Consider the following 57,671-nt stretch of genomic DNA (forward strand, 5'->3'; position numbering starts at 1 on the left):
GATGGCTTGTACTCGATTTTTCACTTGTAGTTTACCAAAAATATTGACGAGATGATTTTTCACTGTTCCTTCGGTCAGTTCAAAGGTTTTAGCAATTTGTTTGTTCGTCAGTCCTTGTCCGATCAGTGCCATAATTTCTTCTTCTCGATTCGTTAATGGCTCAATAAGGGGAGGAAGCGACTCTCCACTATCCACCTGTTCCTCAGCTAAGGCACGTTTGACTGTTTCTTCAATTCTTTGTTGAGAAATCGGTTTGATCATATAATCATAGGCATATACATCAAATGCTGAAAGTGCGTACTCCTTATGGGAGGTTACGAAGACGAGCTTAATTTGGGGATGAATTTCCCTTAAGCGTTTGGCAAAATCGAGGCCACTTTCTTTTGGCATGCTAATATCCACAAAAACGATATCCACTTCCTCATTTTGCAGAAATGAAAAAGCCGTTTCCGTATCCTGAAAAGCTCCCACAATCTCAACCTCACCAATTTTGGATAACATTCGTTTCATAATAATATGCATTGCTTTTTCATCATCAATCATCATTACCTTCATCCCATGTTCATCCTTTCTGAGTAGTTGTTATTAAACTAGAAGCCTTCTCGCAATAACCACTCGGCACTGAAAAATTAAAAATACTTCCCTCGTTTTGAACACTCTCAAACCAAAATTCTCCACCATTGATTTGCACAAAATCTCTACACAGTGTCAGTCCAATCCCAATCCCCCGCTCGCCTGCTGTTCCCGTTGAAGATATCGGATACACATGATCCTGGAGCAGCTCTTTCGCTTGTTCAGGAGGAATTCCTTTCCCAGTATCTTTAATGGAGATGATGATTTTTCCATCCACTTCTTTCGCATTTAAAAAAATGCTGCCATGATTGTCCGTGAATTTAAGTGCATTGCTCAAAAGGTTTCGTATAATGAGTTCTAGCATTTCTTTATCTGCATAAACGGACGTTTCTTTTGCAATATTAGAAATCACTTTAATGCTCTTAAGTTCAATTTTAGGTTGCAACAATCCAATGGTTCGTTCAATCGTCCGTGACAAATTCCATACGACAGGGTTGAAAACCATTCCCCCCTTTTGACTTCTAAACCAATCAAGTAAATTTTCAACAAGTGAAAACGTACTTTGAATTTGCTTATCCATCTCAACAACAACCTCATCCTGATTCTCGCCCAACCGCTTTAAATCTTCTTTTAGGATCTCCATCAAATTAATAAGAATCGAAAGAGGATCCCGAATATCATGAGCAACAACGGTAAACATCTTATCCTTGAAGGCATTTAATTCTCTCAATTGTTGTGAATGTTTAAGAAGTTTCTCTTCAGCACGAACTTCCTCTGTAATATCATTTAACAAGAGCATTTTTCCAACAGGATTTTCTCTTTTATCTCGAATATGGGAGGAGTATGCTTGAAAATACTTTGAATCAAAATGGTCTTCAAGCTTTATTTTTCTCTGAATGGAACCTTTTTCCGTTAACAATTCTAAAAGTATGGGTTGTGAATGAAAGATTTCCTGGATCGGTTGTCCAATCACTCTCTTATTTTCTAATTCTTTAAATATTTTTTTCGCAGACCGATTAAAAGTGGTCATTTGTAAATCGGGATCGACAACGATAACCGCTTCCTTCATAGATTCAAACACTTTTTCGTAAGCACGTGGAAGCAATTTAAACATATCGTACTGATGGATTCCCCACATGAAAAACACACCGGAGAAGAGAAAACCGATCGGAGCAATATCAATTGGTGTATCAATGAGGTTAAGCAAATAGATAAGAGTAATTCCGTAAGGCCCGCAGGAACCAATGAAAAGTAAGAGGACTTGCTTCTTCATATGACTCCCTGTTTTTCGATACATGCGAATTAGCATACCCATTCCAATGAAAACGAGAAAATAATTAAAGACTGAATGGAGAATATAGAAAGGTCCAGGTGTGGTTGATAGCAGTGGGAACCCTTCTGATTCATCGATGACCATCGTCCGATAAAACAGATAATGCCAGTCGTTTGTATAATGACTTACAAAGGTGAGAGTGGGCACTATCGCCAGCAGAAATATAAGCCACTTACGAAAGAATCCTTTACTGTTGGTGAAAAAAGCGATGGCATAAAACCATAAAAGTGTTCCAAAGGAGATGCCGATATATTCAATCTTAAGCCAGAATTTTATCTGTTCCATATTGGTACTAATAATTTCAAAAGCATATCCAAATGTATAAAGAGTACTTGCGGACATCCCTAAGAAAAAACAATAAGCTACCGGAATTTCTCTTTTTCTCCATGCCAGCACAGCGATATAAGCAAGACAACAACTGATTGCAATGAGCCCTACAAAAACAAAATAATTATATCCCATTTGTCGCTCACCCCCGAACTTTGTCGATTATTATCATATAGACTATGATAACATTAATTTTTCCTTTCCTATACTAACTAAGCTGGATTTTTCTTTGTGATATAGTAGGTTTAAACGAATGTCGAGTAGAGGTGATCGTATGACTCATTTTATCGAGTTAGAAAACGAGGAAATTTTATACTATGTCTATAATTTAAATTGGCTATTACCAAAGGAAAGTCAAGAGGCAGCCATTGAAATTTTATTAAAAATAAACCCAAATAAAGCGGATATGATCCTCCCGAAATATGGCAAGGAGTGCTGGGAAAACGGAGTATATGTATTGAAGAAAATGGGTTATCCACAAAATAAAAAAGCCCTTCCTAACTTGGCAAGATTACTCCAAGATCGGAATTGGCCTGGTGCCCTAGAGGCTATCGAATTATTTCGTGAGCTCGGCAAAGAAATTTCTCTTCCATATATAGAAAAAGAATGTACAGAAGCCATGCAGCAAAACGACCTCGATTGGTTGGAACATCTTTACTTCGCTTGCCTAAGTCTACATTATCGTGAAAAAGACTTTTCTAATAAGGAAGTGTTTGTTTTTATGAAGGAGAGTTCGGAATCACTAGATTAAGTGACTTTACAGATTCTAATTATTCCAATCTAGGAACACGTTTGTCTATGAGTAACTTATCGGCATTAACCGATGAAGTTGTTTCAATATCCTTATTCATAACATTGACACAACGCTCAAGAGTATTAATTAAATACGAATGTATTTCAGCATTATTATTAGAAGTAAATGTGTTGTCCTTCAATTCACTTAACATCAATTCTAAATCAATAATTAATTTCTCTTTTTTTGATATATTTTCCTCAAATTGATGTACTTTATGATTAAATATTGCTTTTTGCAAGTTAATTTTTGTTTCATAAGCTTGTTTTCCATCAGCAAAGCCTTCATTTTTACTTTTAATTTCAGTTTTTTTCAGTAATACCATACACATACCGCCAATCGGAATATTTTTTATCAAGAGAAATATTTTTCATGTGCTCAGAAGAAAAGGTCTGAATTTCAAATTTAAACAGCTCAATACAATTTTCCAATAGAATAAGCAACTCATTCTTCTTATCATCCGGTTGTTCTTTTTTTAATTCACGAATAAGCCATATTAACTCATCAATGATTATTTTCTTTTCATTACCTGTTATTTCAAATTCATTAGCTATTCTTTGAAATTCTTTTTCTAATTCCTCAATCACATTACTATACACATCACTCGCAATAACATAACCTTCTTTTATATAGTCTACCTTTGATTTAAATACTCTTTTATAAAGAGGATCATTTACTTGTAAACCTATCGTTCGAATAAATGTCGTTTTATTCATGTTATCTCCTCTAATCAATGTTAAAATTATACTCATTTCCTTGTATGAGTTGATTAAATTCATTATAGATAAATTCAGCTTTAACATTAGCAATAAATTTAGTATCTGTAGCGATACGATAAATCGTTACCAACAATCCACCAATATCTAAATGTTTTAAAGTTGGTGCTCCATTTAGGACAGATTCCATTGCAACAACGATAAGATTACTTGCAGATGCAATAAGATTGGAATACATAAGTATTTTTCTTGTTTTAACTTTGTACATGTCAAGAGTTTTATATTTTTCTTCGTTAAACATCATCCCGTGCATCATCGCTATTACTGTATTAATCAATGCAGAATAAGTTACTTGCTTTCCAACTGTTTTAAGATTACCCGCATCAATACCATATTCAGCAAGCTTTTGAGAAAAATGGGGGGACAAAACAATCGAGCCTGGGATAGGCAACCCCGCTTTTGAATATTCATCAGATTTAATATGGAACCATTGCTTAATCAAAGCCGCTGCTAAAATTTCAGGTTCATTAATTGTTCTTGTTTTAACCTGTTCAAACATTATCATCGTATGAGCATTTTGGACGATTTTTGCCTTCAAATACCCATTAGACATCAGGGCAGGTTCTATATGATAGGAATTAAATTTCCAGTCCGTTAATGTATTCGTCATTATATTTGACGTTCCAAATAGCCATCCTAAAAGTGGATCATGCCCTAGTGTCCTATAGCGATGGGCATTTCCACTTAATCCTAGATTGAAATCGCCACTCCCAAATTGAACATCATAGGGTACTCCTTTTGTTATGATATCGCTTAATGATGCTTTATACATCGTGCTTTCGGTTTGTCCATTTGAATCACCAAATTTGTCATTAAATAGCTCTGATTCTCTTTTCTTATACTCTTTTTCACTCACATCATGAGGAGTTCTACTCTCAAATGGAGTTAATAAATATTGTCTTAAACATTGCATGGCTACTGCCAAAAATAGAAATGAAATATCTTTTGCATCTAATTTTGTTGCTTCAGCAAACCTTTTATCAATATCCTTCATCACATATCGAGAGTTTTCTGCTATCCTCTTTATCCTTTTATTTTCTTCTATTATCATGTCCATATCTTTTTTTAGCAGCTGTGATTCCCTATCTAGATCTTTACTACGATTTACTAACCTCTCAAATTCGTCCATTGTGTAATTTAAGTCTCCTTCTTAAAGAGTTCGTTAAAGATCATTTCATATTATAAAAATACTACAATAAACCAAAGATAGAAATATCTATTTTTTTCCTTTTAATCGTCCTTTCAACATTCCTTCAAGTGTATAATAAAAAAATGGAAAGTGGTTATTTATACCTAAAAGAGGTGATGATTAATTGCACGAGTTACAACTAGAAAAAGACTATTTACGAAAAGTTTGTTTTGCTTTAGACACGAGTCTTAGAGATTTAGAAATTGAATACAGTAACTATAGCCCTTACGTTTATGCTGTTGGAGACATGTATAACGATTGGGATTTCGAAATAAAAAAAACGAATGCATTACGAGCAAAACAAACTTTCCCCGCAAAAATACAAAGGCTAAAAACGCTTAAAAACTCCCCCTACTTTGGGAAGATTTACATAGAAGATGAAAATGGTAAGCAACAATTCTATATTGGAGAAGAGGACATTCATTTAGAAAATAGGAATTTGGTGATATCATGGCGGACAGAATATGGAGATCTTTTTTATAAGAAATTGCCTATTGTAGTCCTGAATAGCGGAAATACTGTCAAATTATTCAAGATCAGAAATTTCAATATTAGGAATGGCCAATTATTAGATTACAATGACTATGAGATTATGCATATTGATAATGTAGAATCAGATTTATTAAAAGCTTATACAAAATATATTTCTAGCGATTTTCTCCAAAATCAACTTGTTAATAGAAACGCACAAAAGCTTAAACCTGTCTTCCAGACTATTGATCAGCTTCAAAATGAGATTATTCGCATGCCTATTAATCAAAATGTTATAGTACAGGGAGTCTCAGGTTCAGGTAAAACCACAATGGGATTACAAAGATTATCTTATGTTATTTACCAAATTGAAAAGAATAAAGGCCAATCTAAAATACTAGCCATATGTCCAAATAATCTTTTCTTAGATTATATTCAAGATCTTGTTCCTAACTTAAATCTGAATAACGTTGTGTTTGCATCCGTCCAAGACTTATTTTCTCATTTTTTGCCTAAAGATTTAAAAATAGCAAAAGCGAAAATAAGAGATGACTTAACATATCATTTTTTACACGCTTTAGACGAAAATAAGAGAACTATATATGCTAACTGGTTTAAATACAAAGGCTCAAAAGAATATGCTAACCTTTTGGAAACACATGTACAAAATATAAAGCAAAACCTGTTCAATAAGGACCTGACAAATATTCATCCTCTATTATCTAGATCATTAATGCTAAACATCTACGATAGACTTAAGCACGTTCCGTATAATATTATGGTTACTCGGGCAATTAGCTACATAGAACAAATATTAGAAGTTAAAGATAAACAGAGGTTGAATAATGTTTTACCCCTTATTAAACAAGAGTTTCTGAAAAAAAAGGTAAATGTTGAGATAGTCTATAGAGATTTTTTGAAAAATGGAGAATTATTCAAAACTGTGGAATTTGCAGAGTTAAATAGGAAACAAAATCAATGGTACGAAGAAGATATCCCTGCACTTATTTATTTATCTCATTTACTTGAGAATGTAAACGTTAAGGATTCTGACTTCAACCATATTTTCGTAGATGAGGCACAAGATCTAACATATATTCAATATATTCTATTGAAGAAAATCTATGAAGGAGCGAGCTTTACAATTGTTGGTGATTTAAATCAACAGATTTTTTTACAAAGGGGTATAAGTTCTTGGGATTCTATTACACCTATTTTCAAATGTAAACTTCTATATCTAGAGTATAATTATCGTTCATCTAAAGAAATTATGGATTTAGCTACTAGTTGTTTAATTGACCCGCTCTATACAGGAAGCGGTGTCTTAGAAACTGGAGTAAAACCCGTACAACTATTATTCAATAATAGAAATATAAAATTCGAGAAAATCAACTGGAAAAAAATTTATCATGAGTATATAGAAAAGTGGCTTCAAAAAAATGAATCTACCGCTATTATAACAAATTCTATTGAGGACTCTGAAAATATCGAACGCTTTTTAAACGCTATCGGCGTGATGGAAACCAATGTCATTAGCACCACCGAATCACTCTTGGATCATTCAAAGATAACGATCATCTCCGCACTTCAGGTTAAAGGATTAGAATTCAATAATGTCATTGTCTACAATCCCTCAGAGCGAGATTATCCGGTTAATGATTATTATTCAAAGTTACTTTACATGGTCTTTACGAGAGCATTATACAACATTGTTATTGTTGCTGTTGATTCCCCATCAAAATTGTTATTAAAAGCAGATATAGAATATCTATTTAAAAATAGACGAATTTAATTTCAAAAAATGAACTACATACCATAATCGCACCTTACAGATTAGCGGATTTCCCATTATCCCCTGTTTTTGAATGGGCAATCTCTTTTAATCTTAACTTTAAAAAAGCCCCACCATTATACAAGGGGGCTCATGTTGTGAATATGACTAAAAAACTCTAGCTCTCAAAAGAGTGCTAGAGTTTTTTTGATTATCCAATATATTTTTCTAAAGTATTACGGACTGCTCCAGGTCCTGCAAGCATTTCATGGAACATGCCTTCTATTTTTTCGCCGACACCCACCTCGTATAAGTTAATACCGAAAATGGATTCATTAGACAAGATTGATTTTACATTAGATGTTTGAGCACCCAGAGAAACATTAGCTAATGTTTCTTGAAGATCCTCTAAAAGTGGATCAGGGCTAAGTGTAAATTCATTGCCTTTATCATCGACACCTAAGAGATAACGGCACCATGTTGCAATCGCCAACGGAATCGCAGTTAATTCAGCAGGGTTTAAATCTTCTCTCTTCGCATAAGCCTTTATGGTTTCCCCGAATCGAATCCCTACTTTTTGTGACGTATCTGTTGCAATTCGTTGAGGTGTATCTGGAATATAAGGGTTTACGAATCGTTCGTTCAGTACTTCGTCTAAGAACGCCTTTGGACTAATAATGCCTGGGTCTACTACTACTTTTAATCCCTCTGTGTAGCCAATCGTTTCAACGAACTTTTTTAATGTAGCATCTTTCATTTCATCCGCAATTAACGTGTACCCTAGTAAACAACCCGAAACAGCAAGCGCTGTATGCAATGGATTTAAGCAAGTCGTTACCTTCATTGTTTCGATGCTATTAACTGTTTCTCTATCTGTAAAAATGATTCCTGCATTTTCTAAGGCAGGTCTTCCATTTGTAAACTTGTCTTCGATCACAAGATATTCACTGACTTCAGCATTAACGAATGGTGCTGTGTACGTATTCTTGCTCGTCACGATGACATCCATATCTTCAATTCCCTGAGTTAACAGAGCATCCTTAACGATCTCAGATGGGCGTGGTGTGATTTTATCAATCATGGATACCGGGAACGTAATTTTACTCTCATCCAATAGATAGGAAACGAAACTTTCCTCGACAAAGCCTCTTTTTTGCCATTCTTTCGCCATCGTTACCACACTGTGCTTTAACTTATCCCCGTTATGTGCACAGTTATCCATGCTGACGAATGTCATTGGATATTGACCTTTCAAATAGCGACGATAAGCGAGAGCCGTAACGATACTCATCGCATGGAGTGGTTGTTCCAATCCACTTTCAATATCTTTTTCAACAACTCCCAAATATTGACCAGCAGGATTCGTTAAGGCGTAGCCTTTTTCAGTAATCGTAAAGCTTGCCATTTGCAAGCTAGGATTTTCAAAAATAGCAACAAGTCGATTAATATCTTCAGGACGACTATTATCTGCCGTAATCCCCTCTACAATACTATTGATGACTGTTTTTTCAAACTCACCATTGGACTTCATCGTCACAAGTAAGGTTAAGTTATCATAAGGTTTATATGCCTTGTCAATCATTTCAAAATCGAATGTTTCAGCTGCAATAATTCCCGTATCCGCTAACTTTTCGTTAAGCAACTTTTGATGGGCATTGGCGATAAAACCTCGAAATATATTCCCAGCACCAAAGTGAACCCATTCTGGTTTTTCCTGTGTATTTTGGGCTATTTGCTCGAAATCAAATTCAGGTAATGTAACATCTGCTTTTTTCCAAGCTGCAGCTTCATTAGTGATGCTGTTTCTTGTTAAACGTAACATCTTTATTTTCCTGCCTTTCTCTTTTCAAGACTATCCCATACTCCCAGCATGTACATAATTCCTAGTGCTCTATCATACAAGCCATATCCAGGACGACAATTCTTTTCTTCTCCCCAAAGATGACGGCCATGGTCAGGACGAATCATTCCCGTAAAGCCATTATCATGGTAAGCTTTAAGACACTCGTATACATCGACACTGCCATCTTGTCCACGATGAGATACTTCAATGAAATCTCCGTTTTCAAAAACTTTTACATTACGGATATGGGCAAAATGAATCCGATCATGGAATTCGCGAATCATTGCTGGTAAATCATTGGCTGGATTCGAACCTAGTGAACCTGTACAGAATGTTAATCCGTTATATGGACTATCAACTAAATCAAGGAATCTACGAATATAATCTCTATTACGAATGATACGTGGTAACCCAAAAATAGGCCAAGCAGGATCATCAGGATGAATGGCCATTTTCACATCATATTCTTCACAAACAGGAATCACTCTTTCAAGGAAGTATTTCAAGTTATCGAAAAGGATATCATCCGTTACTCCCTCATAAGCTTTAAATAAATCATCTAATTTTTCCAAGCGTTCTGGTTCCCATCCAGGCATCGTAAATTCGCCAGCACCTTCAAGAATTCGATTAACCATTTCTTTCGGATCATCTGTAATAGCCGCTTTTTCATAAAATAATGCATTTGAACCATCAGGAAGTTCTTTATACAATTCAGTTCTTGTCCAATCAAATACAGGCATGAAATTATAGCAAATTACTTTTACGCCAACTTTAGATAATTTTTTAATTGTATCGATGTATACATCGATATACTTATCTCTACTCGGCAAACCAATTTTAATATCGTCGTGAACATTTACACTTTCAACTACTTCTGGACTAAAGCCCTTGCTTCGGATTTGGTCAGCAACCTCTTGAATTCTCTCCATTTCCCATACTTCACCAGCAACTTTATCATGTAAAGACCAAACAATTCCTTTTACACCTGGTATTTGGCGAATGTGATCAAGCGTAATGGAGTCATTGCCTTCACCATACCATCTCCATGACATGTTCATCTAATTCCACTCCTTCATGTATTAGCTATATTCGTTTCATAAATTAGTTCTCTAAAAAATGTATACAAGATCTTCTGTAGAAAATAAGAAACTATTCAAAAATCTACATTTTCTTGTATACAAGATATATTTAAATCTTAAGTCATCTTGGGTTGCTTGTCAACTTTAAAATAGCCGTTATCATTGCTCATAATTTGCTTACACTTCAGCAAATAGATAGCACCATAGGGCATCATCATGTATACTAGTTTCGACATTTAATAAGCCAGAGCTATTCAAAAAAAATATAAGGAAGATAGCTGCACGATGTATAGATTAGAAAGATTTTTCACTCAATTAAGTTCATTTAAAACGATGGAGCGTAAAGCTTGAAACTTTTGGCAAAAAACGCAATGAGAATCCAAAAGAAATAGTAGTGAATTCTATCCGGCCTAAAAGCTAGTCTCTTCGCTTTCGCTCCATGAGCTCTCACTAAATATCAAGTGCTAACGAATGGATTGTTTTGCTTGTTTCACTTTTTCAACGTACTGTCGAGCTAAATCAGTCACTTTTGTATAATCTCCATCTGCCTTCGCTGCATTCACTAAGTTGCCTCCAATACCGACAGCTACACAGCCATTACCGATCCATTCTTGAATATTGTTAGGGCTAACTCCGCCTGTTGGCATAATATTAATTTGTGGTAATGGTGCTTTTACAGCCTTTACAAAATCAGGACCAACCGCACTTCCTGGGAATAGCTTAATGACATCTACCCCATACGTTAATGCTTCTTGCATTTCCTTAATCGTGATACATCCAGGCATATACGGAATTGCATATAAATTACAGAGAAGAGCTACCTCTTTATTAAAGGCAGGACTAACCACAAATTCTGATCCAGCCATAATTGCTAGTCTCGCTGTCGTTTCGTCCAATACAGTACCTGCTCCAACAACAACGGTTGGATCATTTTTATATTCAGCGACTAAACTTTTGATTACTGCATCAGCGTCGGGCGTTGTATACGTAATCTCTACACAGGTAATGCCTCCTTCAATACAAGCTTTTGAAATAAGGATTGCTTCCTCAGATGATTCGGCCCGTATCACTGCTACCACTGCATTATTAGAAATTTGCTGCAATGTATTGAGTTTTTTCATTTTCTATTCCTACCCTTCCAAGCATTATTAATCGTCTCATGTGATAAATTGAGCATTTGCTTTGTTTACAACGCTGTTTTCGTATAGATTGTGGTTATTTGTAAAAACCCAGAAGCCGGTTTTTACCCTCATATCAAGGTTATGGCTATACATGAAGTGTGCGACGGCACTTTTCGCCCCCTAAATCAGGCATGTTGTCTCTTATTGCTTTCCAAAAACAACAAGTTTTTTTCGAAGAAAATAAACAATATATGCGAAAAGAGCCATTTACAAATAATATCAATCGGACGTTTGAATAAATTTTTCTAGCTTATCTCGAGATGGTAAACCTTCATTATCACTTGCTGACATAAGTTGAATTGCTCCAATGGCATTTCCTCGAATAACCGTATCTTCAATCGATAATCCTTCCGCCAATCCACTTACAATACCGACCGCAAACCCATCTCCAGCACCAACCGTATCTACGATCTCTTCTACTTTAAAGCCTTTAATGTATTTCCCCTCGCCTTCCTTCCCTTTAACATAAGCACCCTTCTCACCAAGCTTAATCACAACGAGTTTTGTATTTCCTGTTAAATAGAAATCGGCAATCTCTTCTGGTTCAGTGTAACCAGTTAGAATCTTTCCTTCTGAAATGCCAGGGAGAACAACATCAGATTTTGCAGCTATTGCATTTATGCTCTTGACCATTTCTTCCTCACTGCTCCATAAATGCGGTCGAAGATTTGGATCAAAAGTAATGTACGCTCCATTTTTTCTACCTTCCTCAGCGAAAAAATGGGACACAGCTTTTGTTTCAGGTGACAGCGCCAAAAAGACTCCGCTAAGATGAATGTAATCAAAGGTAGCGAAATTGATTTTCTCTATTTTTTCTACATTGAGCTTCGTTGCGGCACTATTTTTTCGAAAGTTTGCTACATGCGGATCACCAGTCAATACTTTTTCTTTGATTTGCAGCCCGGTTAAGTACTCATCACTTTGATAAACAAAATGGCTATTGATATTCTCTTTTTCAATATACTTTTTAATTGATTTTCCAAGTGGATCATCTCCCACTTGAGTTGCGTAATATACATCATGTTCTAATCGAGCCAGTCCCACACTAACATTTAGTTCCGCTCCAGCAATGGATCTCGTAAACTTCTTTACATCCTCAAGCTCTCCCACTTCATCTGCGACGAATAACCCCATCGCCTCTCCTATAGTAATTATCTTTTTTTTCATTACATATCTACCTCACGAATTAGTAGTCGTCTTACTATGGAAACCAAATTTTTAATAACTACCTCTCAACCTTAGTAGAAAAATATCTGTTTGCATTATTAAAGGAGATATCCTGTATGATTTTACCGATAAATTCATAGTCACGAGGGATCTCCTCTTCTTCAATCCATTTGCCAAACAACTGACAGAGAATCCTTCTAAAGTACTCATGCCTTGTATAGGATAGGAAACTTCGCGAATCTGTTAACATCCCTACAAACAGGCTTAAAAGACCAGCATTTGCTAGTGCTTTCATCTGTTCCATCATGCCTTCTTTTTGGTCATTGTACCACCAGCCCGTTCCAAACTGGACTTTCCCCTTCATCTCACTTGATTGGAAATTCCCAATCGTACTTGCAATCAATTCATTATGCATAGGATTCAATGTATAAATGATTGTTTTAGGCAAAGAATTATTTATTTCCAGACTATCTAAAAATTGATTTAAGGGACGTGCAAGTTCAAAATCATTAATTGAATCAAAACCAGCATCTGGTCCTAATAAATTGAACATTCTTGTGTTGTTATTTCGAATCGGCCCAATGTGCAATTGCATAGCCCAGCCGAATTTATGGTATAGCTCACCTAAAATTTTCATCGTATACGTCTTGTGTTTGTCTTCCTCTTCTTTCGTAATCGATTCACCATTTAGAGCTTTGGTAAAAATAACTTTTAATTCTTCTAATGATGCTTCACTGTACGGCAAATATTCAAAACCGTGGTCAGAAATACGACAACCATGTTCATGGAAGTAAGAAACCCTGTCTTCAAGCGCTTGTAAAAAGTCATCAAAACCTCTAATTTCAATATTCGCTGCTTGCCCTAACTGAGCCATATATTCTTTAAAAGCCGGCTTTCGAATATCCAATCCTTTATCTGGTCGGAAAGAAGGAAGGACTTTCGTGTTGATATCCCCATTCTCAGCAATTTTTTTGTGATATTCTAGAGTATCAACCGGATCATCCGTTGTCCCAATCACCTTCACATTGCTTTTTTTAATCAAATTCCGCACCGAAAAATCTTCAGATTGAACAACTTGATTACAATGCTCCCAAATCTCTTCCCAATTTTCTTCTTTAACCGCCTCCGTGTAGTTAAAATAACGACTTAACTCTAAATGAGCCCAATGATACAAAGGATTTCCCATCGTATAAGGAATCGTTTGAATCCACTTCTGAAATTTCTCTTTATCATCACTATCACCAGTTATATATTTTTCCTCGACACCAAAAGCTCTCATTGCCCGCCATTTATAATGGTCCCCATTTAACCATACTTCCGTTATATTATTAAATCGTTTATCTTCAGCGATTTCTTTCGGACTTAAATGGCAATGATAATCGTAAATTGGCATTTGTTTCGCATACTCGTGATATAGTACCTTTGCACTTTCTGTATTTAATAGAAAATCATCCGTTAAAAATTTCATATTAAGACCTCCATTACTTTCATATAAAAATGGCCACTTATTCAAATAAACGTTAATGCCTCAAGAGATTAAGCATCTCTTGAGGCCTGGATGATTTATAAGACTACAGAATAACAACCATCAACTTGATCTATTTTCTGTCCATTTACATACAGTTTTCGTTGTTCATATTTTGGTAAATAAAAACGAATGGAATCGTAAGGAAGCTTGTACTCCCCTTCCATCTGATAACTTACCTGAATGGATTCAGAATCAACTTTCATTTGCAGTGAAACAAAGGTATGGTTTTCTTGATAATTAGCGGATATGCCATCATCCTCGTAAAGCTTGAATGAAGCTGTTCCTGTTTCTTTATGCGGGAATAACAAGAATCCTCTCTCATCTTTTTCTTTATTTTCAAATGAAGAGTCAGCATCATTTATCGGAATCATACTTCCTCCTTTAATCAATAAAGGATTATATTCTAATGGAGCAGGAACAATAACCGTCTGTCCACCTTCATACCATTCAGAAGTATGGAAGTTATACCAACCACCCTCATACTTTGGTAAATAAACCGCTCTTTCCGTCTGGCCTTTTTCCACAACTGATGCAACAAGCATAGATTCACCTAGCAAGAAGTCATCGTTCTCTTCAAATGTTTTGGCATCACTTTCAAACTCATAGAAAGTAGGTCGAAGGATCGGCTCATAGTTTTCATGAGCATTGTATAAAGCTGTATATAAGTAAGGTGTAATCCGGTGTCTAAACTTGATTAAATTGCGGATAAGTCCTGTTGTCTCTTCATACATCCAAGGTACATTGACCGATTTATCATCATTCCAAGAATGAATCGTGAAACGCGGATGGAAGATTCCATTTTGCACCCATCTTACGAGTAATTCTGGTTCTGGAGCCATCCCTGAGAATCCACCAATATCATGACCAATATTATATATACCTGAAAGACTTAACCCGAGACCCATCTTAATGTTGTACTTCAAAGATTTCCAGCTCGTATAGTTATCTCCAGACCAGGTTTGCACATAGCGTTGCATTCCCGGGCTACCAGATCTAGAAATTAAATACGGTCTAACTTCAGGAGCAAATTCTTTTTGCGCCTCATAAGATGCTTTCATCATTAGAAGCGGCTGGAGGGAACGGACAGATTCAAAATTTAATCCTTCCCCAAATCCGTTCACCGTTGCGTCCTTCGACCAAACTTCAAATTCATTGTTATCGTTCCACGTTGAATCAATTCCATATTCCAATAGCTGTTTGGTAACTTGTTGTTTCCACCACGTAACTGACTCTTCATTCGTAAAATCCACGTAAGAACCAACTTCATCCCAAAACTGTACAATTTCAGGAGATTCAGTCCCATTCATAATGAACATCTTTTTCTCTTTCAGTTCATTAAAAACAGGATGATCTTTTAATAATGCAGGCTTAATATTGGCGCAAAGCCTTACACCTTTTTCATGGTATTCATCGATAAACCCTTTCGCATCAGGAAATTTATCCGTATTCCAGTTAAATACATAACGTTTATCACCGATTGATGTGTATCCAGAAGATAATTGAAAGGAATCGCAGATAATATCATGTTCTTGACATTCTTCAATGAATTTTTTTAGTTGATTTTGAGCGTCAGGTGCATCTGTGTATGTCATCGTGGAACCAGAGTAACCAAAACTCCATTTAGGAGCAAAAATGGTTTTTCCAGTTAGCCAAGAGTATTTTTTTACAACATCTTTCACTTCAGGGCCAAGTATAATGTAATAATCTAAATCCCCATCGAATGATTGATAGTAACGATACCAACCATGGTAGTTATCCATCTCATTCCCCATATCAAAAACACTTTGGGCCATATTATCATAGAAGATACCAAACGAAACATTTGATTGCTTATTCCTCGTAATGTAGAACGGAATATGCTTATACAATGGATCAGTATATTGAGCATCATAGCCCATCGGATCCACGCTAAGCATTCTATAACGTTTCCCATAACGATCCATTTCTCCAGCTTTCTCACCGAGTCCAAAATACTGTTCATCATTTGTACGCTGTAAATAATGGTAAATCCCTTCTCCTAATGATCCATCAAAGTTATAAGCTTGAGTAGGACGATCAGCCGCCATTTGTTGAAAATTTCCATCTTCGTTTTTTGAGAACCAAGTAATCTTAAAACCATCTAATTGAATCTTCAGTCTAACCTTTTCAGTTTCAATCGTAAATTGTTGTTCTCCTTCTTGAACGTGAAATTCCGGCAATGAAAATGGAGAAAGGTCAAAGCGATCTCTTCCTTTTAACGGAACATCGTCCATACCAGGTGCAACAAGCCATGTATTTTTAATCTTAGGGTCGTTCCCATCGGTAATCATCACTCGAATCAAATCCTGTTCTAGCACAAACACTCTTGCCGTAACATCGGAATTTTCCAATCGAAATGTAATCGTGTTATTTCTATTATCAACATACTGAAATGGATAAGTTTCTCTTAAAGACATTTGCTCACCTCTATTTGTAGTCAACTAGCATTACAGATGTAATGAGTATTTTCATATATTTCAAGTTACCAATCTTATTAATATCCAGCTAATTTAGGTAAAAACATGCTTATTTCCGGTATATATGTTACAAGGAGCAACACAATAATGATTGCTGCATAGAACGGTAACATCGGTTTAATAACATCTTCTAAATCTAAATTGGCAATACTTGCACCAACAAAGAGAGCACTTCCAACAGGAGGTGTGATATTCCCAATACTTAAGTTTAGAACAATCAAGATTCCAAAATGAATCGGATCCATTCCAAACGAGGTAACAATCGGTAAGAAAATCGGTGTAAATATTAGAACGGCTGGTGTAATATCCATAAATGTTCCAATAAATAATAAGAAGATGTTTAAAATTAATAGAATGATAATTGGGTTGTCAGAAATCCCCATAATAAATTCGCTAATTGCTGTTGGAATTCCAGTAAACGCCATAACCCATGACATTACCGAAGAAGCTGCTACAAGAAGCATGATAACAGACGTGATCTGAACTGCCTCCATAATGATTTTCGGAAGATCAACTATTTTAACTGCACGGTAAGCCATCGCTAAAATAAATGTATAAGCAACAGCAACGGCCGATGCTTCAGTCGCAGTAAAGTATCCACCTAATATTCCTCCGATGACGATCACAATCAACATTAAGCTAGGAATGGCATCGATAAACGTTTTAACCGCTACTTTAAATGGTACTCTTTCAGAGACAGGGTATTTTCTCCGTTTCGCAATTATAAAAGCAACAACCATACAAGCTAGTCCCCATAAAATCCCTGGTAAATATCCAGCAATAAAAAGAGCTGCTACTGATGTTCCTCCAGATACTAAAGAATAGATGATTAATGTCCCACTTGGCGGAATAATTAAACCAGTAGGTGCTGATGCAATATTGACAGCAGCTGAGAATTTCGGGTCATACCCTTCTTTCTTTTGCAATGGTCCCATAACTCCACCAATCGCTGCTGCAGCGGCAACAGATGAACCTGAAAGCGATCCGAAAAGCATATTCCCCACCACATTTGTATGCGCCAAGGATCCCGGCATTCTTCCCACTAGTATTTTCCCAAAATTAATTAGTCGTTCAGCAATTCCCCCGTTATTCATTAAGATTCCAGAGAGAATAAAGAAAGGTACAGCTAACAAAGTAAAACTATCAAGCCCTGTTACCACTTTCTGTGAAGCTGTAAAAATTGCCATATCCATTGGCAAAACGGTTAAAATGGCTGCCATCGAAGCAATAACAATACTTACTGAGATTGGCACGCTTAGAACAAGCATAATGATAAATACAAGAACTAATACAAGACCCGCTTGCAAAGCCATAGTGTCACTCCCTATCAATAGAATCGAATCTAAAAGATGTCCATTTCATTTAGTTGATTTGTGAAAGTTTTTTATGTTTTTTGAAATATTCTGCTAAATTGAGAACAGAATAGAAAAGGAATAAAACCCCTGACACAATCAAACTTAAATATAAATACTCCATCGGTATACCTAAAGCAGATGACACTTGGCCCACTGCATTTTGATAAGCTTTTGTTCCGCCGAAGATAAGAATCACAAAGATGAATAATAAAACGAATGTTTCAACAATCAAGTTAACAAAAATTTGGTGCTTTTCTGGAATTTTACGAGCTACAAAGATAACGGCTAAATGTTTCTTTTTTCCATAAGCATATGCCGAACCAATCATGGTCAACCAAATCAAGGCATATCTCAGAAACTCTTCTGACACCGTACTAGGAGAGCCTAACACAAATCTAGTAAACACTTGCCAACATGCAACAAGAACCATCACAACCATTAAGGAACAGGTTAAAAATGCTGTAATCCCATCCACGATTTTTCTCATAGGACTGACACCTACCTAAATATTTTTAAGGGCCTTTTTTTCACCTATGAAGGTTAGAAAACAAAGGCCCATCGAATTCTCTACTTATTTAATGTAACTTTGGAAATCATCAAAAAACTTTTGGTTTTCTTCACTTTTTGCTTTGTATTCCTCATGAAGAGGAGTTGCAGCATCAATGAAAGCTTGCTTATCAATTGTATAGAATGTAACGCCCATTTCTTCCGATTCTTTTATTGATTTTTCAACTGCTTCTGCCCACACATCTTTATGACTTTCAGAAGAAGCCTTTGCTGCATCTTGAATCGCTTTCAATTGGTCATCTGATAATTTATCTAACACTTTCGTACTAATAATTAATACATCTGGAACATATTGATGCTCAGTGTAAGTGTACGCTTTAGATACTTCACCATGCTTATTGTTCGTTAATGCTGTTTCATTGTTCTCAGCCCCGTTTAATACACCTTGTTGCAGAGATGTATACACTTCACCGAATGACATTGGAGTTGGCGCTCCGCCCATTGCTTCAATCATTGAAATGGAAGTTGGACTTTCTTGTACACGAATTTTCAAACCTTTCATATCAGCAGGAGATTCTACTTTTTTATCTGTTGTATAAATACTACGTTGACCTGAATCATACCAACCGATCCCTACAAAACCATCATCTCTAGTTCCTTCAAAGATTTCTTGAACCGCTTCACTATTATCCATTACGTTATAGTAATGCTCTTGACTTTGAAAAACATATGGAAGTGAAAAGATGGTGAAATTTTCATCAAAAGCTTCAAGTGCACCTGCACTTACTTTTGCCATATCAAGAGTACCTGACTTTACAAGTTCAATCACGTCACGTTCTTGTCCTAATTGACCATTTGGAAAAACCTCAATCTTCACATTTCCTTCAGAATTTTCATCGGTAAGCTTTGAAAATTCCATTAATGATGTATGAATTGGATGATCCTCTGGTTGGTTGTGTGCCAATCGTAACGAAACAGCTTTTTCGCTATCTGCATCTGATTTTTCATTGCCACCACTTCCAGACGAACAAGCTGCTAATAATGATAGAGACAATACTCCTGTTGCTGCGATAGATAATATTTTTTTCATTTTCATAACATTTCCCCCTCTAATAGAGTTTTAATTAAGAAGATTTGGACTATAGCTACTACGAAAAACAGAAGCAGTTATTAATCATGTACATTTCATTATTTCGTCACAATTAGGAACCGCTTTCATCGGAGGTAAAAAAAGAAAGAGTTTTTACTGTCTCTACTTTTTTAACCGTTTTCTTTTTAAATTAACAACGTTGTTATTACAAAATTCATTCTATCTAATAAAAACATCTTTTTCAACCTTTTTTTTAAAATAAAAAGTGTATATTTTATGAATGAGAACGTTGACATTTTATCTATTTACTGTAAAAATAATGGTATCAACATATTTAATTAGCATTTTTAACAACGTTATTATTTTATAACATTAGTAATATAAATACTATAAAAACTTGGTGGCTCATATGACGATAACAATAAAAGATCTCGCAAATCAAATAGGTGTTAGTTATTCAACTGTATCTAAGGCATTAAATGATAGTCCACTTGTCAAACCAGAAACAAAAGAAAAAATCATCAATAAAGCAAAGGAATTAGGGTATGAACCCAATTATGCCGCTCGAAGACTTGTAAATAAACAATCAAATGTCATCGGTCTAATTTGGCCAACTTTAGAACGAGTCGCACCTTCTGCTTTAGTAACGAAGCTTAACGAAGTCATTAGTATGAATAACTATTCCATGATCCTTTCTATTAACTCGATCCATAATTCCATAGAAATGTTTAAACGCTTTCAAATAGACGGTGTCATTGTGTTTAATGATCATAACGTTGAGATGCCGAATTCTTTCCCAATGCCTGGGGTGTCTTATGGGGTTAGTAAAGATAAGTCTTTTCCTATCATTGACGTAAATTATCGACAAGCGATGAACTTAGCTGTTGAATATTTATATAACCTAGGCCATGAGAACATTGCCTTTTTGGGTGACTTTACCCCACTTGATGAAAGACAAATTGAAAAGTATCACGGATTCCAACAAGCAATGAAACAATTCGGACTAAATGTTAGTAGTCACAATTTGATTAATACTGGAGGACTTGAGTGGTATGATGGTTTCATGGCCACAAACCGCCTTTTAAAATCTTCCGTTAAGCCAACTGCCATCATTGGAACTAGTTACGATATTAGTTCCGGGGTCGTCCATGCTCTCAGACAAGCCAATTATATTATTCCAAAGGATATGTCTGTCATTAGTTATGACAATATCCCTCAAATGGATAATATGGAGGTTCCTTTAACAAGTGTCGGAGTACCCGTTGAGCAAATCGCTCAAAGTATGGTAGACACGTTATTAAGCTATATTAATGAACCTAATAACATTCCGCCAAATCGAACATTAACACCCACAATTGTCGAACGGACTTCATGTGCACAGGCTGGAGTGAAGAGGAACGGGTAATTCTATAATAAAGGAGAAGAGGATTCGATTTCCTCTTCTCCTTTTCAGATCACAAAGTCGTTAAATAAACAAAAAGAAAGAGCGCTCAAAATAAGCGCTCCTCCATTATTAATTCAAGATCTTAATTTTAACTACTTTGCGTCCCCATTGAATCGCTTTAGCACCATTTGGCATTAGTACATCTATTTTATGACCTACAATCGCACTGCCTGTATCACCTGCGATCGCTTCTCCATAACCTTCGACCCACACTTTGGAACCTAATGGGATAACCGAAGGATCTACCGCAATTAGCTTCATGTTTGGGTTCTTCTTGATATTATGCCCCATATAGGTCAATCCAGTTGTCGAAGTTTCATGACTGTAGGCTGTTGCCGTTACATACATCTCTTTTTTTACACTGACATTTGCTTTTGGTGGATTGTTATTTGACTTTGTATTGCTAGCATTTGCTGTAGTGGCCGCCTTAATTTTGGCTGCATTTTCTTGCTCTTGCTTTAACTTATTTTGAGCTTGCTGTAATTGATTCTGAATTTTTTCCTTTTCTTTTTCAGCTACATTTATTTCATGACTAATCGCATTATACTTTGCTTGAACAGAAGCAAGCTCCTGTTGTCTCTTTTGCAAACTATTTTCCAAGTCCTCTTGATTTGTAGCTAATTCAGCATATTGTTCTTGCAATAGGGTTTCTTGCTGATCAATTGCGATTTTTTCTTCTTCAATTTTTGCTAGATCGTTTTTCTGTTGTTCTAACAAATCTTTATCTGCACTGAAAATGGTCGTTACAGCAGATACTCGTTCAAATAAATCCGTGATACTTTCAGCATTAAGGAAAACAGCTAAAATGAAATTAACTTGATCGTTATGCTGTAAAGAAACCAATCGTTCCTCCATAACACCTTTTCGCACGTGGACCTTATCTTGTAGGACAACAATTTCTTCCTTTTTATCTTCAATTAATTGCTTTGTTTCGGTAATTTTTTGCTCGATAGCTTTAATCGTTTCATTCGTTTTAGCTATCTCATTTTCAATGGTTGCTAAATCATTTTGAACACTTTGAAGTTCAGCAGCTACTTTGTCTTGCTCCACTTTTTTATCATTAATGATGTCAGCATTTTGTTGAAGTTTATGTTGATTTGAATTTATCGTTTCTTGACTTGTTTCTGCATTTGCCACGATACTTGTCGAAAGTACAAAAATACTTGTCAGAGCGATGGCTCCCCTTTTTAAGGAATGCATAAGACAACCCCTTCCTATGTATCATTTATAACATAGAAATGGGCTTTTTTTAGATTACAGTTATATTAAAATAGTGAAACATTTCATTTCAAATATTAAATTTGAATGTACAAACGTTGAACAACACTGAGTAACTAAGCAAGATAATAGATCTTTTACACAGATGCTTTTTTCAATAAATTACCATCTCAGAACCAGTTAATCGGTTTAGGTTTAAGATTTTGGAATATATGCTTTGTTTCCGTATATTCTTCTAGTCCTATTTTCCCTAATTCGCGGCCAATCCCAGACTGCTTAAACCCACCCCACGGCGCATGCGGAAAGTAAAGATTGAAATCATTAATCCAAACAGTACCCATACGCAGCTTCGCTACACAACGTTCAGCTTTCACAATATCATTCGTCCAAACACCACCTGCAAGGCCGTAGATAGAATCATTAGCAAGTTTTACTGCTTCCTCTTCAGTAAGAAATTTCTCCACTGTGATGACAGGACCAAACGCTTCCTCTTGAACAATCGTCATATCTGTTGTGCAGTCCGTAAAAATGGTAGGCAAGAAGAAAAAGCCATTTTGTAGCTCTGGATCTGCTGGTCGGCTCCCACCAACTGCTAATGTAGCACCTTCTTTAATGCCGGTTTCTACATACTTTTCTACTTTCGCAAGTTGTTCAGCTGAAATAAGCGGACCCATCTGAGTATCTTCGTCAAACCCACTACCTAGTTTAAATTTTTTCACTCGTTCAACAAGAGCATGAATAAACTCATCGTGAATACTTTCTTCTATTATTAATCTTGTCCCTGCAGAACAAATTTGACCAGCATGAAAAAACACCCCATTTAGCGCTTGGTCAACAGCTGTTTCAAAATCTGCATCAGCAAAGATGATATTGGGATTTTTACCACCAAGTTCGAGGGCAAGCTTTTTCACATTGCTACTAGCTGCTTGCATAATTTTTTTCCCTGTAACGATTCCACCTGTAAAAGAAAGAAGGTCGACATCCATATTACGGGATAGCTCAGCACCAACTGTATGACCAGATCCGAGTACTAAGTTCGCAACTCCAGTAGGTACCCCAGCCTCTTCCATTAGTTCAAATACTTTAATCGTCGTAAGTGGTGTGATTTCGCTTGGCTTCATAATGAGAGTATTACCTGTGACTAAAGCCGGAGCCAATTTCCAAGATGCTTGCAGCAACGGATAATTCCAAGGGGTAATTTGGCCACAAACTCCAACAGGCTCGCGAACAACCTTACTGATAGAGTTTGGCACTGGAGAATGAATCATTTCCCCACCATCTTTATCCGCAAGCTCTGCGTAATAGCGAAACACTCCTGCAATATCAGCCATGTCTCCACGGCTTTCCTCCACGGTTTTACCCGTATTTAAGGATTCCAATCTTGCTAATTTTTCTTGATCTCGTTCTATTAATTCAGCTATTTTCCTCACGATCACCCCACGCTCTGTTGCTGGAGCAGAAGACCATTCTCCTTTATCAAAAGCTGCTCTTGCTGCAGCAATTGCTGCTTTTGCATCTGATTCGTCACCTTCTGGAACAATAGCAATAACTTCTTGATTAAATGGATTCATAATGGAGCGCGTATTACCTGAAATAGCGCCTACCCATTTTCCATTAATATATTGTTTTAGACTCAAAACACTCAACTCCAATTTAATATTAAATTAAATTTATTAAAAATTTATTTAACTTTTTAAAAAATCGTATCATGTCTTTTAAAGGCTGTCAAAGATTTTCAGCAGAATTAAAAACAAGCTAAAATATCTAAATACACAAGGGTTCTATGCGATTACAACGAACGAATCTCCCTTTTGCATTTGACATTTATTCTGAACACGGTATCATAAAGTTTATAGTAATATTTAAAAAATATTTAACAAGCTTTACTTTATATTGAAGGAGCAACACTTATGAGCGAATCAGCTGAAAAATCTAGAATTAAATTAGAAGAAGCCAAAGACAAAGTGATTGGGGCCATTGCTGAGACAATGGACTTATATGGTGTGACGCCAGCTGCAGCTAATTTATATGCGACGATGTACTTTAAAGAGCAGATGACCCTTGATGAAATGCGTACTGAACTCGGAATGAGCAAACCGAGTATGAGTACGAGTGTACGAAAACTACAAGAAATAGAAATGGTAAAAAAAACATTTACACGCGGTTCTCGAAAACATACGTATGTTGCTGAGAAGAATTTCTTCCGTTCCTTTATAGCTTTCTATTGTCAAATGTGGGAACGCGAAGTAAAGATGAATCTGGAAGCTGTTGAAGAAGCACAAGAAGATTTTATCAACGTCATAAAAGATTCTTCTAGCACGCCAGAAATCGTTGCTGAGGCAAAAAAATACTATGATCAATTAGAAGAATCGAAAACATATTATCGCTGGTTAGAAAACTTAGTTAAAAGTATAAAAAGTGGAGAAATATTTGAGTATTTACCGAAGGAGCAAAAAGAGTAAATTAAAGAGAAGTGTTCAGGTAGTCTATAGAGAGATGGCTATAGGCTACCAAAGTAAGAATGCCATGCTGATCTCTTCTAAAAAGAGAGCATTTTGTTTTAACTATTTTGTTAAATTAATTCTTAACATATTTAATGTTTTGAATTGATTTATATAAAAACAAAGGGGAGTTTTTTTACATGAACAAACGGAACAAAGAACTTAGTATTATGTTAGTGCTGCTAATGCTCGCTCTATTGACGGCATGTGGAAGCACCAGCGGGGAGACAAGCAATGAACAAACAGGGGCAGAATCAGGAGTAAATGAGGAAGTAATAACAATTGGTCAAATTAACTGGGCCGAGAATATTGCCGTCACTAACATGTGGAAAGCACTATTAGAAGATAAAGGCTATAATGTGGAGTTTAGCATATTAAGCATGGGTGCAATGATGCAAGCTTTAGAAACAGGCGATTTAGATGTTAGTTTAGAGATATGGTTACCTGTACAAGATGCCAATTATTTCGAGACATATAAGGATACTGTCAACTTCTCAGAATCTACTTGGTTTGACAATGCAAAAGTAGGACTTGTTGTTCCAACCTACGTAGAGGAAGTGAATAGTGTAGAAGACTTAAACGAACATAAGGAACTATTTGATGGAGAAATTGTCGGATTTGACCCTGGAGCAGGTACAATGGATGTTACAGAACAATTAATTCAAGACTATGATCTTGATTTTGAACTAACACCAAGCTCCGAACCTGCGATGTTATCTGAAATCCAAAGATCAGTAGAAAACGAAAAACCTATCGTGGCACCACTTTGGAGCCCTCACTCTGTATTCTCCAAGTATGATTTGAAATTTCTCGAAGACCCACAAAGTACATATGGTGGTATAGAAAAAATCCACCATGGTACGAGACATGGTTTTGAAGAGGATTACCCGAAAGTAAATGATTGGTTTAAAAATTGGAAGATGGATGATCAACAAATCGGTCAGCTAATCGACTATGTTGAAAGTGCTTCAGACCCTCTTGAGGGAGCTAAAAAATGGATTGATGAAAATCAAGCATTGGTGAATGAGTGGGTAAAATAAAGGCATAAATAAAAGTAAGTATGAAGCTGGACTCCTTTTTTTGGCGAGGACCAGCTTCTTTTTATTCTTCGAAAATCTGCACAAAACAAAGAGAAGGCTCTTTCATAAAATGTACGCTTTGACAGGCAATTACATTTTTGAAAGCAACCTTCTCATATAAGCAGTATTTTTTTTATCGTTTTATCGTCCCTGCGTCGGCTGGATGTACACCATGACGGTAAAAATCTGCATGAATTGGCTCGAGCGGTTTACGACCAAGGATTATGTCTGACGCTTTTTCTGCTAACATCAACACAGGTGCATGAATATTGCCATTCGTGACATAAGGCATAGCAGATGCATCCACCACTCGTACATTATCAAGCCCATGGACTTTCATTGTTAATGGATCAACGACGGCCATCGGATCTGATATTGGCCCCATCTTTGCCGTACAGCTCGGGTGAAGTGCAGTCTCTGCATCTTGCGCTACCCAATCCAAAATCTCCTTGTCTGTTCGAACGGATGGACCTGGTGATATTTCTCCTGAATTATACGGTGCCATAGCTGGCTGTGATAAGATTTCACGCGAAACTCTTACTGCTTCAATCCACTCCCGCCGATCTTGTTCAGTAGAAAGATAATTGAAGACCATACTCGGATGCTCTGTCGGATCAGTCGAACGAATTTTTAATTTCCCCCGAGCATCGGAATACATAGGTCCAACATGCACTTGGAATCCGTGGGCAGTTTTTGCTTTTTGTCCGTCGTAACGAACCGCTACAGGAAGGAAATGAAACATTAAATTAGGATAAGCTACATCCTCATTTGAGCGGACAAACCCACCACCTTCGAAATGGTTGGTCGCTGCTGGACCTGTTCGCCCAAGTAACCATTGCAATCCGATCCAAGGCATCCGGGCCTTATTTAAGTTAGGCTGTTCGGAAACTGGGAGCGGGCAAGCATGTTGAATGTATACTTCGAGATGATCTTGGAGATTTTCACCTACCCCTGGAAGATCAACTACTGGTTTAATACCGAGCGAGCGTAAATGTTCAGCGTCGCCCACACCTGATAGCTGAAGTAATTGTGGTGTATTGATTGCTCCGCCAGCAAGTATGATTTCACCCGCAATGACTTGATGTGTCTTTCCATTTCGACGATATGTCAAACCGTTAGCTCGTGAACCATTGAAATCAATACTTGACACAAAAGCACGGGTTTTCACTGTAAGGTTCTGTCTCCCCATAGCCGGGTGCAGATAAGCACGCGAAGGTGAATAACGTCTACCTTTGTACACATGCTTATCAAATGGACCGAAGCCTTCTTGTCGAAATCCGTTCACATCAGGGGTTCGTGCGTAGCCTGCCTCTTCAGCTGCGTCAAAGAAGGCTTGGAAAAGAGGATTAGTCGCTGGTCCTCGTTCTAATTTAAGCGGACCATCATGGCCACGGAATTCATCTTCTCGGTTGGCAGCTAAAGCATTCTCCATTCGTTTAAAATATGGAAGACAATGTGCAAAATCCCATGTTCCCATCCCTTGATCTGCTCCCCATCGTTCATAGTCCAACGGGTTACCACGTTGAAAAATCATCCCGTTAATAGAGCCTGAACCTCCAAGCACCTTTCCCCGGGCATGCTTAACACGTCGCCCATTCATATAGGGTTCAGGATCTGATTCGTATCTCCAGTCATATAAAGCTTTCCCTGCGGGGAACGGCAAAGCAGCCGGCATTTGGATCAACAAGTCCCATGAAAAATCCTTTCGTCCTGCCTCTAAAACGAGTACAGTCCGTGTCCCATCTGCACTTAAACGATCCCCTAGTACAGAGCCTGCACTACCGCCACCTACGATTACAATATCATATGTTTCTTTCATTTTTCGTACCTCCTCAGATGTTGAAAATAGAATGAAGGAATCAAAGCAATATAAAAGCTATGAATCATCTACTTCTAATATTAAGTTTGTTAAATTTTTATTTAATATATTTAATATTATTAATATATCATTGGGGTTGTTTTTTGTAAACCGAGGATGAGCGGGTTAGCCGTGTACAGAAAAAAAGGCAAAGCATAAAAAAGAGGCCTCCCAAAAGTTTCATCAACCTTTGAGAAGCCTCCTATTTATCAATAAATGGATGTCCTTTATGTGTTTAAGAACGGTTTTCTTACTTTATCCTACTCACAGAATCCCGATAAACAATTTGATACGGAATAATTATTCGTTTGGCTGGCTCGTTTTTGTTTTCTGTTTTCTCAATCAGCGCTTTAGCAGATTGCGCACCCAGTTCATAGATTTGGATATCAACCGTTGTCAGTGCAGGCCGAGTAATTTCAGAAAGATAAACGTTGTTAAAACTCACTAATGAAATATCCTGCGGAACGCGAACACCATAGTTCTCTAGCATGCTTAAAATCCCAAGACTAATCAGATCATCACTAACGACTAATCCCGTTGGCGGGGTATTTAATGACATGAGATCCTCCACCGCTTCTTTCCCGCCTGACTCAAGGAATTCGGTGTGAATTTTATACGACTCACACTCTTTAATTCCCGCTTCATTTAAAGCAGCTACATAGCCGCTTTCACGATCCTGCGTTACAAATAATTCCCTTGAACCACCTATAAAAGCAATTCTTTCATGACCCATATCGATTAAATGCTTCGTTATTTCTTTGCCTGCCCTAATATTGTCATTATCAACGTGGGTAATTTCTGTATCATGATCATAGGGCTTACCTACAATGACAAACGGAAAGCCTTGTTCTCGCAAAAAATTTGTCACCTTATCATTAATCCGGGAGTAAAGAAGAATAACTCCGTCTACGTAGCTTCCATATACGATCCGTTGCACTTCATTTAAAATCTCTTTTTCTGTATCTCCCGTTGATAAATACATGGAATATTTAGCTTCATGGAGAATCGAACCAATTCCACGCAAAATCTCTGGAAAGAATGGATTTTGTAAAGCAATGTTTGTCGATGACGGCATAATGACAGCTATCGCCTTTGTTGACTTGGCAACAAGATTACGCGCGTTAATATTAGGATGATAGCCTAAGTCTTTCATTGCTTTCCGCACTTTTTTCTTTGTGTCTTCACTAATTCTTGGATTGTCCGCAATGACACGAGAAACTGTAGAGGGGGAAACCCCACTGATTTTCGCTACATCTTTTATCGTTACCATTTTCCCACCTCTACCTTTTTACCATGATTATAGACCTATTATACTACTATTGCTGCCATTAACGAAGACTGTTTTGTTTGGACCCATTAGTTCAATCTTTATTTCTTTATAGGCAGGTTGATAATTTCCTTCTTTTGATAATACGCTGATTTCTATCTTATCCTTGGAGGATTGAATGTCAAAAGCAATCTTTATATACTCTCCTGTCTCATAAGCAAAGGTTTCTCCATCGTCATCATAGAATGTAAAAGAATAGTTCTCTTCGTCCGATGCAAATACTTTCATCGTAAGATCTTTTGTTTCTTTATCTTGATTGGATATCCATTTACTTTGCATAAGTGCGGAGCCTTTGCGAACAAAGATTGGTAAGTCTTCTAACTCTACATGTATAAGATGGACTTTTTCGCCTTCATAGCTTTCTCCACTTGTATATTCCATCCACTCACCTTTAGGTAAGTATACCACTCGATCGGTTACAGAAGGATTTAATATCGGCGCCATGATCACATTATCCCCGATCATAAATTGATCGTTTAAGTTATAGGTCTTAGCATCATCAGGATATTCCATTAATAATGGGCGCATCACTGGTAAACCTTGTATACTTGCCTGATAAAACAAGGAATATAGTTGCGGCATCCATTCGTAGCGCATTTGAATATACTTTTTCATGATCGTTTCAAATTTTTCTCCAAACTGCCATGGTTCTTGGTAACGGAAGCCAATCGCCGAGTGGTTCCGGAAAAATGGGGTAAATGCTCCTACTTGAGTCCAACGTGTTAATAGTTCCGCATTTGTATCATGGGCAAAGCCACCAACATCAGGGCCAGTAAACGGAACCCCAGATAGACCTAAGTTCATCACCATTGGTAAAGACATTTGCAGGTGCTCCCAGAAACTACGATTATCACCTGTCCAAACAGCTCCATACCGCTGGACACCAGCATAACCCGCACGAGTCAGTAAAAATGGACGTTTCCCTTGAAGATTTTCCTTCATCCCTTCATAAGTTGCTTTTCCCATTAGTAACCCGTAAACATTATGCATTTCACGATGTGTCGTTAGACGGCCATCATTGCGGTGGATGACTTCTAAATCCATCGTTTTTGTTTCATTAAAGACGGCAGGCTCATTCATGTCATTCCAAATTCCTTCGATTCCCATCGAGGTATAGAATTCATGCTTTTCGCCCCACCATTTGCGTACCTTTTCTTCTGTAAAATCTGGAAAAGCACTCACACCTGGCCACACTTCACCATAATAAATATCTCCTTCGATATATTTACAGAAGTGATCCTCTAGCACCCCTTCTTGATAAATCGGATACTCAGCATCTTTTTTCACACCTGGATCTACGATTGGTACGACGCGAATTCCCATTTCTTTCAAATCAGCAATCAAGAGTTCTGGATTAGGAAATCTTTCTTTATCAAACGTAAAGACACGATAGCCATTCATATAATGAATATCTAAATGAATGACATCAAGCGGAATGTTCCTTTCAATAAAGTTCTTTGCCAGTTCCCTCACTTCTGCTTCTGTCTCATAGCTATAACGTGACTGATGATAGCCAAGAGACCACTTTGGCGGCAATGGCATTCTCCCTGTTAAATACGTGTATTGTTCTAATACCCTTTTCGGATGCGGACCAGCCAATACATAGTAATCTAATTGACCACCTTCGGCTGAAAAAGAATAATACGCATCAGATGATTGCAGATCAAAGTGCGTTTTAAACGTATTATCGAAAAATATTCCGTGCGCATTCCCATCACGTAAAGTCATGAAATAAGGAATAGACTCGTAAAGCGCTTTTGTTTCTGGATTATGAGGCGCATATACATCCGTATTCCACATTTCTAATTTCTCGCCACGTTTATCTAAATGACCTGATTTTTCCCCAAACCCATAAAAATGATCATGTTCATGCATTTGCTTAAATGCGATCACCTCACCGTTTTCACGGAAAGCGATACCACGCTTATCTTCAGAAACTATCGTTGTTCCCTTAACATCTTTTACGGTTAAACGAAAAGGTGTTTTTTCAATTTGAAGAACAAGTTCAGATGTTTTTAAAATGAGCGTTTCTTCTGTCTCATCTTCACTCACGTTCACTAAATTGGGCTCTATAATAACTGATTTTGAGTTATTTAAAACAGGATCGTGTTTTGTATTCATCGTTACTCGAATAATTTCATCTGTATAAAAGAGGATGGACACTTTACCATTAACGCAATTAAATAGGTATTCTTGATCTCTTTTTAACCATTCTTGTACACTCCCGATGTCACGATACACATCGGCTGTATCTTTCTTTTCCTTCCCTGGGTGTATAGCAAAGCTTGTATCTCCAAGCATGATGTACCTCCTAAAACAAAATCGACTATTATCCTTTAATGCCTCCAGCAGATAGACCCGTTACAAAATACTTCTGTAACAGTAAGAAAAGGATGGTAATTGGTACTGCAATTAAAACGGCCCCGGCTGCAAACAAAGTAAATTCATTGCCAAATTGCTTTGCAATCATTTGATATAGACCTACTGCTAATGTATAGTTTTCCTCCGAACGAAGTAATATCCTTGCAATGATAAAATCTGTAAATGGTGCGATAAAGGTAAATAGTGCAATAACAGCAATAATTGGTTTCGCTAGCGGCATGATAATTTGTGCAAAAATACGGAAATGCCCAGCTCCATCCATACGTGCTGACTCATCCAATTCTTTCGGGATCGTGTCAAGATATCCCTTCATGAGATACGTATTCATTGGGATCGAGCCGCCTGTATAGATAAGAATTAATCCTAAATGAGTATCAATTAATCCCGTTAATGTCGCTAATACATAAATCGCAATTAAGGCCGCAAAGTTCGGGATCATTTGCAAGATTAAAAAGGTCATTAAACCGTTTTTCCGACCAACAAAACGATATCTAGAAAATGAGTAAGCTGTTAAGCTAACCATAATGACCGAAAACAGCATCGTTAACGTTGAGATCTTTAACGTATTCCAATACCACGTTAAATAGTCCGATTGCGCATGGTCAAATAATTTTTTATAATGCATTAATGTGGCATCTTTTGGGATCATCGTTGAACCTGATAAGCTGTTTCCAGGATTAAAGGAAGAACCCACGATCCAAACAATCGGGTAAAAGATAATCAATGCCATTATAATAATTGCTAGATAAGACAAAGTAAGACGTAACGTATTCCTTCTTTTTGTATTCATCTACATCATATCCTCTTCTTGGAATGATTTTGTTCTTCTAAATTGCCAAAGCGCTACGGCAATAACGATGACAGAAAGGATCATCGTGATGGCAGCTGCTTTTCCATACTGAGCTGACGTCATGGTTAATGAATAGATCCATGAAATTAAAATGTCCGTTCCACCTGCGTTCTGGCCAGGCATTGCTGGTCCTCCTCCATTAAACAAGTAGATCGCATTAAAGTTATTAAAATTCCCTGTAAATTGTGTAATGAGGATGGGAGCCGTTACAAATAGAACCAACGGCAATGTGATATGTCTAAACTTTTGGAAGATGGTTGCACCGTCTACTTCAGCCGCTTCATATAATTCATTTGGAATTGACTGAAGCACCCCTGTTGTCATAACAAAAATAAAGGGGAATCCTAGCCAAGTCTGAATGAATATAAGAGCTAGCCTAGTAAACATGGCATTCGTCATCCAAGGTATATTTTCGATTCCAAAAAAACCTAGTATATCCCGATTAATCGTTCCAAATGTTTCATTGAACATCCCCGCAAATACTAAGATAGAAACAAACGCAGGAACTGCCCAAGGTAAAATCAAAATATTTCTGAAAATCTTCTTAAACTTTAAATCTTTCTGATTTACGATTACCGCCAAAAATATCCCTACAGCGATTTGTAAACTCGTTGCAACGAATGTCCAAACTATTGTCCAAGAAAGAACACTAAAGAACGTTTCTCTCCAAATTGGAACTTTAAATATATCTACGAAATTCTTAAAACCTACCCAATCCACTAGACTAGCCGGTGGAGTATGGTATAAATCATAGTTCGTAAAAGATAGTAAAATAACAAATAAAATAGGGAATATAACAACAAAAACCATTAATAAAAAGCCAGGCGACATAATTAAATATGGAAATCCATTATCAACTAATGATCGATATTGTTCTTTTAATCCATTAATTTCTTCTTCGTTATCTCTTTTCTTACCTGTTTTGTATGCATCATATAAATTAAAAATATATATACCCGCTAACAAAACGGCTAACAGCACCGTGAGGATTCCTTCAATTAATAGAAAGATGGAGTGATCATATTGCGGATCAGTACCTAGAGTCACTAATCCCCAAAAACCATAACGAAGTAAGTCTCCGAAGGCAAAAATAAATGCACTGGTTAAAATGAGGAAAGTAATACCTTTTACAATTTGCTTATTATAAAATTGTCCAAATCCAGGAATGATGGACAACACTAAAGCGATTTTACGTTTATTGGACTGATTACTTTGTTTATGCGGTTGCATTATTTGTTCTCCTTTCAGAACCATAATAATGTTAAGCAGTACCCCAAGTGACGGGGTACTGCTTTAAATCACTATTTTCCAGAGTGATTTAATTCAATCTGTGAAGTAATAGTGGATTGAGCTTCATCAAGTGCATCTTTCGGTTCTGAATCTCCAGAAGCTATTAATTGTAACGCTTGTGCCATCGGCTCCCAAACCTCTGCCATTTGTGGAATATTCGGCATTGGAATTGCACGTTGAGATTGAATTGCAACCGCTTGAGCACCTTCATTTTCCGCAATGATTGGATCATCGATTAAAGACTTTACTGGTGGAATTTCAGATGTTTCTTCATAACGAATTTTTGCATTTTCTTCATTCGTAATCCATTCGATTAACTTCGTTGCCCACTCTTTATTTTTAGAGAAGCTAGATAAATGCCAGCCTTTAACTCCCATGAACGTAACTGGGTATTCTCCATTTGGAAGTTTAGGCATTGGCGTTACACCATAATTCATACCAATGTCATTTAATGTTTGGAATGCCCAAGGACCATCCATAACAGAAGCAACTTTTCCTTCCTGGAATAAACCATCTTTTGCAGATCCTCCACTTTCACCAATAATTCCTGAAGGGAAGATTTCTTTGTACCACTGTTGAATGTATTCCGCACCTTCAACAGCTCCTTCATTATTTACACCGATATCCGCAGGATTTAACACCCCACCATCTTCACCGAATACGTAACCACCGTATCCTGCCATTACAGAGTTTCCAAAATAGAAATTATCCCATAATGCGAGGAATCCATATTGATCAGTACCTTTTAAACCTTTAGAGAACTCTAGTAACTCATCAAAAGTTTCAACCGGTTCAGCCATTAAAGCTTTATTGTAAATAAATACAGGTGTTTCGGTTGCTTTTGGAAGTCCATAAAGCTTTCCATCGTATGTTTGTGATTCAATAGAAGATTCTGTATAAATATCGATTACAGATTGATCTACTTCGATTGGTGCAATGAGTCCTTCTGTTACTACTTGACCAATTTGATCATGTGGTAAAGTAATCACATCTGGCCCTGCTCCAGTTGGACCATCTAAACGCATTTGTTCACGAATCTCCGTTGCCATATCCATTTCTCTATATTCCACTTTGATTCCATACTCTTCTTCAAAGCTTGCAATGGCAGCATCAAGACCTACACCCTTATCTTTATCTTCCCAAACGACTAGCTTTTCTGGTTTTTCAGCTTCTGCTGAATCTCCACCATTACTCGTATTATCATTTGGCTTTTCTTCTTCACGTTCTGGTGCACATGCAGTTAAAGCGACTAAAACGAATGAAATCAATAAAATTAACCATTTTTTCATTTTTTGACCCTCCTACAAATTTAATGTTTGTAATCGTTTACTTTTTAATTCAGTGAAAACGATTGCACAAAATACAATTCTTATTATACATAGAAATTATTAGTTTGTAACTATAAAATTTTGGAATTCTATGTTTTACTATTTTTCATTATATATGCTATAATCCCCATAAGTAACCGTTTCCAATAAATTAGCGTTATCCCTTCTGGATCGGACGCTCTTTTGTTCCTATTCATTATTAATAACTCACTTTTGAGCAAACGTTTGTATTTATCAAATAGTTATTTTGCTAAACTCTTTTTTATTGAACGCTATCCAGAGTAACTTAAGAACAATAATTTAGCTACAACCAAAAACTCATTAAAGGGGATATTATTTTGTTAAAAGAAGCTATTTTTCACCGTCCAAAGAACAACTATGCATACGCCTATAACGAAAAGGGATTACACATCCGCTTACAAACGAAAAAAAATGATGTCAAAAAAGTTCAGCTTATCCATGGGGACCCCCACGAATGGGGAGAAAAAGGTTGGGTGTATCAACACAAGGAAATGCATATCCAATTTTCAGATAGACTTTTCGATTATTGGATCGTCGAGATTACACCTGAATATCGCAGACTTCGATATGGATTTCAACTATTTAACGCAAAGGAAGAAAGCATCGTCTATACCGAAAGAGGATTCCTAGATGATATCCCAGCCGAGGATATCTCATATTTCTTTTGCTTCCCATTTCTAAATAAAATCGATGTGTTCGATGCGCCTAAGTGGGTTTCGAATACTGTTTGGTATCAAATATTCCCAGAACGATTCGCAAACGGTGATCCATCCATAAATCCAAAAGATACGCTTCCTTGGGGGAGTGCAAAACCTAGCCCAAACAATTTCTTTGGTGGGGATTTCCAAGGCATAATTAATCGCTTGGATCACCTTGTTGAACTCGGTATAAACGGAATTTACTTGACCCCCATCTTTAAGGCTGGATCAAATCATAAATACGATACCATCGATTACATGGAAATCGACCCACAGTTCGGGGATAAAGAAACATTCCGCCAATTAGTACAAGAATGTCACAAACGCGGCATCCGTATCATGTTAGATGCAGTCTTTAATCATAGTGGTTTTTATTTTCCACCATTCCAGGATGTATTAAAGAATCAAGAGAAATCTAAATATAAAGATTGGTTTCATCTATGGGAGTTCCCTGTTATGACTGAACCAAGGCCAAACTACGATACATTTGCCTTCGTTTCTTCCATGCCAAAATTAAACACAGAAAACCCTGAAGTAAGAGAATATTTACTTAACGTTGCCCGTTATTGGGTTGAAGAATTCGATATTGATGGTTGGCGATTGGATGTAGCAAATGAGGTTGACCATGCATTTTGGAGAGATTTCCGCAAAACCGTTAAAGCCGTCAAACTCGAAACATATATTTTAGGTGAAATTTGGCATGATTCAATGCCGTGGCTACAAGGGGATCAGTTTGACGCAGTCATGAATTATCCTTTTACGAATAGCGCAATCGATTTTTTTGCAAAAGAAATAATGAGCATCCAAGACTTTGAAGATTCCATTGTTAGAGTACAGCAAATGTACCCTAAAAATGTGAATGAAGTCGCATTTAATCTATTAGACAGTCATGATACTCCTCGTATTCTTACTTTAGCAAACGGGAATCGCGATCGAGTTAAGTTACTCTACCTATTCCAATTTACCTTTTTTGGATCTCCATGTATCTATTACGGGGATGAAATTGGCATGGCTGGCGGACAAGACCCTGGGTGTCGCGCTTGTATGGAATGGGATGAAAGCAAGCAGGACAGAAAGCTATTTTCTTTCCTTAAGACCTTAATAACATGGCGTAAGAACGAACCGCTAGTTGGAAATGGCGGGGATTTCCGGATTATTCATGCTGATGCCGAACAAGATTATATTATTTATGAAAAAGCGAATGCTCAAAAGAGATTATTGTTCATCCTAAACAATAGCGATACTCAAATAGAAGTGACAACAGAATTAAGTATAAAACCGTCGCATGAATTTATCATGACGGATGACTCCTTTAAAAAGAGACCGATCCATTTAGATACTCCGATTCATTTAAACGGATTAGAATTTCGCATCTTTGAAGAATTACTCGATTAACTCTTTTAAAAAAAGTCGGTAGTAACGACTTTTTAATTCTAGTTTGGAGTGGATAACGTGTTCATATAAACAGTGGCGTATCGGCATGAAAATAACAGGAAAATTTCCGCTTAATGAGCAACCATCATGAAAAAGAGCCGAAATAACAGGAGAAATTCCTGCTATTCCCTCAAAAAATGCCAAAATAAACGATTTTGCCCTCCATAAGCGGAAAATCTTCCGTTATTTCCCCTAAAAGGGACTCCATCGAGGAGATAACAGGAAAAATTCCGCTTAAGGGTAAGAGATGGTTGGAGCAAAATAGAGTCTTTTAGTAGAAACATAGACACAATGGAAATCGATTGGATTTTTGAAGGCTAATTTGCGATTCACTCGATTTTTTTGTACGAGGAAAATCGAAGGTCTTACGTTAATGAAAAATTAACAGACAAAAATAGAGAAAGGTGAATTGGAGTATCCTCAGGATTCACCTTTCTCATGATTTGAAGCTAGTTATGTCCCAGCTTTTCTATTATAGATTACGACCATTTGTCTCAATAACTTCTTTATACCAATAGTAGCTTTTCTTTTTGATACGGCGAAGATCATGTTCCCCTTCTTCGTGTTGATTGACATACACAAAACCATATCGTTTTTGGAAGCCATTCAACCAGCTGAGAAGATCCGTAAACGACCATGTACAATAACCCATCATATCAACACCATCCGTGATTGCTTCTTGGACTGCTTTTAAATGCAGTTGGAGATAATTGATGCGATAGTCATCATTGATCACATCACTTTCTTCGAGCTTATCGTATTCACCCAGACCATTTTCACTAATTAAAATCGGGAGTTTGTAACGATTTGTGATTCGACGAAGGCCAATTCGAAGGCCTGTCGGATCGATATTCCAGTCCCAATTAGTTCGTTCAAGATGTTCATTCTTGACCGTTTTAAAGAGACCTGGGACGCCCGTATCCTCTGATGTTCCTTTTTTACCTGACGTATTCATTTTCCCTTCGGAAACCCCATCTAGTGGATTCATTTCAAAAGTTGTTGTTTGATAATAGTTTACCCCCATAAAATCCGGTTTTCCTTCTTTTAACAACTCAAAATCACCATTTTCGATCGTTGGAGCCAAACCTTTTTCCGCTAAGTAGTTCCAAGCAGCTTGAGGATATGTTCCCCACGCATAAATATCCATCCACCAATGAGCATTTAACTCTTCTGCATTTTCAGCAGAAAGAATATCTTCCGGTTTTGAAGAGGCAGCATAGGATGGGGAATAGGCAAAACTAGGTCCGATTTTGCCATCTGGTACATGCTTGCGGAATTCTTTGATCGCACTTGCATTTGCTAGATTGGCATGATGATTCACCTGATAAAATAGCTTTTCATTTTTCACACCTGGGGGATGTAACGCCATTCGATAGCCTAAACCAGTGAAGATATTTTGCTCATTCAAACTTACCCAGTACTTTACTCGATCCCCAAAATGTTTGTATAAAGTTACTGCGTAATCCGTAAAGTCCTGGACAATTTCTCGAGATTCCCAGCCTCCATATTGATCTTGAAGGGCTTGTGGTAAATCCCAGTGATATATGGTTAAAATAGGCTCGATCTTGTTTTTTATTAGTTCATCGATTAAATCGCTATAAAACTGTAGCCCTTTCTCATTTACAGCCCCTTTCCCTTGAGGGAATATCCGTGCCCACGCAACAGAAAAACGGTAGGCTTTCATTCCCATTTCAGCCATTAATTGGACATCTTCTTTATAACGATGATAATGATCAACCGCTACATCACCTGTTGTACCTTTAAACGTTTTACCAGGAATTCGCACGAACTGATCCCAGTTAGAAGGACCCTTTCCATCTTCATCCCAAGCACCTTCTACTTGATAGGCTGCAGAAGCTGAACCCCATAAAAAATCTTTCGGAAACGGTTTTAAATTTTTATGTAACATTTCTTACCCTCCTCATATGTATATAGTCTCCTTAAAGAAATGAACCATACAACTAGGCAAGCTGATGGTTCATCTTCTTCAATGGCTTGGTATTTTTGTAGCCCTTTGTAAAAAATGATACAGCGCACCAATCAAGTTTGAATCATTGCCAAATTGGCATGGTTCCACCTGAATGGCAAGACATTGTTCATTTGGTTTCATGACTTTTAACTTTTCGTTAATTTGCTCAATGAATCCCTCGCGTTTACTAATTGCCCCACCGAGCAAAATTTTCTCTGGATCAATGATATACTGCAAATTATAAATCCCTACAGCGAGCCGTTTCGTAAACTTTTCGATCTCATCCTGCACTTCCATATCACCATCATCCGCCATTTTAAAGACCGTAACTCCATCAAGAGTATGCGGGTCCATATCTTTACGCTTTGCAACTTGCATTACTAAGCCCCAAGTGGCAGCAAGTGTACTCCAAGATTCTCCTATAGGCTGCGCCAAATAATCTTCGAGAATCATATACCCAAATTCCCCACCGAAGAGATTTCTGCCGTGACGAATTTTTTTATCTAGAACCAGCGCTCCACCTATCCCAGTACCAATGATAACACAGATATAATCACTGATTCCTTTTGCCGCACCTATCCAACCTTCAGCCAGTCCAGCACAATTTGCATCATTTTCTAGCTCTACAGGGAGACGGGTTCGCTCTTGGATCAATTCCTTTATATTTGGCCCATGAATATAGGTAATAGCCGTGATCCCTTTAATAAAGCCCGTTTCGACATCGACAGCACCTGGCATACTTAAAGCAACACCACTTAGTTCATGACTTTTTTGAAAACCCTTGACCACGGAATCGATCGTATCGATAAAGGAATCTAACCCATCTTTAGGAGTAGGGACAGAAGATTTCTCTAAAAATTCCCCTGTCTCATCCATTAGAGAATATTTAATTGCGGAACCTCCGACATCAAAAACTGCAAAATAACTCATCCGAAACCCTCCTATCATCCCCTACCATTCTTGGTGTAAAATAGTACTTTAAAGCTTGAATCCATATGAATTACCAGAAGGTTTTATTCGTCCCACACGATTCTCTCAAGATCAGTTCAGAATCAGTAAACACAGGCTTTAGTTTCGATTTTCCCTCGATCAAATCATTTAACATATAAGCTGATAGTTTACCGATTTTCTCTTTATCCTGCTTGACCGTAGTCAGTTTCGGGGCACTATATCGGCAAGCAGCGATGTCATCACATCCAACAATTCGAATATCACTCGGAGTGCGAAGTCCCTCTTCCTCAATAGCCCTTAACGCACCTAATGCCATTAAGTCCGATGCTGCAAAAATAGCTTCTGGATAATCCTTCAATTCAAGCATGTTCTTCATTGCGATATAGCCGCTTTCTTCTTGGAAATCCCCATATTGAATCCATTCATCATGGATGTCTAGACCAAACTGATTCATCGCATCTGTGAATCCTTTTAAACGTAAATTGGAAATAACAGACTCACGCATCCCACCGATATAGCCAATTTTTCTAATGGAGTTCAAATAAAAATGCTCGACTACTTTTCTCGATAAATTAACATTGTCTGTCATAACATAGCTTGCTCTCGGCCCCGTTAATTCGATATCAATCCCAATACAAGGAAAACCACTTTCTGCAAGTTCAAAAGTAGCCTTTTCTACTTCTTCCCCCGCAATAATTAGACATCCATCTAAATTAAAGTGTCGACATCTCGCTAAATAACTCCCTTGAAAATGTTCATTGGAAAACATTAAAATATCGTATCCTAGTAAGCCAATATTTTTCTTAAATGTCGAAATGACTTCATTAAAATAGGGATGAGTCATATCAACATTAATTTTACCCGCATAAATAAGTCCGATCAGACTTGATTTCTTTGTCGCAAGTGAGCGCGCAGAAAAATTAGGTGCATACCCCATTTCATTTATGACGGTCATGACTTTATTCTTTGTTTTGTCACTTATTCCACCGTAATTATTAATAACTTTTGATACGGTTGAACGTGATACTCCTGCCATTTTCGCAATGTCATCGATCGTTAAGTTCATTATGTTATCCCTTCTATTCCCATCTAATTTCTCTCTTAATGTTAGATTACAAGTAGTTGGAAAATGAAACAATAGCAGGGTTGGAAAAATTTATTATTTTACAGACCCTTCCGTAATACTTGAGATAAATAAACGGTTAAATAATAAGAAAATGATGAGTAATGGAACAGTCGCCCAGAACACCCCAGATAAAATCATTCCAAAATCAATATTATTGGTATTGCTTAACTGTGCCAATGCTACTTGAATCGTATACATTTCAGGATCTCTTAAAATCGTAAACTGCCATAAGAATTCTCCCCAAACTGCCGTAAAGACAATGATCCCTAATGTAGCAAATGCTGGTAGGATAATCGGCAAAACAATACTCCAATAAATTCTGAAATTCGAACATCCATCTAATTTCGCCGCTTCTATCAATTCATCTGGTACCCCTTCTGAAATATATTGACGCATTAGAAATATTCCTAATGGATTTAAAAAGAATAAAATCATGACCCCAGGCAGTGTATCAAGAAGTCCCGCTTTCGAAACTAAAAAATATTGCGGGATTAACCCTAACTGCGGCGGGATAATCATTGTTACTAAAATCGCGATAAAGAGAATGTTTTTACCAGGAAATTTAAACTTTGCAAAAGCAAAGCCTGCTAATGAGCTGATGAACAAAACCACAATCGTAACGACTGCACAAAGGATAAAAGAGTTCCACATGCCGCCAAAGAAATCGATTTGACTCATCACTTTTTTAAAGTTTTCAATCATCATGTTCCCCGGTGTCAGAGTTGGCGGAATCGAATTATAAGCAGCACTCGGTCTTGTTGCCATGACAAACATCCAGTAGAAAGGAAAGAGCGAGACGATCGAAGCAATGAATAAGAATACGTAAACAAATATTCTGCCGACGGAGAATTTTTTTCGCTTTAGATTTTGTTTACTCATCTTTTTTCACCTCTCTTTTTCCTGCCAAATCCTTGTGTTAGCTTTAAATTGAAAACCGCAAATACTGTAATGATTATTAATAAAATAATCGCCGTCGCTGATGCAGTCCCAAATGATTGCAATCGAAATGCATCTCGATACAAGTACATGACGATCGTCATCGCTTCATCTCTTGTAAAAGCATCTCTACCTAAGAATACAGTTGGTTCCGAAAATAATTGCATTGCTCCAACTGTTGAAGTAAATACCGTTAGTAGGATAAACGGTTTTAACATCGGGATTGTAATATAAAAGAGTTGTTGAAATTTATTTGCTCCATCCACTGTCGCCGCTTCATATAAATCATTCGGAATGCTTTGAATTCCAGCAAGATAAATGATCGTGTTATATCCGACCCAACGCCAGAAAACCATGATCGAAATCGCAATTTTCGTCCCCCATTCTGACGCTTTCCAAGCGACTGGATCAAGGCCGAAGAAATGAGTCAAGACGTAGTTTGCTAGAGAAGATTCATGATTACTAAAAAGCACACTAAAAATAAGAGCAACGGCAACCATCGAGGTTAAATAAGGCATAAAAATCGTTACGCGAAAGTAACTTTTAAACTTAAGGAAAGCCATATTTAATAAATAGGCGAGGATAAGTCCAACTACCAACTGAGGAGCCGTGCCCATAATCCCCATAATGATCGTATTATAAGCAGACTTCCAAAATAGCGGATCCGTTAAGACGACCTGAAAATTTGCCAACCCATTAAATGTCATCGGACTTAATCCGTTCCATTTTTGAAAGGCCAAATAAATACTAAAAAGCGAAGGATATAGGCCAATAAGTGTAAAAATTATGAAGAAAGGAGCGATATATAAATATCCAGAAATCATGTCCTTTTTTTCCTCAGACTTGTATTTCTTCTTTTTAACGATCGGCTCCTTCTTACTGATAGAGTTCATTTTCACTCCTCTTTTCTATTCGCTGTTTTCGTATTGATGGTGGTTATATGTAAAAACCGATAAGTAGGTTTTTACCTTCATATCACTGTTATTGCTATACATGAAGTGTACAAGGGCATTTTTCGCTCCCTAAATCAAGCATTTTGTTTTTTCCAAAAGCAACAAGTTTTTTCGAAGGAAAATAAACAATGTTTACGAAAAGAGCCTAAATAATTGAAGCTAACAATTGCATTTCATATGTGATGGCAAAAGACATACTCACAATACGAAGATGGTCGGCCTACTATTACAAGCCTATTACCTAAAAAACTTGTACCTGTAAACCGACCGCTGTTCATTTTTAGTAGATTATCGGTTTAGTAGATCTTCTGCACGTTTCACAGCTGCATCCCATTCTTTTTCTGGATCCGCACCTTCATTTTGAACATTCTTAAGTGCGTTCAAGATTTCATTATGAATTGGGAAGTACTTCTCACCCTTATACGGAATACCCGCAATTTCTTGTGCAGCTTCAGCGAACACAGGAGCAGTTGCTTGACCTCCGAAGAACTCATCTGCATTGGACTTAAATTCGTCCATATCGTATACCGATTGCGCAGATGGGAATAATCCATGACTTTGGAATGATTTCAATTGATTCTCTGGTGAAACAAGCCATTCAATAAAATCATAAGCTTCTTGAGCATGCTTTGTTTCATTAGGTACCGCAATGTAAGAACCACCCCAGTTAGCAGCAAACTCTGTCGGCAATGTCGCCACATTCCATTTCCCTACAGCATCAGGAGCATTTCCTTCCATCCATCCCTTTAACCAACCAGCACCAAGTTCAGCAGCGAACTCCCCTTGGTTAACGGCATTTGCCCATTCTGGACTCCACATTTCAAACTTGCCCACAATCCCAAGATCATTTAAACGAACCGCATAATCATATGCTTTTTTAACTTCGCTATCGGCGCCTAAATTTAATTCATTATCAGAAGTTAAATAGGCTGTTTCTGCAGCATCCAAATACGCTCTAAACGCCATTTCAATACTATCAACAAAAACTTTTCCTGTTTTTTCTTTTACTTGTAAACCAGCTTTTTCAAACTCCTCTGGAGAATTGATTAAAGCCGCTACTTCTGCTGGATCGGTCGGAAGTCCAGCTTCTTCAAATAAGTCTGTGCGGTAGTACAACGCTTTAGGACCGATATCCGTTGGAAGGCCAAATAAGAAATCACCTTCTGTATTTTCTCCACTTACCCATTTCCAATCTAGATACTGGTCTTTAACATCATTTGCGCCAAGATCATATAAATTCTCAAAACGATCTTGAGCCACTTTGAAACGGTCAAATTGGTCGAGTTCCAACATGGCGATATCAGGTGCACCGCTACCAGCAGATAACGAAGTGAATAACGCATCATGATGATCAGCTGTTTCAGATGATTTCACTTTAATTTTGATATTCGGATTTTCTTTCTCGTATTCTTTCGCTAATTCTTCATACCCTGTCGCACCAAAAGTCCAGAAATCTAATGTAATTTCTTCCTTACTATCGGTAGAATCACCTGATGTGTCTTCGCTATTTCCACTACAAGCCGCTAAAGATAGTGCAAGCAATGATGATATTCCGAACGCAGCCCATTTTTTCACGCTTTTCAAATTCATGACCCCCTAAATAATTTGATATTTTGATAGTTTTGATACCATAAAGATCAATTTGAAAAAGTGAACACCCCCAAGAAAATTATTCTCTTCGTTTGGAAACCGGTTTCTAAAACATTTAAAATAAAAAAAGTAATCGCTTACATTTCCATAATAATGGCATTGCATGTAAAAATCAACCACAAATTTCATGAATTCATCAAAAAAATATATAAATCTACTCATTCACAATGATAAAATGGCTATATTCCTTTAAAATTTCTGGATTTAACTAGGATTCAAGCCTCTTATTCTATCATTTTAGAAACCGGTTTCTTTAAAATTCAACCAATTAAAGAACACTCCCTACTTTTAGGAAGTGTTCGCTCTTCATCATTTGAATGGCTATATGACTATTTCATTTTCACCTGTAACAGTACTGATTCCCCACGTGTTACTGAGATTCCCTCAGCTTTTGTTAAAGAGTCTACGACATCAAAGTTCGTAATCACAATTGGTGAAATCGTGCTCTCTGCTTTTTCCTTAACTAACTCCAAATCAAACGTCACAAGTTTGTCCCCTGCTTTGACTTTATCTCCTTGAGCTACATGACTTTTGAAGCCTTCTCCATTCATTGCTACTGTCTCCATGCCAATATGAATCAAAATTTCTAAACCAGATTGAGTACGAAGACCAACAGCATGATTCGTAGGGAAAATTTGTACAATCTCTCCGTCTACTGGAGAAACGACCACACCTTCAGTCGGCTCAATGGCCATTCCATCCCCCATCATTTTCTGACTGAATACAGGGTCTGGAACATCTTCCATTTTAACAACTTTACCAGTAATCGGTGCAATCAGATCTATCAATGTTTCTTTTTTTCCGAATAGTTTTTTCAACATATTGCTCTCTCCTTTTGAAAATGGCGAAAAAGCACTATGCATTTTTCGCCATTTCTTCTATCTCGTATTATTTTAATTCTGGCCAATACCCTTTGTTTGCTTCAATTAAATCATCAAGAAGATCTTTCGCTACTTTTGCACTTGGTACTGTTTTTGAAAGTGTTAATGCTTGCCATAGCTTTTGATAGCTACCTTCAATATAAGCCTGAACAACTAGCTTTTCGACCGTTACCTGCTGGTACATTAGTGCACGTTGGAATTCAGGAATTTTCCCTTGGCTTAACGGTTCTGGACCGTCGCTCCCAACAATACATGGAACTTCTACCATGGCATCATCGTCAAAGTTCGCAATTGCTCCATTGTTTTCTACAATCAAGAGCATTCTTTCATGTGTGTTAAAAGCAATTGCGCGAGCTAAATCAACAACAAAGGTTGCATGTGCACCCATTTCAAATTCAGAACCTTCAGCTGTCCCTCTTTCAACAATTGATTTCGCTGTTGAGAAGACCGTTTTTTCACGACCATCGATAACTTCATTGGCTCTTGAATAGTTCGGATTAGAATGTTCTACCACATAATCTGGATAGAAATAATATTTTAAATACGTGTTTGGTAAGAATCTCGGATCCACTGCGAGTAAGTCTTTAGCCTTTTTATGTGTTTCTTGCCAGCTTGCATCCATATGCTGCGTATCAACTTCTTTTTGAGTTAGATAGCCATTCTGAGCTACATAATCGCGAATTTCTGGTAAATATTCATGTCCTTCTTTATCTTTAACACTCGTCCACCACCCAAAGTGATTTAGTCCGAAGTAGCGTACTTCTAAATCCTTTGGCTCTTTGCCAATGATATGAGACATTCTACGAAGTGTTCCCACAGGCATATCACAGATATTTAACACCTTTGAATTTGGACGAAGAACGCGGCATGCTTCCGCTACAATTGCTGCAGGATTAGAATAGTTTAACATCCAGCAGTCTGGTGAATATTTTTCCATCAGGTCGATCATCTCGATCATGTCCCCGATGCTTCTCATTCCATACGCGATTCCGCCTGGTCCGCACGTTTCCTGACCAACGACACCATATTTCAAAGGAATTTTTTCATCCTTTTCACGCATTTCGTATTTTCCAGTACGGATATGAGCGAAACAGAAATCAACATCTGTGAACGCTTCTTCTGGATTTGTTGTAAAAGTAAACTCTATATCTGGCGCTTGCTCTTTTAAGACAATATCAAGTGCTTCACCTAATACAGCCTGTCTTTGTTCGTCATTATCATATAGCTTTAATTTACGAAGTGGAAAACGATCCAAGTTATCAAGTAACATCATCACGATTCCTGGTGTATATGTGCTTCCTCCGCCTGCGATTACTACTGAGAATTTTTTCATGTTCTCCATTCCCTTCCGTTAATGTTTTTATATGTTTTATTCGTTTGCAGAAAATCCTAAATAACTGTCAACCGCTTTTCGAATGCTCGTTACTTGTAATCCATACACAACCTGAACATTTTTATCTCTTATAATGACTCCGCTCGCACCTGTTTGTTGTTTTAATACATCCTCATCCACAACCTCAGGATTATCTAATGTTAAACGAAGTCTTGTATAGCAATTTGTAACTGAGTTAATATTGTCAGCACCGCCTAAAGCATGTACAATAACTCCCGCAATTCCTTCTTCACCTTGAGGAGTTTCAGAACCAGTTGCTCCCTTACTCTTTTTCTCGTTATAATCTTTTTTCGAATATAATTTTGTTTCTGCTCCTGCATCTTCTCTTCCGACCGTTTTAAAGTTAAATTTCGTAATTAGGAAGCGGAAAACTAGATAATAGATAACAAAGAACATTAATCCAACTAAAATGTACATTGGCCAGTGTGTCTTTTCGATTCCAAGCGGTAGATTGAATAATAAGAAGTCAATCATTCCGTTTGGACCAATGGCTCTAACATCCAATAGATTCAATGTCACCATACTTAAACCACTTAAAGCAGCATGAACAACGAATAATAATGGAGCGACAAACATGAATGAGAACTCGATTGGTTCAGTTACCCCTGCAATCATAGAAGTAACAGCAGCAGGAATCAAAATCGCTTTTACTTTGCGCTTGTTCTCTGGCTTAGCACAATGATACATTGCTAAACAAGCTCCAATTAAACCGAACATCTTTGAAATACCACGCGCATCCCAAATGACCGTATCAGAAAGAACCTTAACTGTCGGGTCGGCAATTTCAGCGTAGTAGATATTTCTAGCTCCTTCATAAACTTGGCCACCAACGTCAACGACACCGCCCAATGATGTATATAGAAATGGTGTGTAGATAAGATGATGAAGCCCAGTTGGAATAAGCAACCGTTCCAATGCTCCATATAGGAAAATTCCGAAGCTTCCACTGTGATTAATCAGTGTTCCAAGGTTGTTAATTCCATTCTGGAAGAAAGGCCAAATATACGTAAGTGCGATCGATAATAAAACAACGACTGGAATAAGGACAATAAAGACAAATCGTGATCCACCGTAAATTTGAAAAGCACCGTTAAATTCTTTATCAATAAACTTGTTATGAACCATGGCAGTGATTGTTCCTAGAATCAGCCCTAGAAACACACCCATGTCAAGAATTTGGACCCCTAATACTAATGTTTGTCCAGTTCCCTGCAAGGATTCTCCCTCAAAAAGTACCCCGCTGAGTCCCATAAATTTGTTCATCGCATTAACAAACACTAAATAACCTAATAACGCAGTAAATCCAGCAAACGCTTTCTCTTTATTCGCCAAACCAATTGCGATACCAACACAGAATATAAGTCCTAAATTTCCAAGAATCGATACGAGTGATCCGGTTAAAATCGTCCCGAATCCAGTTGTAATCGGATTATCTAAAAATGGGATTACTTCAAGTAGTCTTGCGTTCGTAAGTAAATTCCCCAAGGCAATTAAAATACCAGCAATAGGTAGTATAAGAACTGGAATGAACATTGCTTTAGAAAAGCGTTGCATGCCATCCATGATTTTCGTTTTCATATTGCCTTCCCCTTCCTGTTCATTAATTCATTTTGCTAACATGTTTAGATTACAATGTAAACGTTTTACTGTATATAGATTGAGCAAGTAAAAAAACGTGTTTCACTCATAGAAACACGTTTCATGAACGGCTATTCTTTTTTCGAAAGCGATACTTCAACATATTGCTTGAAGATAAATTCAAACATCAGCAATAAACTTGGAAAGAAGCTATTCGGTAACATGTTTCGGTCATCAAGCTTATTATGATCAATAATCTTAAAATTTAAATCAGACAATTTTGCGATCCGATTATCCGTTTCTTTCGTAAAAGATACCGAAAAAATACGATGTTCTTTCGCAGCTAGTAGTTTATCAATGACGACCTGTGTTTCACCTGATTTAGAAATCACAATAAATGCCCCAATATCCTCAAGATTGTTTTCGAAAACACCGATAGAATCTGTCCCACTAGCAAAAATCGTTTTTCTACCTAAGACCAATAACTTCTTATAGAAGTACTCCGCTGCAATCGCAGAAAAACCAGTTGCATATATAAAGATGTATTTTTGTTCAAGCTTTAAAACCTTCTCAATAAACATCTCAATTTCAGCCATTGTATTATAAGTCAATAATTCGTGCTGTCTATTCCCTAAAAAATCCTCGACAATATCGTGTTTCGGAGTCTCCACTTTCTTCACGAGTGGCAGGAGTTGATAATACATATCAACAAATCCGCTATACCCTAATTTCTTTGAAAGACGAATAACCGTCGCTGGAGAAGTAAAATTTTCCTTCGCAATCTTCCGTACTCCTTTTTGCAGCACATCATCAATATGATCCACAATATATTGGACGAGCTGAATATCCAGTTCCGTTAAATTCTTTCCTTGTACCAGCTTGCTAATATCGATCATTTTTTATCACCTCTATCTGCAGGAGCATTGCCCAATGTCTGTTTGTTTATTGTATCGTAAATGGGAATTAAGCGACAAGGTGAAGAAGATTTGAAAAGATAGGAGAATCATCAACCCTCATCTTCGTTTTATTCGATTTATTAATTATTTAATAAAAGAATAAATAATATTAATAAATTTAATCTTATAATTAAAAATATTTATTTACATATTAATTTTATTAATTTATAATCAAGTTACAATAAAAAACAGGAAGGAATTGGTTATGGCCCATCCCGTAATTACAAATTGTCCAGTATGCAGTCATAAGTTAAAGATTACAAAACTCCACTGTAAACACTGTCACACAACGATAGAAAATGAGTTTGAGATGTCAAAGCTGGCATCGCTTTCCAAGGATCAATTGGACTTTATTGAAGTATTTTTAGTATGCAGAGGAAACATCAAAGAGGTTGAAAAAGAACTGGGGATTTCTTATCCAACCGTTCGCGGAAAACTGACTGATATTATCACCTCTTTAGGCTATGAGCAAAAAAAGAAAAACGAAGTAGACGAGAAAAAGGTTGTCATGATGCTGGAAAATGGAGAGATCACTCCGGAAGAAGCCATTAAGCTTTTAAAAGATGAATAGGAGGAGAGTTACATGAAGGAAGAAATCGCAAAGGTTTTAGCAATGGTACAGGCAGGTAAAATCGACGCCGATAAAGGCTCCGAGTTGATTGAGGCCCTGAAGGAAAAAGAAGGTGGTAGCAACATTCTTACAAAAAAGCATGATTTTTCACAAAATGATGGGCCGCGAGCATCAAAATATTTAGATAAAATGCTAAAAATCCGTGTTATCTCATCAGAAAATGATAATGTTACTGTTAATTTGCCGCTCAAACTAGTCAAAGTTGTACTTATGGCCGGGCATAGCATTGCCTCAAGCATACCCGAGTCAGCAAAATATATGCAGGACGTTGATATCAATATGATTATTGATGCAATTGAAAATGAGTTAGATGGCCAAATTGTTGACATCAAATCAGCAAACGGTGACACCGTTTCAGTCATCATTGAATAGAGTGAGCTAATGTTGCATGTTAAGGTGAAATCAAAAGAAGTAAGTTTCTCAATTCCTGTTCCATATATGATGTTGAATCTAGGCATTTCCATTGTTTGCTCCAATATGCTTCAACGGCACATAAACAAATGGTCAAAAGAATATATAGAAAAAAAGAATATCCCTTTCATCATTCCGCCTCTTGATAAAGCTGTTTTAAAACTTGTTGTAGATGAAATAAAAAATCATAATGGGCTTGAGCTTGTAAATATTAAAGCGAATGATGGATCAGAAGTTAGAATCAAACTTTAAAGAAAACCGATCAAATGGATCGGTTTTTTTATTTTGCTTATCGTTCATCCCCTTTTATCTTTAATGTCCATTTCCTCTTTTCATCTTTTAAGGATTTTTTAAGGTTCGCCTTTTACAATTCCAAGAGAATAAGAAATTTATTCCCATTTATATAGAGGAGGAACAGAACAATGAAGAAATGGATATCGATTGGTGTCATCTTAATTCTTATCGCAGGAGGGAGTTTTTGGTTTTATCAAAGTAAGAAAACAGCTGCTCCTGTAGAACAAGAAATGATGACAACTACGGTTCAAAAGGGAGACATTAAAGTTCAGGTGAGCGGTTCAGGATCGATCTCATCTATTAATAGTTCAGACATTACTTCTGAATCTGAGGGGATTGTCGATGAAGTATTAGTCGCGGTCAATGATGTGGTGGAAGAAGGAGATGAACTTCTCACTTTTACAGATGGAAGTGACCCCATCACGGCAGCTCATGCTGGTACGATTACGTCACTAGATATTGAAGATGGAAGCCGCGTTCAATTAAGTCAAGTGGTCGGACATATCACAGATTATAAAACACTTCAAACGGTCATTAGTGTAGACGAGCTTGATATCACAAGTATTAAAGAAGGACAAGCAGCGGAAATTACGGCGGATGCTTTCCCAGATGAAACGTTTGAAGGAACTGTAACGGCCGTTTCAAAGGAAGGAACCTCTACGAACGGAGTTTCTAGCTTCAATGTGAATGTACAGCTAACGGATCCAAAAGAATTATTAATTGGAATGTCCACCGAAGTAACGATTACAACAGAAAGCAAAGAAGCTGTTCTCTATGTTCCGATAGAATCAGTTCGAGTGAACGGGGACGAAAAATATGTGATCGTACAGGAATCAAACGAGAATTCAGAAGCTACGACACAGCAAGTGGTCGAGACGGGCATTAACGATGATCAAAATATCGAAATTGTCTCTGGATTAACAGAGGGACAACTTGTCCAACTAGCTGTCACGATTTCATCCGAAGGGCAAGGATTCCGTGGGGGGAATAGCGGACAAAGCTTTCCAGGTGCTGAAGGTGGACAAAACTTTCCAGGTGGGGCGCAAGGATTCCCTAACGGCGACGGCGGAGGGCAAGGATTTCCAGGCAACACAGGCAGGGGGAATCAATAATGTCCCATTCCGTTATTGAAATTCAAAAATTAGCCAAGTCTTATCAACTAGGTGGAGAGACCATACATGCTCTACAAGATGTTTCGTTGAACATCAATGATGGGGATTTTATCTCCATCATTGGTCCTTCCGGATCGGGAAAGTCTACGTTCATGAATATGATTGGCTGTCTCGATAAACCTGACTCTGGTGAATATCTCATTGATGGGAAGAATGTGGCGAAAATGAATGACAATGAACTAGCCATAATACGCAATGTAAAAATTGGATTCATTTTTCAAAACTTCAACCTTTTAAACAAACTAACAGCTCTCGAAAATGTGGAACTTCCACTTATTTATAGAGGAATGAGTGCAAAAGAAAGGAAAGAAAAAGCCTTATCCTGTTTAAAATTGGTCGGACTTGAGGAGCGATGGGGCCACTTACCCACTCAACTCTCAGGTGGGCAACAGCAAAGAGTTGCTATCGCTAGAGCCCTTGCAGGGGATCCGACCGTTCTCCTTGCTGATGAACCGACGGGAGCATTGGATAGCAAGACCAGTCAAGATGTGTTGCAGTTGCTGAAACAATTAAACGAAAAAGGGCACATCATTGTTCTGATCACTCATGATTTAGACGTAGCAAAACAAGCAAAGCGGGTTGTGCGGATTCATGACGGTCAATTATATGAAAATGGAGGTGACTGGTTTGAACCTAATCGAATCGTTCAAGATGGCTTTAAAGAGTATCAAAAGCAATAAACTTCGCTCTTTTCTAACGATGCTTGGCATTATTATTGGGGTTGCATCAGTCATTACATTGATTGGAGTCGGTCAAGGTTCATCTAAGTCTGTTACCGATGAAATTGGTAGCCTCGGTACAAATCTATTAACGCTCAATATATCAGATCCAGACTCGGTACAGTTGGACGAAGAGGGTCTTGGGAAATTTGAGGAGTTAGCTGCTATTTCCGAAGTGGCACCCGTTGTTTCTGGAAGAGTGTCGGCCAAATATGGTGAAAATTCGACCCAAGTTTCAATTACTGGGACCACCTCATCCTATTTATCTGTAAGGGGATTGACCTTAAGTCAAGGCCGCTTTATTTCAGATATGGAACAGGAATTAAGACAAAAGGTCATTGTCCTTGGCTCCGACACAGCGGACACATTATTCCCAAGAGCGAACCCTGTTGGCGAAAATGTCAAAATCAATGGAGTCTCCTATAAAGTGATAGGAGTTTTAGAATCAGTGGGAAGTTCTCTTGGTTCAAGTGGAGATAGCATCATCATTGCTCCTCTATCTACAACACAAAGACTCATTCAGGATACAACCATCGGGACCGTTTATTTGAACGCAGAAAATAGTGACACGATCAATTTTACAAAGTTACAAATTCAGGGAGTAATGACGACTTTATTTCCAAATTTGAGTGATGCTTACTCTATTTCAAGCCAAGAAGATTTAATGGAGACGATGAGTTCTGTATCTAATACGATGACGCTCATGCTTGGTGGGATTGCTAGTATTTCCTTACTTGTTGGTGGAATTGGCGTTATGAACATCATGCTTGTTTCCGTATCAGAACGAACAAAGGAAATCGGCATTCGTAAAGCTATTGGAGCAAAACGAAAGTCGATCATGTTGCAATTTCTTATTGAAGCGGTCGTTTTAAGTATGATCGGTGGCTTAATTGGGATACTTTTCGGATTCGGGATTTCAAAATCACTAGAAATATTAGCTAGTATGACGATCTCGTATTCCTTAAACGTGACCTTAATTGCTTTCTTATTTTCTTGCGCCATTGGAATTATCTTTGGCGTGTTCCCTGCTAATAAAGCTTCGAAGCTAGATCCCATTCAAGCATTGCGGCAGGAATAATAAAAATGGCACCTACAAAATGTAGGAAGCTTCCGGTTTGTCTCATTTGATCCAACCATCTCTCACCCTTAAGCGGAATTTTTCCTGTTATCTCCTCAATGAAGGCCCTTTTAGAAGAAATAACGGAAGATTCTCCGCTTATGGAAGGCAAAAGCGTTTATTTTGGCATTTTTCGAGGGAATAGCAGGAATTTTTCCTGTTATTTCGCCTCTTTTTCATGATGGTTGCTCATTAAGCGGAATTTTTCCTGTTATTTTCTCTTTGTAAATAATTCATTTTCATGCATGGGTTGGGAGTCAAAACTCATGTATGTTTTTATACCGATACTACTACCGTTTAGACGAAGATTTTATCGAACACTAATCGACAAGTCGAGGGAATTTATAAATTCCTGGAATAATAAAATGGCTATCCATCTTACTGAATGCTTGATGGTTAGCTTCCATTCATAATGTTGGGAGAGATTGAAATGAAAAAAGTTAAAAAACGGGTTGGTATTTTAGCACTGGTATTCCTTATTTTACAATCCACCGTTGGAATTATTAATTATACCCAAACCGGTTCACAACAAGGTTTTCCGAGTGGTATGGAGAGAATGAACTCTGGTGGTGGTATGCCACCGCAAATGAATAACACCGAGCCACAAGACGGCGCTTCTGAAGATACTTCTGGAACAATTTCAAGCACAGAGAGACCGGAGATGCCTCAAAATGGTGAGATGCCTAATTTTAGTAGAAGTGTTGAGCAACCGTCTGGTTCTTCATCCTTTTTAAGAAACCTTGAAAATGGAGTAGTAGGCGTCATAATCGATGGTTTGTCCCTTTTACTGGCTGTGACATGGATTGGTCTATCTGTTATAACGAGAAGACAAAATAAAAAGGGAACTCCAGAGGTTTAAGTGCGAGGAGATGACTTAAAATGAACTTAAAGAAAAAGGTCAAAGTCGTGACCGTTGGAACCTTCATTACATTGGCGAATATATACCCATATTCAGTTGACCATACAAGTGCTGAAGAAATATCTATTGTTGAAAACAGCTTACAACTAAAATCATTATCCATTTCAGAATTTCAATTGAATCAACCTTTTTCACCTGATGTAAGCTCTTATACAGCAAATGTAGCAAATGACGTTGATCGTATGAGTTTACAATTTGAAACCTTAGATGAGTCATCATTTGTAGCCATTAACGGAGAATCAGTTGAAAGTGGCGTCGAGACAATTCTCGACCTGGAAACAGGAGAAAATATTTTTACATTGCCGTGACCAATGGGGCTGAAACACACACTTACACCCTAACAGTTATGCGGGCGCAAAATGACAATAATCAATTAGCGGACCTAACAATCACGGGTGGAAATCTTGCATTTGACCCCGATGTAACTCTTTATGACGTAAAAATAGATTCTGAGATTACTACTGTCACAATCAAGCCAAAAGTTGCTATTGCCACATCTACTGTAAAAATTAACGGAGCTGTCGTTGGTGAGGAAGGGGTTGCGCTCGAGCTTCCGGTCGGTGTCACGAAGGTAAGCATCATCGTAACTGCAGAAAATGGAGCAGAGAGAACATACCAAATTACGTTTACTAGAACAGAAGAAGAAAAAAACGAATCAAATGAGAGCACAGGAACACCGCCTTCACAGAATAGCGACTCTAATAATGAGCAAACGGAACGTCCTATACAAAACGATGATTCTATCAATCGTAATCAAACACAACGTCCAGATTCATCACAACTATCACAAAATAATAGGGCAACGCCAAGTGGGTTTGATACTGAGATACTAGAGCAGACAAAAGCTAACCTTAGCTCCTTAACTGTTTCTGATGGAACTTGGAACAAATCTTTTAGCCAAGATGTATACACCTATCACATTGAAGTAGAGGATACTATTTCAAGTGTGACAATCTCTGCGAATCCAGAGGAAAGTGATGCTAAACTAACAATTGAAGGGATGGAAGCAACAAATAGCTCCACAGTTGCCATTGGTAATACTTCTAAAACCGTTATTTCGGTTGCTGTCACCTATGAAAATGATCGCAAAACCTATGTCCTCGTATTTGATAAAAACATATCTGAGGAAACAACAGAAAATGAGGTAGAGGTTGAATCGGCTACAATGGGAGAGGACAATAATGGAGAGACACCTTCTACTGATGAAGTTAGCACACAACCAGAAAGCAGAGCAAATAAGACTGAAATGAACTCAAGCTTTGAACAAGCAACAGAAGCCACTTCTTTCTGGCAAAAGATTTTATCGTTTTTTGGATTTTAAGAACGTTAACTGGGCAGGAATGGAGAGCGACTTGCCCCTTCCTGCCTTAAAACAATGTTGATGAAAACAAAAACAGATGCAGAGCACCTGTTTTTTTAAAATCTTGATTCCATTTAAAAACGAAGATCTTCTCCGTTCGTTGCAATCACTTTCTTGTACCAATCAAATGATTTTTTCTTCGTTCTTTTTAATGTTCCATTTCCTTCATCATCCATATCTACATATATGAAGCCGTAACGTTTTTTCATCTCTCCAGTTCCTGCTGAAACCAAATCAATGCAACCCCACGGTGTGTAACCCATCAAATCAACACCATCTAACGTAACCGCCTTTTTCATTTCTGCAATATGATCACGGAAATATTCGATTCGATAATCGTCTTCCACATAGCCATTTTCATCCGGCTCATCCATCGTTCCCATTCCGTTTTCTACAATAAAAAGTGGTTTTTGATACCTGTCATATAGTTCCGATAGGGTGTATCTTAGCCCAACTGGGTCAATCGCCCAACCCCACTCCGTTTTCTCTACAAAAGGATTTATATCTCCCATTTGTCCACCTGTATCGGTGTTCTGAACGATTTCAGTATGGTATACACTGCTACGATAATAACTAAATGCTAAGAAATCGGAAGGATTTGCTTTAAGTATTTCGTCATCCCCTGATTCTTTATTTATCGTTACGCCCATCTCTTCAAAAAATCGGTCTGCGTAAGATGGATAATATCCCCGCATCATCACATCAGAATAAATCAAAGCTCCTCTACGATAATCTAAAGCTCCAAATACATTGTCAGGCTTACAATCCTTTGGATAAATACAACTTAATGCCACCATACAGCCGATCCTGGCATCTGGAATAATCTCGTGACAAAGCTTATTCGCCAAGGCACTCGCAACAAACATATGATGCTTGGCTTGATAACGTACTTGTGCAGTAGCCTCTCTTGTTCCCATAAAGGCATAGCCGTTTAGAACGTTAATTTCATTAATCGTAATCCAATGCTTCACTAAATCTTTATATCTTGTAAAAACTTCTTTGCACATTCTTAAGAAACAATCAATGGTCTCACGACTTCCCCAACCATTATAATGCTCGGCTAAATAAGCAGGGGTTTCAAAATGATAAAGCGTGACTAATGGTTCGATATTATATTTTTTACACTCTTTAAAGACATCTTCATAAAATTTTAGCCCTTCCTCATTTGGTTCTTCCCCTTCAATTCCACCTTTCGGGAAAATACGAGACCAACTGAGCGATAAGCGGAAACTTTTAAAACCCATTTCTCCAAAAAGGGCGATATCTTCTTTATAATGGTGGTAAAAGTCGACCGCCTTATGGCTTGGATAATAAATATTTTCATCAATATAGCCTGATGCCCCTTCTGGTATCGTATCAATCTTAGGATCCCCAGTAGGTCGTCGGTTTACCATTGTTTTAGTGCCATCTTTTAATTGGATCGTAATTTTTCTTGGACGATCTGCAGAACCATTTGTTATAAAGTCACTTGTGGCAAGTCCTCTTCCGCCTTCGTTATACCCGCCTTCATATTGGTTTGCAGCTACAGCTCCGCCCCATAAAAAATTTTCTGGGAATGTTTTTTTCATTGAAGCTCAATTCCTTTCTATTGAAAACGAATGAAATGGTATAAAAACGATATCTTGAATTAAAAAAGCCCAAAAAAATTGGGCAGGATTTGTTTTAAACCTTCTTGATCAACTTATGCAAATCGATGATTTCTCTAGCAAAATCTTTAATGGTCAACGTCGTCATCAAATGGTCTTGA

General features: G+C 37.4%; 49 protein-coding genes (1 of these 49 running past the window's edge). 15 read left to right on the forward strand and 34 right to left on the reverse strand.

The genetic code is table 11. The annotated features are described in order from the left end of the window. On the reverse strand, positions 1–555 hold a 555-nt coding region (locus BMSHG_RS28350), incomplete at its 3' end, for a response regulator transcription factor (RefSeq protein WP_019156985.1). A gap of 7 nt (positions 556–562) precedes the next feature. Continuing rightward, the gene (locus tag BMSHG_RS23880; protein ID WP_019156986.1) at positions 563–2,368 is read right to left on the reverse strand and encodes a sensor histidine kinase; all 1,806 of its coding nucleotides are present in this window, start codon (positions 2,366–2,368) and stop codon (positions 563–565) included. 139 nt (positions 2,369–2,507) lie between these two features. Here BMSHG_RS23880 and BMSHG_RS23885 point away from each other — a divergent pair, with 139 nt between their 5' ends. Beyond that, the gene (locus BMSHG_RS23885; protein WP_019156987.1) at positions 2,508–2,984 is read left to right on the forward strand and encodes a hypothetical protein; all 477 of its coding nucleotides are present in this window, start codon (positions 2,508–2,510) and stop codon (positions 2,982–2,984) included. 19 nt (positions 2,985–3,003) lie between these two features. Here BMSHG_RS23885 and BMSHG_RS23890 read toward each other — a convergent pair whose 3' ends face one another. From BMSHG_RS23890 to BMSHG_RS23900, 3 genes are read right to left on the reverse strand one after another with little or no spacing between them, the layout of a single operon-like run. After that, positions 3,004–3,351 carry a hypothetical protein gene (locus BMSHG_RS23890; RefSeq protein WP_019156988.1) on the reverse strand — a complete coding sequence of 116 codons (348 nt, stop codon included), beginning with the start codon at positions 3,349–3,351 and terminating at the stop codon, positions 3,004–3,006. Next, the gene (locus BMSHG_RS23895) at positions 3,329–3,742 is read right to left on the reverse strand and encodes a hypothetical protein (RefSeq protein WP_019156989.1); all 414 of its coding nucleotides are present in this window, start codon (positions 3,740–3,742) and stop codon (positions 3,329–3,331) included. Before BMSHG_RS23895 ends, BMSHG_RS23890 begins: the two co-directional genes overlap by 23 nt. 10 nt (positions 3,743–3,752) lie before the next feature. Beyond that, entirely contained in the window at positions 3,753–4,931 is a 1,179-nt protein-coding gene (locus tag BMSHG_RS23900) for a hypothetical protein (protein WP_019156990.1), read from the reverse strand. 184 nt (positions 4,932–5,115) lie between these two features. Between BMSHG_RS23900 and BMSHG_RS23905 the strand changes: the two genes are divergently transcribed. Beyond that, positions 5,116–7,254, forward strand: a complete 2,139-nt coding sequence (locus tag BMSHG_RS23905; RefSeq protein WP_019156991.1) for a UvrD-helicase domain-containing protein — start codon at positions 5,116–5,118, stop codon at positions 7,252–7,254. 190 nt (positions 7,255–7,444) lie between these two features. On the opposite strand, the gene BMSHG_RS23910 is transcribed toward BMSHG_RS23905, so the two are convergent. From BMSHG_RS23910 to BMSHG_RS23950, 9 genes are all read right to left on the reverse strand, one after another. Beyond that, positions 7,445–9,055, reverse strand: coding sequence for a mannitol dehydrogenase family protein (locus BMSHG_RS23910; protein ID WP_019156992.1), 1,611 nt, complete (start codon positions 9,053–9,055; stop codon positions 7,445–7,447). Positions 9,056–9,057: 2 nt separating this feature from the next. Further along, positions 9,058–10,134, reverse strand: a complete 1,077-nt coding sequence (gene uxuA / locus BMSHG_RS23915; protein WP_019156993.1) for a mannonate dehydratase — start codon at positions 10,132–10,134, stop codon at positions 9,058–9,060. A 485-nt stretch (positions 10,135–10,619) separates the two neighbouring features. After that, complete coding sequence (locus BMSHG_RS23920) at positions 10,620–11,276, reverse strand: bifunctional 2-keto-4-hydroxyglutarate aldolase/2-keto-3-deoxy-6-phosphogluconate aldolase (RefSeq protein WP_019156994.1); 657 nt, start codon at positions 11,274–11,276, stop codon at positions 10,620–10,622. A 279-nt stretch (positions 11,277–11,555) separates the two neighbouring features. After that, positions 11,556–12,503, reverse strand: coding sequence for a sugar kinase (locus BMSHG_RS23925; RefSeq protein WP_019156995.1), 948 nt, complete (start codon positions 12,501–12,503; stop codon positions 11,556–11,558). A 58-nt stretch (positions 12,504–12,561) separates the two neighbouring features. Continuing rightward, positions 12,562–13,971, reverse strand: a complete 1,410-nt coding sequence (uxaC, locus tag BMSHG_RS23930; RefSeq protein ID WP_019156996.1) for a glucuronate isomerase — start codon at positions 13,969–13,971, stop codon at positions 12,562–12,564. A 95-nt stretch (positions 13,972–14,066) separates the two neighbouring features. After that, entirely contained in the window at positions 14,067–16,466 is a 2,400-nt protein-coding gene (locus BMSHG_RS23935; protein ID WP_019156997.1) for a glycoside hydrolase family 31 protein, read from the reverse strand. Positions 16,467–16,543: 77 nt separating this feature from the next. Further along, positions 16,544–17,839, reverse strand: a complete 1,296-nt coding sequence (locus tag BMSHG_RS23940; protein ID WP_019156998.1) for a TRAP transporter large permease — start codon at positions 17,837–17,839, stop codon at positions 16,544–16,546. Between the two features lie 49 nt (positions 17,840–17,888). Next, entirely contained in the window at positions 17,889–18,368 is a 480-nt protein-coding gene (locus BMSHG_RS23945) for a TRAP transporter small permease (RefSeq protein WP_019156999.1), read from the reverse strand. 84 nt (positions 18,369–18,452) lie between these two features. Continuing rightward, positions 18,453–19,484, reverse strand: a complete 1,032-nt coding sequence (locus tag BMSHG_RS23950; RefSeq protein WP_019157000.1) for a TRAP transporter substrate-binding protein — start codon at positions 19,482–19,484, stop codon at positions 18,453–18,455. 403 nt (positions 19,485–19,887) lie between these two features. Between BMSHG_RS23950 and BMSHG_RS23955 the strand changes: the two genes are divergently transcribed. Next, positions 19,888–20,883, forward strand: coding sequence for a LacI family DNA-binding transcriptional regulator (locus tag BMSHG_RS23955; RefSeq protein WP_019157001.1), 996 nt, complete (start codon positions 19,888–19,890; stop codon positions 20,881–20,883). Between the two features lie 108 nt (positions 20,884–20,991). On the opposite strand, the gene BMSHG_RS23960 is transcribed toward BMSHG_RS23955, so the two are convergent. Both BMSHG_RS23960 and betB read right to left on the reverse strand, forming a co-directional pair. Further along, positions 20,992–22,122 carry a 3D domain-containing protein gene (locus BMSHG_RS23960; RefSeq protein ID WP_019157002.1) on the reverse strand — a complete coding sequence of 377 codons (1,131 nt, stop codon included), beginning with the start codon at positions 22,120–22,122 and terminating at the stop codon, positions 20,992–20,994. Positions 22,123–22,310: 188 nt separating this feature from the next. Next, the gene (gene betB / locus BMSHG_RS23965) at positions 22,311–23,777 is read right to left on the reverse strand and encodes a betaine-aldehyde dehydrogenase (RefSeq protein WP_019157003.1); all 1,467 of its coding nucleotides are present in this window, start codon (positions 23,775–23,777) and stop codon (positions 22,311–22,313) included. Between the two features lie 273 nt (positions 23,778–24,050). Between betB and cudC the strand changes: the two genes are divergently transcribed. Together cudC and BMSHG_RS23975 are read left to right on the forward strand one after the other, a co-directional pair. Continuing rightward, a complete protein-coding gene (gene cudC / locus BMSHG_RS23970) occupies positions 24,051–24,602 on the forward strand; it encodes a choline uptake/conversion transcriptional regulator CudC (RefSeq protein ID WP_019157004.1) in 552 nt (183 codons plus the stop codon). 179 nt (positions 24,603–24,781) lie between these two features. Continuing rightward, complete coding sequence (locus BMSHG_RS23975) at positions 24,782–25,681, forward strand: glycine betaine ABC transporter substrate-binding protein (RefSeq protein ID WP_019157005.1); 900 nt, start codon at positions 24,782–24,784, stop codon at positions 25,679–25,681. Between the two features lie 172 nt (positions 25,682–25,853). On the opposite strand, the gene betA is transcribed toward BMSHG_RS23975, so the two are convergent. The 6 genes from betA to BMSHG_RS24005 form a co-directional block, all read right to left on the reverse strand. Next, complete coding sequence (gene betA / locus BMSHG_RS23980; RefSeq protein ID WP_019157006.1) at positions 25,854–27,539, reverse strand: choline dehydrogenase; 1,686 nt, start codon at positions 27,537–27,539, stop codon at positions 25,854–25,856. A gap of 289 nt (positions 27,540–27,828) precedes the next feature. Then, positions 27,829–28,848, reverse strand: coding sequence for a LacI family DNA-binding transcriptional regulator (locus BMSHG_RS23985; RefSeq protein WP_019157007.1), 1,020 nt, complete (start codon positions 28,846–28,848; stop codon positions 27,829–27,831). A 27-nt stretch (positions 28,849–28,875) separates the two neighbouring features. Continuing rightward, the gene (locus BMSHG_RS23990; protein WP_019157008.1) at positions 28,876–31,206 is read right to left on the reverse strand and encodes a glycoside hydrolase family 31 protein; all 2,331 of its coding nucleotides are present in this window, start codon (positions 31,204–31,206) and stop codon (positions 28,876–28,878) included. A gap of 28 nt (positions 31,207–31,234) precedes the next feature. After that, complete coding sequence (locus BMSHG_RS28790) at positions 31,235–32,077, reverse strand: sugar ABC transporter permease (RefSeq protein WP_019157009.1); 843 nt, start codon at positions 32,075–32,077, stop codon at positions 31,235–31,237. Continuing rightward, complete coding sequence (locus BMSHG_RS28795; RefSeq protein ID WP_019157010.1) at positions 32,078–33,367, reverse strand: carbohydrate ABC transporter permease; 1,290 nt, start codon at positions 33,365–33,367, stop codon at positions 32,078–32,080. 71 nt (positions 33,368–33,438) lie between these two features. Then, positions 33,439–34,716 carry an extracellular solute-binding protein gene (locus BMSHG_RS24005; protein ID WP_019157011.1) on the reverse strand — a complete coding sequence of 426 codons (1,278 nt, stop codon included), beginning with the start codon at positions 34,714–34,716 and terminating at the stop codon, positions 33,439–33,441. A 377-nt stretch (positions 34,717–35,093) separates the two neighbouring features. On the opposite strand from BMSHG_RS24005, the gene BMSHG_RS24010 reads away from it, so the two are divergent. Continuing rightward, positions 35,094–36,869, forward strand: a complete 1,776-nt coding sequence (locus BMSHG_RS24010; protein ID WP_019157012.1) for a glycoside hydrolase family 13 protein — start codon at positions 35,094–35,096, stop codon at positions 36,867–36,869. Positions 36,870–37,380: 511 nt separating this feature from the next. Here the strand turns inward: BMSHG_RS24010 and BMSHG_RS24020 are convergent. From BMSHG_RS24020 to BMSHG_RS24065, 10 genes are all read right to left on the reverse strand, one after another. After that, positions 37,381–38,817, reverse strand: coding sequence for a glycoside hydrolase family 1 protein (locus BMSHG_RS24020; RefSeq protein ID WP_019157014.1), 1,437 nt, complete (start codon positions 38,815–38,817; stop codon positions 37,381–37,383). 78 nt (positions 38,818–38,895) lie between these two features. After that, on the reverse strand, positions 38,896–39,807 hold the full coding sequence (locus tag BMSHG_RS24025) for an ROK family protein (RefSeq protein WP_019157015.1): 912 nt from the start codon (positions 39,805–39,807) through the stop codon (positions 38,896–38,898). 70 nt (positions 39,808–39,877) lie between these two features. Beyond that, positions 39,878–40,894 carry a LacI family DNA-binding transcriptional regulator gene (locus tag BMSHG_RS24030; RefSeq protein WP_019157016.1) on the reverse strand — a complete coding sequence of 339 codons (1,017 nt, stop codon included), beginning with the start codon at positions 40,892–40,894 and terminating at the stop codon, positions 39,878–39,880. A 93-nt stretch (positions 40,895–40,987) separates the two neighbouring features. After that, positions 40,988–41,833: a carbohydrate ABC transporter permease gene (locus BMSHG_RS24035; RefSeq protein ID WP_019157017.1), complete on the reverse strand. Its 846-nt coding sequence runs from the start codon at positions 41,831–41,833 to the stop codon at positions 40,988–40,990. Continuing rightward, complete coding sequence (locus tag BMSHG_RS24040) at positions 41,830–42,783, reverse strand: carbohydrate ABC transporter permease (protein ID WP_019157018.1); 954 nt, start codon at positions 42,781–42,783, stop codon at positions 41,830–41,832. The genes BMSHG_RS24035 and BMSHG_RS24040 overlap by 4 nt, the downstream gene beginning before the upstream one ends. Positions 42,784–43,131: 348 nt before the next feature. Then, entirely contained in the window at positions 43,132–44,427 is a 1,296-nt protein-coding gene (locus BMSHG_RS24045) for an ABC transporter substrate-binding protein (protein WP_019157019.1), read from the reverse strand. 395 nt (positions 44,428–44,822) lie between these two features. After that, positions 44,823–45,314, reverse strand: a complete 492-nt coding sequence (locus BMSHG_RS24050; RefSeq protein ID WP_019157020.1) for a PTS sugar transporter subunit IIA — start codon at positions 45,312–45,314, stop codon at positions 44,823–44,825. 67 nt (positions 45,315–45,381) lie between these two features. Then, positions 45,382–46,707, reverse strand: coding sequence for a 6-phospho-alpha-glucosidase (locus tag BMSHG_RS24055; RefSeq protein WP_019157021.1), 1,326 nt, complete (start codon positions 46,705–46,707; stop codon positions 45,382–45,384). Between the two features lie 36 nt (positions 46,708–46,743). Further along, the gene (locus tag BMSHG_RS24060) at positions 46,744–48,345 is read right to left on the reverse strand and encodes a PTS transporter subunit EIIC (protein WP_019157022.1); all 1,602 of its coding nucleotides are present in this window, start codon (positions 48,343–48,345) and stop codon (positions 46,744–46,746) included. Positions 48,346–48,476: 131 nt separating this feature from the next. Further along, positions 48,477–49,241 carry a MurR/RpiR family transcriptional regulator gene (locus BMSHG_RS24065; protein WP_019157023.1) on the reverse strand — a complete coding sequence of 255 codons (765 nt, stop codon included), beginning with the start codon at positions 49,239–49,241 and terminating at the stop codon, positions 48,477–48,479. Between the two features lie 265 nt (positions 49,242–49,506). Here BMSHG_RS24065 and BMSHG_RS24070 point away from each other — a divergent pair, with 265 nt between their 5' ends. The 9 genes from BMSHG_RS24070 to BMSHG_RS24110 all read left to right on the forward strand — a co-directional run bounded on the left by BMSHG_RS24070 (position 49,507) and on the right by BMSHG_RS24110 (position 55,885). Then, the gene (locus BMSHG_RS24070; RefSeq protein WP_026073608.1) at positions 49,507–49,872 is read left to right on the forward strand and encodes a DUF2089 domain-containing protein; all 366 of its coding nucleotides are present in this window, start codon (positions 49,507–49,509) and stop codon (positions 49,870–49,872) included. Positions 49,873–49,884: 12 nt separating this feature from the next. After that, positions 49,885–50,304 carry an SHOCT-like domain-containing protein gene (locus BMSHG_RS24075; RefSeq protein WP_019157025.1) on the forward strand — a complete coding sequence of 140 codons (420 nt, stop codon included), beginning with the start codon at positions 49,885–49,887 and terminating at the stop codon, positions 50,302–50,304. A 24-nt stretch (positions 50,305–50,328) separates the two neighbouring features. Further along, positions 50,329–50,595 carry a hypothetical protein gene (locus tag BMSHG_RS24080; protein WP_316245691.1) on the forward strand — a complete coding sequence of 89 codons (267 nt, stop codon included), beginning with the start codon at positions 50,329–50,331 and terminating at the stop codon, positions 50,593–50,595. Positions 50,596–50,765: 170 nt separating this feature from the next. Then, on the forward strand, positions 50,766–51,749 hold the full coding sequence (locus BMSHG_RS24085) for an efflux RND transporter periplasmic adaptor subunit (protein WP_019157027.1): 984 nt from the start codon (positions 50,766–50,768) through the stop codon (positions 51,747–51,749). Then, the gene (locus tag BMSHG_RS26910; protein ID WP_019157028.1) at positions 51,749–52,489 is read left to right on the forward strand and encodes an ABC transporter ATP-binding protein; all 741 of its coding nucleotides are present in this window, start codon (positions 51,749–51,751) and stop codon (positions 52,487–52,489) included. Before BMSHG_RS24085 ends, BMSHG_RS26910 begins: the two co-directional genes overlap by 1 nt. Beyond that, positions 52,428–53,606, forward strand: coding sequence for an ABC transporter permease (locus BMSHG_RS24095; RefSeq protein ID WP_316245693.1), 1,179 nt, complete (start codon positions 52,428–52,430; stop codon positions 53,604–53,606). The genes BMSHG_RS26910 and BMSHG_RS24095 overlap by 62 nt, the downstream gene beginning before the upstream one ends. 469 nt (positions 53,607–54,075) lie before the next feature. Beyond that, a complete protein-coding gene (locus BMSHG_RS24100) occupies positions 54,076–54,504 on the forward strand; it encodes a hypothetical protein (protein WP_019157030.1) in 429 nt (142 codons plus the stop codon). A 20-nt stretch (positions 54,505–54,524) separates the two neighbouring features. Beyond that, positions 54,525–54,872 (forward strand): cadherin-like beta sandwich domain-containing protein, encoded by a 348-nt coding sequence (locus BMSHG_RS24105; protein ID WP_019157031.1) that lies wholly within the window; start codon positions 54,525–54,527, stop codon positions 54,870–54,872. A 38-nt stretch (positions 54,873–54,910) separates the two neighbouring features. After that, complete coding sequence (locus BMSHG_RS24110; protein WP_148347034.1) at positions 54,911–55,885, forward strand: cadherin-like beta sandwich domain-containing protein; 975 nt, start codon at positions 54,911–54,913, stop codon at positions 55,883–55,885. A gap of 113 nt (positions 55,886–55,998) precedes the next feature. Here the strand turns inward: BMSHG_RS24110 and BMSHG_RS24115 are convergent, their stop codons facing one another. Both BMSHG_RS24115 and BMSHG_RS24120 read right to left on the reverse strand, forming a co-directional pair. Then, on the reverse strand, positions 55,999–57,492 hold the full coding sequence (locus tag BMSHG_RS24115) for a family 1 glycosylhydrolase (RefSeq protein WP_019157033.1): 1,494 nt from the start codon (positions 57,490–57,492) through the stop codon (positions 55,999–56,001). A gap of 94 nt (positions 57,493–57,586) precedes the next feature. After that, positions 57,587–57,671, reverse strand: partial view of a PTS lactose/cellobiose transporter subunit IIA gene (locus BMSHG_RS24120; RefSeq protein ID WP_316245692.1) — the end only. 251 nt of this gene lie beyond the right edge of the window; the window shows 85 of its 336 coding nt (coding positions 252–336); the start codon falls outside the window, past its right edge; the stop codon is at positions 57,587–57,589.

Source organism: Robertmurraya massiliosenegalensis JC6 (assembly GCF_000311725.1).
GTDB classification, from domain to species: Bacteria; Bacillota; Bacilli; order Bacillales; family Cytobacillaceae; genus Robertmurraya; species Robertmurraya massiliosenegalensis.

Excerpts from the sequence above, each read along its gene's own strand:
- uxaC (WP_019156996.1), bottom strand. The coding sequence starts at position 13,971 with ATGAAATTTTTAACGGATGATTTTCTATTAAATACAGAAAGTGCAAAG.
- BMSHG_RS24025 (WP_019157015.1), bottom strand. The coding sequence starts at position 39,807 with ATGAGTTATTTTGCAGTTTTTGATGTCGGAGGTTCCGCAATTAAATAT.
- BMSHG_RS23960 (WP_019157002.1), bottom strand. The coding sequence starts at position 22,122 with ATGCATTCCTTAAAAAGGGGAGCCATCGCTCTGACAAGTATTTTTGTA.
- BMSHG_RS23990 (WP_019157008.1), bottom strand. The coding sequence starts at position 31,206 with ATGCTTGGAGATACAAGCTTTGCTATACACCCAGGGAAGGAAAAGAAA.
- betA (WP_019157006.1), bottom strand. The coding sequence starts at position 27,539 with ATGAAAGAAACATATGATATTGTAATCGTAGGTGGCGGTAGTGCAGGC.
- BMSHG_RS23885 (WP_019156987.1), top strand. The coding sequence starts at position 2,508 with ATGACTCATTTTATCGAGTTAGAAAACGAGGAAATTTTATACTATGTC.
- BMSHG_RS23920 (WP_019156994.1), bottom strand. The coding sequence starts at position 11,276 with ATGAAAAAACTCAATACATTGCAGCAAATTTCTAATAATGCAGTGGTA.
- BMSHG_RS24060 (WP_019157022.1), bottom strand. The coding sequence starts at position 48,345 with ATGAAAACGAAAATCATGGATGGCATGCAACGCTTTTCTAAAGCAATG.
- BMSHG_RS24030 (WP_019157016.1), bottom strand. The coding sequence starts at position 40,894 with ATGAACTTAACGATCGATGACATTGCGAAAATGGCAGGAGTATCACGT.
- BMSHG_RS24110 (WP_148347034.1), top strand. The coding sequence starts at position 54,911 with ATGCGGGCGCAAAATGACAATAATCAATTAGCGGACCTAACAATCACG.
- uxuA (WP_019156993.1), bottom strand. The coding sequence starts at position 10,134 with ATGAACATGTCATGGAGATGGTATGGTGAAGGCAATGACTCCATTACG.
- BMSHG_RS24035 (WP_019157017.1), bottom strand. The coding sequence starts at position 41,833 with ATGAGTAAACAAAATCTAAAGCGAAAAAAATTCTCCGTCGGCAGAATA.
- BMSHG_RS23880 (WP_019156986.1), bottom strand. The coding sequence starts at position 2,368 with ATGGGATATAATTATTTTGTTTTTGTAGGGCTCATTGCAATCAGTTGT.
- BMSHG_RS24105 (WP_019157031.1), top strand. The coding sequence starts at position 54,525 with ATGAACTTAAAGAAAAAGGTCAAAGTCGTGACCGTTGGAACCTTCATT.
- BMSHG_RS23975 (WP_019157005.1), top strand. The coding sequence starts at position 24,782 with ATGAACAAACGGAACAAAGAACTTAGTATTATGTTAGTGCTGCTAATG.
- BMSHG_RS23945 (WP_019156999.1), bottom strand. The coding sequence starts at position 18,368 with ATGAGAAAAATCGTGGATGGGATTACAGCATTTTTAACCTGTTCCTTA.
- BMSHG_RS23890 (WP_019156988.1), bottom strand. The coding sequence starts at position 3,351 with ATGGTATTACTGAAAAAAACTGAAATTAAAAGTAAAAATGAAGGCTTT.
- BMSHG_RS24005 (WP_019157011.1), bottom strand. The coding sequence starts at position 34,716 with ATGAAAAAATGGTTAATTTTATTGATTTCATTCGTTTTAGTCGCTTTA.
- BMSHG_RS24070 (WP_026073608.1), top strand. The coding sequence starts at position 49,507 with ATGGCCCATCCCGTAATTACAAATTGTCCAGTATGCAGTCATAAGTTA.
- BMSHG_RS23985 (WP_019157007.1), bottom strand. The coding sequence starts at position 28,848 with ATGGTAACGATAAAAGATGTAGCGAAAATCAGTGGGGTTTCCCCCTCT.
- BMSHG_RS24055 (WP_019157021.1), bottom strand. The coding sequence starts at position 46,707 with ATGAAAAAATTCTCAGTAGTAATCGCAGGCGGAGGAAGCACATATACA.
- BMSHG_RS28790 (WP_019157009.1), bottom strand. The coding sequence starts at position 32,077 with ATGAATACAAAAAGAAGGAATACGTTACGTCTTACTTTGTCTTATCTA.
- BMSHG_RS24065 (WP_019157023.1), bottom strand. The coding sequence starts at position 49,241 with ATGATCGATATTAGCAAGCTGGTACAAGGAAAGAATTTAACGGAACTG.
- BMSHG_RS23955 (WP_019157001.1), top strand. The coding sequence starts at position 19,888 with ATGACGATAACAATAAAAGATCTCGCAAATCAAATAGGTGTTAGTTAT.
- BMSHG_RS24075 (WP_019157025.1), top strand. The coding sequence starts at position 49,885 with ATGAAGGAAGAAATCGCAAAGGTTTTAGCAATGGTACAGGCAGGTAAA.
- cudC (WP_019157004.1), top strand. The coding sequence starts at position 24,051 with ATGAGCGAATCAGCTGAAAAATCTAGAATTAAATTAGAAGAAGCCAAA.
- BMSHG_RS23900 (WP_019156990.1), bottom strand. The coding sequence starts at position 4,931 with ATGGACGAATTTGAGAGGTTAGTAAATCGTAGTAAAGATCTAGATAGG.
- BMSHG_RS23940 (WP_019156998.1), bottom strand. The coding sequence starts at position 17,839 with ATGGCTTTGCAAGCGGGTCTTGTATTAGTTCTTGTATTTATCATTATG.
- BMSHG_RS23935 (WP_019156997.1), bottom strand. The coding sequence starts at position 16,466 with ATGTCTTTAAGAGAAACTTATCCATTTCAGTATGTTGATAATAGAAAT.
- BMSHG_RS23895 (WP_019156989.1), bottom strand. The coding sequence starts at position 3,742 with ATGAATAAAACGACATTTATTCGAACGATAGGTTTACAAGTAAATGAT.
- BMSHG_RS24020 (WP_019157014.1), bottom strand. The coding sequence starts at position 38,817 with ATGTTACATAAAAATTTAAAACCGTTTCCGAAAGATTTTTTATGGGGT.
- BMSHG_RS26910 (WP_019157028.1), top strand. The coding sequence starts at position 51,749 with ATGTCCCATTCCGTTATTGAAATTCAAAAATTAGCCAAGTCTTATCAA.
- BMSHG_RS24115 (WP_019157033.1), bottom strand. The coding sequence starts at position 57,492 with ATGAAAAAAACATTCCCAGAAAATTTTTTATGGGGCGGAGCTGTAGCT.
- BMSHG_RS24085 (WP_019157027.1), top strand. The coding sequence starts at position 50,766 with ATGAAGAAATGGATATCGATTGGTGTCATCTTAATTCTTATCGCAGGA.
- BMSHG_RS23925 (WP_019156995.1), bottom strand. The coding sequence starts at position 12,503 with ATGAAAAAAAAGATAATTACTATAGGAGAGGCGATGGGGTTATTCGTC.
- BMSHG_RS24100 (WP_019157030.1), top strand. The coding sequence starts at position 54,076 with ATGAAAAAAGTTAAAAAACGGGTTGGTATTTTAGCACTGGTATTCCTT.
- BMSHG_RS23950 (WP_019157000.1), bottom strand. The coding sequence starts at position 19,484 with ATGAAAATGAAAAAAATATTATCTATCGCAGCAACAGGAGTATTGTCT.
- BMSHG_RS28795 (WP_019157010.1), bottom strand. The coding sequence starts at position 33,367 with ATGCAACCGCATAAACAAAGTAATCAGTCCAATAAACGTAAAATCGCT.
- BMSHG_RS24040 (WP_019157018.1), bottom strand. The coding sequence starts at position 42,783 with ATGAACTCTATCAGTAAGAAGGAGCCGATCGTTAAAAAGAAGAAATAC.
- BMSHG_RS23910 (WP_019156992.1), bottom strand. The coding sequence starts at position 9,055 with ATGTTACGTTTAACAAGAAACAGCATCACTAATGAAGCTGCAGCTTGG.
- BMSHG_RS24050 (WP_019157020.1), bottom strand. The coding sequence starts at position 45,314 with ATGTTGAAAAAACTATTCGGAAAAAAAGAAACATTGATAGATCTGATT.